This window comes from Brachybacterium sp. 107, from assembly GCF_052379725.1.
Lineage (GTDB): Bacteria > Actinomycetota > Actinomycetes > Actinomycetales > Dermabacteraceae > Brachybacterium.
Genome location: NZ_JBQSYW010000005.1, coordinates 111,515 through 169,185 on the forward strand (window position 1 = coordinate 111,515; position 57,671 = coordinate 169,185).

The window sequence follows — 57,671 nt, forward strand, 5'->3', positions numbered from 1 at the left end:
CGTCCAGACCGACCTCCTCGGCCAGGACCGGGAGCGCCTCGAGGAAAGCCCCGACATTCCCAGCGGGGACGTCGACCTGGACGATGCCGGCGAACTTCCCGGCGAGGAGGGCCAGCTGGCTGTCGACCCAGTTCCCGCCGTTCTCGTCCACGGCGGCGGCAAGGGCGGCGACGAGGCCGGGGCGGTCGTCTCCGATGGCTGTGAGCACGTAGGTCGTCATTGCCTCAGGCTAACCCGTCCCACGGTGGTCGACGAGGTGTATCTGTCGATCAGACGTCCGACTTGTAGAGCCCGTACATGTAGGCGTCGAAGACCGCCTCCCAGGTGGCCTCGATGATGTTCGGGCCGACGCCGACGGTCTGGAACTCCAGGCCTCTGCCCGCCGTTCGCACGAGCACACGGGTGGTCGCATCGGTCCCATGGTGGGAGTCGAGGATCCGGACCTTGAAGTCCTGCAGCTCGAACTCGTCGACCATCGGGAACCGCTCCCGCAGCGCTGCACGCAGCGCGAGGTCGAGCGCATTGACCGGGCCGTTGCCCTCGGCGATGGCGACCTTCCGCTCCCCCTGCCCGTGGAGCGCGTCCACGAGCTTCACGGTCGCCTCGGTCTCGAGGATGCCGTCCCGTCCCTGCTGGGAGGTCGCTCTCCAGGACTCGACCTGCACGTAGGCGGGGGCCTGGCCGAGCTGGTCCAGCAGCAGCAGCTCGAAGGAGGCGTCGGCCGCCTCGTAGGAGTAGCCGACCGCCTCGCGCTGCTTCACGGTCGTGGCCAGCTGCGACAGGAGGTCCGGATCGCCGGCGAGGTCGAAGCCGAGCTCGCGGCCCTTGAGCTCGATCGAGGCCCGGCCCGCCATGTCGGAGATGATCATGCGCATGTCGTTGCCGACCTCGCGCGGATCGATGTGCTGGTAGAGATCGGGATTCACCCGTATCGCGCTCGCGTGCAGGCCGGCCTTGTGGGCGAAGGCGCTCGCGCCGACGTACGGGGCGCGCGGAGCGACCGGCATGTTCACGATCTCTCCGATCGCGTGGGCGATGCGCGTGGTCTCGGTGAACACCCCCTCCGGGATCAGGCTCATCCCCATCTTCAGCTGCAGGTCCGCGACCAGGGTCAGCAGATCGGCGTTGCCGGTGCGCTCGCCGTATCCGTTCACGCAGCCCTGGATGTGGGTGATGCCGGCCCGTACCGAGGTCAGGGCGTTCGCGACCGCGCAGCCGGAGTCGTTGTGGGTGTGCACGCCCAGGCGTCCCTCGGCCTGACCGGCCGCGGACAGGCGGACACGGAGATCCTCGATGATCTCGGTGATCTGGTGCGGGAGCATCCCGCCGTTGGTATCGCACAGCACGACGACCTCGGCACCGGCCTCATAGGCGGCCACGACCACGGAGGTCGTGTACTCCGCGTCGTCGAGGAAGCCGTCGAAGAAGTGCTCGGCGTCGACGAAGACCTCGCGTCCGAGCCCCACCAGGTGGCCGACGGTGTCGCGCACCATGGCGAGGTTCTCCTCGCCCGTGGTCCGCAGGGCGCCGTGGACATGCCGCAGATCGGACTTCGCGACCAGGGTGATCGTGGGTGCCCCGGAGTCGACGAGGGCGGCGACCTGAGCGTCCTCCGCCACTGCGACGCCCGCCTTGCGGGTGGCCCCGAAGGCCGCCAGCCGTGCCGTGCCCAACGTGAGCTCGCCCGCCGCACGGGCGAAGAACTCGGTGTCGCGCGGGACGGCGCCCGGCCAGCCGCCCTCGATATAGGTCACCCCGAGCTCATCGAGCAGTCGGGCGACCGCCAGCTTGTCGGCCACCGAGAGGGTCAGGCCCTCCTGCTGGGAACCGTCGCGCAGAGTGGTGTCGTAGACATGGAACGCCGGGATCGGCAGGACCGTCTGATCCGGCGCGGCGTGCGGGGTGCTGGGGATGCTGGGGGTGCTCATCGTGGCCTCAGACAAGTCGGGTGAGCCAGCCGTGACGGTCCGGGATCCGCCCGTACTGGATGTCGGTCAGTTCCTGACGGAGGGCCAGCGTGGTCTCACCGGATCCGCCGTCGGCAACGGTCCAGGTGCCGCCGTGGGCCCGGAACTCGCCGATCGGGTTGATGACCGCGGCCGTTCCGCAGGCGAACATCTCGGTGATCTCCCCAGAGGCGACCTGGTCGAGCAGCTCGCTCATCACAAGACGCTGCTCGACGGGCTCGAGCCCTCGATCACGCGCCAGCTGCAGGATCGACTCCCTGGTGACGCCCTCGAGGATCGAGCCCGTCAGCGCCGGGGTGAGGATGCGGCCGTCCGCCGTGATCGCGAAGATGTTCATGCCGGAGAGCTCATCGACGCTGGTGTGGGTCTCCGAGTCCAGGAAGAGCACTTCGTCGGCCCCGTGCTGGGCCGCCTCATCCTTGCCGAGCAGAGACGAGGCGTAGTTGCCGCCGCACTTGGCGGCGCCCGTGCCACCGGCACCCGCCCGGGCGTACTCGTCCGTGATCCACACGACCAGCGGCTGCACGCCGCGGGGGAAGTACGGGCCGGCCGGGGAGGAGATCACGTAGTACTCGACCACATGGGAGGCCCGCACGCCGAGGAACTCCTCGCTCGCGAACATGAAGGGGCGCAGGTACAGGGACTCCTCACTGGTCGCCTCGGGCACCCAGTGCTCGTCGGCCGCGACCGCGGCTCGGAGGGAGGCGAGGAAGTCCTCGACCGGCAGCTCGGGAAGCGCGAGGCGGCGTGCGGAGCGCTGCAGGCGCTCGGCGTTGCGTTCAGGCCGGAAGGTCCACACCGAGCCGTCGGCGTGACGGAACGCCTTGAGACCCTCGAAGATCTCCTGCCCATAGTGCAGCACCGCGGAAGCGGGCGACATCGTCAGCGGCCCGAAGGGGATGACCTCGGCCCCGCCCCACCCCTCGTCCAGCCGCCACGTCGCATGCGCCATGAAGTCGGTGTAGTGCTGGCCGAAACCGGGGTCGGCGAGGATCCGGGCGCGCTCCTCGTCGCCGATGCGACGAGTCCGGTCGGTCTGGGTGAAGACGAGCGCGGTCATGAGGTTCTCCTCCGAGCAGATGGGGTCAGGGTCAGTGTGTCAGCGACCGGAGATCGCGGCGACCAGGGCGTCGCCGATCTCCGTGGTGCCCCGGCGGGCGAGCTCCTCGGACTCCGAGCGGGACGCGAGGTCCGTCTCGACGGCGGCGCGCACGGCCGCGGCGGGCTCGACGTGGCCGAGGTGGTCCAGGAGCAGGGCGACCGAGAGCACGGTGGCCGTGGGGTCCGCCAGGTTCTGCCCGGCGATGTCCGGCGCGGAGCCGTGGACGGGCTCGAACATGGAGGGGTAGGCGCCGGTCGGGTTCAGGTTGCCGCTCGCGGCGAGCCCGATGCCGCCGCCCACGGCAGCGGCCAGGTCGGTGACGATGTCCCCGAAGAGGTTGTCGGTGACGATCACGTCGAAGCGGCCCGGATCAGTCGCGAGGTAGATCATCGCGGCATCGACGTGCGCGTAGTCCACGGCGACGTCAGGATGCTCCACCCCGACCTCCTCGACGATGCGGCGCCACAGGTGACCGGCATGGACCAGCACGTTGTGCTTGTGCACGAGGGTGAGCTTCTTCCGGCGTGCCTCGGCCTGCTCGAAGGCATAGCGCACCACGCGCTCGACGCCGACGGCGGTGTTCAGCGAGACCTCCGTCGCGACCTCCAGCGGGGTCCCGGTGCGCATCGAGCCGCCATTGCCCACGTACGGACCCTCGGTGCCCTCACGGACCACGAGGAAGTCCATGTCGCCGGGATCCTTGAGCGGTGAGGCCACCCCGGGCAGCAGCTTGGTGGGGCGCAGGTTGACGTAGTGGTCGAAGCCGAAGCGGAGCTTCAGGAGCAGGCCGCGCTCGAGCACGCCGGAGGGCACGTCGGGGTCGCCCACCGCACCGAGCAGGATGGCGTCGTGCTCGGCGAGAGAGTCCATGTCCTCATCGGTCAGGGTCTCCCCCGTGCGGTGCCAGCGACCCGCCCCGAGGTCGAAGTCCGTGGTCTCGACGGTGACCCCGGCGGGTTCGAGCGCCGCCCGCAGGGCGCGCAGGCCCTGGGGGACGACCTCCTTGCCGATGCCGTCACCTTCGATGACGGCGAGCTTGAGGACGGACGACGAGTCGGGTGCGCTGAGGGTGCTCATGGAGATGCTCCGGTTCTGCAGTCGGTGGCGAGGAGAGATCAGTAGACGAGGTCGACGGCGTGGATCGAGTGCGCGCCGATGCTCGCGCCGAGCTCCTCGGCGAAGTCGCGGTCGACGGACTCGTCGAGGTCCAGGACCACGAGGGCCTCGGCACCGCGCACGTTGCCGGCGCGGGATACCTGCATCCCGGCGATGTTCACGCCGGCCTCGCCGAGGCGGATTCCGTACTGGCCGATCAGGCCCGGGCCGTCCTCGTAGCGGATGATCAGCAGGTGGTCGCTCAGCGGGACCTCCAGGGCGTGGCCGGCGACCTCGGTGAGCTTGTGCTCCTGCTCGACACCGCTCAGGGTGCCGGAGACGGAGACGACCTCGCCGCTGCGCAGCGTGCCGCGCAGGGTGACGACGTTGCGGAAGCGCTCGGCGGATTCATCGGTCACCAGCTGCACGGTGATGCCGCGCTCCTCGGCGAGGACCGGCGCGTTGACGTAGCTGACCTGCTCGGTGACCACGCTGCGGAAGAGCCCGCGCAGCGCGGAGAGCTTGAGGGCGGTGACATCGCGCGATCCGATCTCGCCGTGGACCTCGATGTCGAGCAGCTCGGGCATCTCGCCGGCGAGGGCGGTGAAGAGCTGGCCGAGGCGGTCGGCGAGGGCGACGCCGGGGCGCACCAGATCATCGATCGCTCCGCCGGCGACGTTCACGGCATCCGGGACGAGCTCGCCGGCCAGCGCCAGGCGCACGGAACGGGCGACCGCGATGCCCGCCTTCTCCTGGGCTTCCGCGGTCGAGGCGCCGAGGTGCGGGGTCAGGGTGATGTTGTCGAGCTCGAGCAGACGCTTCGCGGTGTCGGACTTCGCGGGGGGCTCGGAGGTGTAGACGTCCAGGCCGGCGCCGGCGATCCGCCCGCTGCTGAGCGCCTCGTAGAGGGCATCCTCGTCGATCAGCCCGCCGCGGGCGGCGTTGACGATGTGCAGGTTCGGCTTGGCGATCTCGAACTGCTCGGCACCGATCAGGCCCGTGGTCTCCGGGGTCTTGGGCATGTGCACGGTGACGATGTCGGCCTCGCGCATGAGCTCGTCGAGCTCGACCACGCGGGCGCTGAGCTCGGCGGCCCGGGCGTGGTTGACGTAGGGGTCATAGGCCAGGAGGTTGACGCCGAAGGGGCGCAGACGCTCGGCGACCAGCTGGCCGATGCGGCCGAAGCCGACCACGCCGACTGTCTTGCCGAGCAGCTCGACACCGGTGAGCTGCTTGCGCTCCCAGCGACCGTCCTTCACCGAGGCGTCCGCGCGAGCGAGGTTCCGCAGCGAGGCGAGGACCAGCGTCACCGCGAGCTCGGCGGCCGAGGTGATGTTCGAGGTGGGGGCGTTGATGACCATCACGCCGGCGGCGGTGGCAGAGGGCACGTCCACGTTGTCCAGGCCCACGCCGGCACGGGCGACGACCTTGAGTCGCTTCGAGGCCGCGAAGACCTCGGCGTCGACCTGGGTCGCGGAGCGCACCAGGATCGCGTCGGCCTCGCCGACGGCGGAGAGCAGAGCGGCACGATCGGTGCCGTCGACATGGCGGACATCGGCGTCGTTGCCGAAGACCTCGATAGTTGCGGGCGAGAGTTCTTCGGCGAAGAGCACGACGGGACGCGTCACGGGATGTACCTCCGGGTCGGGTGGCGACTCCCCGGAATAGCCGACGAGGGAGCCAAGGAAAGACTACGACGCCGTCCGCCATGCGGTCACATCGGTCACCATGCGAGACCATGCCCGCAGGGCTCGCCGTATCCGTCGTGTCTGTCGTGCCCGGCGCCTCGCCCACCGCTCGGAACGCGCAGGAGCCCTGCACCGCGGCGGTGCAGGGCTCCTGGACGTCAGAGGGTGCGGATCAGCGTGCGGCGCTGCCCTCGACGTAATCCGTGTCGATCGCCTGAGCGCTCCAGGAGAACATCTTGCGCAGGTCGCGGCCGACGGTCTCGATCTGGTGCTTCGCCTCGGTCTCGCGGAGTTCCGTGAACTCGGGCGCGCCCTTGTCCTGGTCGTCGATGAACCGCTGGGCGAAGGTGCCGTCCTGGATGTCGGACAGGATGTCCTTCATGGCCTTCTTGGTCTCGTCGGTGACGACGCGCGGGCCCGAGACGTAGTCGCCGTACTCGGCGGTGTCGGAGATCGACCAGCGCTGCTTGGCGATGCCGCCCTCGTGCATGAGGTCGACGATCAGCTTGAGCTCGTGGAGCACCTCGAAGTAGGCGATCTCGGGCTGGTAGCCGGCCTCGGCGAGGGTCTCGAAGCCCGCCTGGACGAGGTGGCTCATGCCGCCGCAGAGCACGGCCTGCTCGCCGAAGAGATCGGTCTCGGTCTCCTCGGTGAAGGTGGTCTTGATGACGCCGGCGCGGGTGCCACCGATGCCCTTGGCGTAGGACAGGGCGAGATCCCAGGCGCCGCCGGTGGCATCCTGCTCGACGGCGACGATGTCGGGGATGCCGCGGCCGGCGACGTACTCGCGGCGCACGGTGTGGCCCGGGGCCTTCGGGGCGATGAGGAGCACGTCGACGCCCTCGGGGACCTCGATGTAGCCGAAGCGGATGTTGAAGCCGTGCGCGAAGGCGAGCGCCTTGCCCTCGGTGAGGTTCGGCTGGATGGACTCGCTGTAGACCTTCCGCTGATCCTGGTCCGGGGTGAGGATCATGATCAGATCGGCCCACTCGGAGACCTCGGCGACGGTGCCGGTGCCCAGGCCCTGCTCCTCGGCCTTGGCGCGGGAGGTGGAGCCCTCGCGGAGCCCCACGCGGACCTCGACGCCGCTGTCGCGCAGGTTCAGCGCGTGGGCGTGGCCCTGGGAGCCGAAGCCGATGATGGCGACCTTCTTGCCCTGGATGATGGACAGGTCGGCGTTGTCGTCGTAGTAGATCTCAGCCACGATGTGCTCCTTCGTGTAGGTGTGCGGTGTGCCGGTTGCTTGATGACGCACCGGGCGACGGGACGATCCTATCGCCGGTTGTCTTACGTTGTGAGAGGCCGTCTCCGTATTCGGGACGCCGCCGGGCGCTCCGGTCCACCGGAGGCTCCGGGCGCTCAGGATTCGCTCGATCAGCCCAGCAGGCTGCGATCGGTGATCGCACGCCCGCCGCGGCCGATCGCTACGGCCCCGGACTTGACGATCTCGCGCACCCCGAAGGACTCGAGCATGCCCAGCAGCGCGCTGAGCTTGTCCTGGGTGCCGGTGGCCTCGATGGTCACCGAGTCGGCGGCCGCATCGACCACCTTCGCGCGGAACATCTGGACGATCTCCAGCACCGAGGTGCGCGTGGCGTTGTCGGCCGTCACCTTGATGAGGATCAGCTCGCGCTGGACGGTCTGCCGCGCGTCGAGCTGGACGATCTTGAGGACGTTCACCAGCTTGTTGAGCTGCTTGGTGATCTGCTCGAGCCGACGCTGGTCCACGTCGACCACCACGGTGATCCGAGAGATCTCGGGGTGCTCGGTCGGTCCGACCGCGAGCGAGGAGATGTTGTACCCACGGCGCGAGAACAGTGCGGAGACGCGGGTGAGCACGCCGGGCTTGTTCTCGACGAGGACCGAGAGGGTCTGGCTGTCGGGCGTCATGACGTAGCCCGCCGTGCTCGATGCGGGCGCCGCGGGCGACGCCGTGGTCTGGTTCGTGAAGTTCGTGCTCATGATCAGATGTCCCTCTCCCACTCGGGGCTCATGCCCTGCGCGATCTGGATCTCGTCGTTGGAGACGCCCGAGGGCACCATCGGCCACACCATCGCGTCGGCGCTCACGGTGAAGTCGACGATCACGGGGCGGTCGTTGATCTCCATCGCCTGCGCGATGGTGGCGTCGATGTCCTCGTCCCGCTCGCAGCGCAGACCGACCGCACCGTAGGCGTCGGCGAGCTTGACGAAGTCGGGGACGCGCCGGGTGCCGTGCCCCGTGTTGAGGTCGGTGTTGGAGTAGCGCTTGTCGTAGAACAGGTTCTGCCACTGGCGCACCATGCCGAGGCTCGAGTTGTTGATGATCGCGACCTTGATCGGGATGTCGTTGATGACGCAGGTGGCGAGCTCCTGGTTCGTCATCTGGAAGCAGCCGTCGCCGTCGATGGACCACACCACCTTGTCGGGCCGGCCCACCTTGGCGCCCATCGCCGCGGGCACCGAGTAGCCCATGGTCCCCAGGCCGCCGGAGTTGATCCAGCTGCAGGGCTCCTCGTACTGGATGAACTGGCTGGACCACATCTGGTGCTGGCCCACGCCCGCCACGAAGATCGACTCGGGGCCGGAGATGGCACCGATCCGGGAGATGACCTTCTGCGGAGCGGTGAAGCCGTCCTCGGTCTCCGTCCACCCCAGGGGGTAGTTCTCGCGGAGCATCGTCAGCGTGCTCCACCACGCCTCGTAGTCGCGGGCGTCCTCGACGGCGAGCCGCTCGCGCAGCTCGGCGGTCAGCGCACGGGCCACGTCGGCGGCCTGGCCGACGATCGGGACGTCCGCGTCGCGGTTCTTGGAGATCTCCGCGGGATCGATGTCCGCGTGGACCACCTTCGCCCCCGGAGCGAAGGACTCCAGGACACCGGTCACGCGGTCATCGAACCGCGCCCCGATGTTCACGATGAGATCCGAGCGCTGCAGCGCGGAGACCGCCGAGACGGTGCCGTGCATCCCGGGCATGCCGAGGTGGCTGGGGTGCGAGTCGGGCAGGGCGCCCCGCGCCATGAGGGTGGTCACGAAGGGTGCACCGGAGAGATCGATGAGCTCGCCGACCTCCTGGCTCGCGCGGCCGCGCAGCACGCCGCCGCCGAGCAGGAACACAGGGCGCTTGGCCTCGAGGAGGAGGGAGACGGCCTCGCGGATCTGCTTGCTGTGCGGGCGAGGGTCGGGCCGGTATCCGGGGAGGTCCAGGCTCTCCGGCCACTCGAAGGTGGTCTGGGCCTGCTGGGCATCCTTGGTGACGTCCACGAGCACCGCGCCGGGACGGCCGGTGGAGGCGATGTGGAACGCCTGCTTGATGACCTTGGGGATGTCGTCCGCGTCCGAGACCAGGAAGTTGTGCTTGGTGACCGGCATCGTCATCCCGACGATGTCCGCCTCCTGGAAGGCGTCGGTGCCGATGAACATGGAGCCGACCTGACCGGTGATCGCGACCAGCGGGATCGAGTCCATCTGGGCGTCGGCGATCGCCGTGATGAGGTTGGTCGCGCCCGGGCCGGAGGTGGCCAGGCACACGCCGACCTTCCCGGTGGCGTGCGCATAGCCGCTCGCGGCGTGACCGGCACCCTGTTCATGGCGGACCAGCACGTGACGGAGGCCCTCGGCGTCCATCAGCGGATCGTAGGTGGGCAGGATCGCGCCGCCGGGAAGGCCGAAGACGACCTCGGCCCCGGCATGCTTGAGGGACTCGACCAGCGCCTGCGCGCCGGTCATCTGCTGTCCGTTCATCGGAACTCCTTCGTCGTCTCGGACGGTGGTCAGGGCGGTGAACTGCTGCATGCGGGCCACGGTCCCTCCCCGGAGGCATCGCACCCCGGGGACCGGGACACGAAAAAGCCCCTCCGCCTGGGGCTCAGGGAGGGGCGCGGTTGACGTCTCGACGAAACGAACGGGGTCAGCCGCGCTCGGTAACTACGAGAAGAATCGTCTGCATGCCCCACACACTAGGGCTTCCCGGGGGACGCAGGCCACCCGTCCGGATCGCGAGACGATCCGTCCACGCCGACCGGGCGCCGCCCGACGCGGACCCTCGCAGAACGCGCCGGCAGACGCCGCGACACCCGGCCCTCGCCGGGCCGGGCGTCGCATGTCGGCGAATGCCGCGGATCAGTCCAGCGGCCGACGGGTGGCGCCGTAGGTCGCCGAGCGCACCAGGTGCGCGTAGACCTTCAGGGCCTGGGAGACCACGCGCTCACGATTCTCCGGGCGCCACGGCAGCGGGCCCTTCGCGGCGCGGCGGCGATCGATCTCCTCCTGGGGGACGTCGAGCTCCAGCAGTCGCTTGTCGACATCCATGATGATCGTGTCGCCGTCCTCGATCAGGCCGATCAGGCCGCCCTCGGCCGCCTCCGGGGAGATGTGACCGATGGAGACGCCGCTGGTGCCGCCGGAGAAGCGACCATCGGTGATCAGCGCGCAGGTCTTGCCCAGGCCCCGCCCCTTGAGGAACGAGGTGGGGTAGAGCATCTCCTGCATGCCGGGGCCGCCCTGGGGGCCCTCATAACGGATCACCACGACGTCGCCGGCCTTCACCGTCTTGTCGAGGATCTTCTGGACGGCCTCCTCCTGGGAGTCGCAGACCACCGCGGTGCCCTCGAAGTGGAAGAGATCCTCGGTGACGCCGGCGGTCTTGAACACGGCGCCGTCGCGGGCGAGGTTGCCCTTCAGGACCGCGAGGCCGCCGTCCTTGCTGAAGGCGTGCGGGACCGAGTGGACCACGCCGTTCTCGTCATCGGTGTCCAGCTCGTCCCAGGTGTTGGTGGTGGAGAAGGCCTGGGTGGTGCGCACGCCGCCGGGAGCGGCGTGGAACAGCGCCTCCGCCTTCTTCGAGGCGGTGCCGCTGCGGATGTCCCATTCGGCGAGCCAGCTGGAGAGGTCCGGGGAGTGCACGGTGTGGACGGTGTGGTCCAGCAGGCCGGCACGGTCGAGCTCGCCGAGGATCGCGGGGATGCCGCCGGCGCGGTGGACGTCCTCGACGTGGGCGGTGCCGTTGGGGGCGACCTTGGACAGCGTGGGCACCAGGCGCGAGATGCGGTCGATGTCATCGAGGGTGAAGTCGGTCCCTGCCTCGATCGCGACGGCGAGGATGTGCAGGATCGTGTTGGTGGAACCGCCCATCGCGACATCCATCGCCATCGCGTTGGAGAACGCGGCCTTGGTGGCGATCGCCCGCGGGAGCACGGACTCGTCGTCGTCCTCGTAGTAGCGCTTGGAGAGCTCCACGATCTTCCGTCCGGCCTCGAGGAAGAGCTCCTTGCGGAAGGCATGGGTGGCGAGCGTGGTGCCGTTGCCCGGCAGGGACAGGCCCAGCACCTCGGTGAGGCAGTTCATCGAGTTCGCCGTGAACATGCCCGAGCAGGAGCCGCAGGTGGGGCAGGCGTTCTCCTCGACCTCCGCGAGCTGGGCGTCGGTGATCGCGTCGTTCGCGCTGAGCGCCATCGCATCGACCAGGTCGATGCGGTTCTCGGTGACCCCCTCGACGGGCTTCCCGGACTCCGAGGGACCGCCGGAGACGAAGACGACAGGGATGTTCAGCCGCATCGCGGCCATCAGGTGGCCGGGGGTGATCTTGTCGCAGTTGGAGATGCACACCAGGGCGTCCGCCGTGTGGGCGTTGACCATGTATTCGATCGAGTCCGCGATGAGATCGCGGCTGGGCAGCGAGTAGAGCATGCCGCCGTGCCCCATGGCGATGCCGTCGTCCACGGCGATCGTGTTGAACTCCTTGGAGATGCCGCCGGCCTCCTCGATCGCGCTCGCGACGAGGTCACCCATGTTCTTGAGATGGACGTGGCCCGGCACGAACTGGGTGTACGAGTTCGCGATCGCGATGATCGGTTTGCCGAAGTCACCGCTCTTCATGCCGGTGGCGCGCCAGAGGGCGCGGGCGCCGGCCATGTTGCGGCCGTGGGTCGAGGTGCGGGAGCGAAGCTGAGCCATAGGGACATCTGACCACTCCGAGCGCCCCGGGACCAAGACGCCGTCACTACTAGTGGTGGAAGTGATAGTTTTCGCGACGGGGCGACCAGCTGTCGACCAGCTGGGCCGACCACCTGGGACGACCCGCCGACGAGGAGGCTGCATGTCCGAGGGACCACGCGCCGAGCTCGGCACGTTCCTGCGCCGACGCCGCAACGAGGTGGTGCGGGCCGACTACGACCTGCCGCCCGTCGGCCGCGGCCGCACCACGGGCCTGCGCCGGGAGGAGATCGCGTACCTCTCCGGGGTGAGCGTCACCTGGTACACCTGGCTCGAGCAGGGTCGGGACATCAATCCCTCGCGCCAGGTGATCGACGCGGTCGCCGTGAACCTGCGCCTGACCGAGGCGGAGCACGACTATGCGCTGGGCCTGGCCGGGTTCGCCCCTCCCCCGCGCCCCGTGCTCGCCGAGCCCGCCCCGGTGCCCCTGCACGTGCAGCACCTGCTCGATGCCCTGGACCCGGCGCCGGCCTTCGCGCTCACACCGCACTGGGACATCGCCGCCTGGAACCGGGCGTACGAGGGGCTGTTCCCCGCGGTCCGTGAGGCGGAGGCGACCCAGCGGAACCTGCTGCAGTTCATCTTCACCGATCCGTGGGTGCGCTCGATGCTCCCGGACTGGGAGCGCACCAGCCGGCAGTTCCTCGCGGAGTACCGGGCGGAGGCCGGCGGCCGGGCAGGCGGCCCCCAGCACGTGCGGCTGGTGGGTCATCTGCGCGCCGAGAGCGAGGAGTTCTCCCGGGCGTGGGATGCCCACGAGGTGGAGCGCTTCGCCTCACGGCGCCGGGAGTTCCTGCACCCCGTCGTGGGCCGGCTCGTGTTCGAGCAGGTCAACATCGTGCCCCAGGACGCTCCGGACCTCCATGTGGTCTCCTACCTCCCGCTGCCCGAGGGCGACACCCTCACGGCGGCGGCGCGACTCCTGGAGAGCTGAGCACCGCCGCCCCGGACCTCAGGCAGGGACGTGAGCCCGCGCCACGGGGTTGTCCATGCTCCCGGCGAAGAGCAGCGAGGAGGCCTGGTCGCCGAGGTCGACCATCTGCAGGGTGTTGCGCAGCTGCAGACGGTTCAGGCACGAGTGCGCGAAGCTGCCCGCACGCAGATCGACGTCCCCGGCCATCCCCTGCGCGAGGTGCGGATGGTCCGCCTCGTACTCGTCCAGGACGCCCGCCACGACCCGCCAGAAGCGGTCCGCGGGCAGCACCCCGTCGGCGTCGAGGATCCCCGCGAGATGCCGCAGCACGCCGTCGAAGACGTCGGTGAAGATCGACAGGGCCTTGTCCTCGCCGGGGACCACCGCCCGCACCCGCTCCATCGCCGCCGGCAGCGGGCGCTGGCCCAGCACGGCCATCTCCTCACCGATGTCCTTGAGGAAGGCACCGACCACCTGCTGCTCCTGCACCCGCAGGATGAGGTTCTCGCCGTGCGGCATGACCACCACGTCGTGCGCGAGCAGTGCATGGACGAGGGGGCGGAGGTAGGCGCGCAGGTACTGGGCGACCCAGCTCTCGGCCGGCAGTCCCGAGGCACGGATCATCATGCTCGCGAGCGCCGTCCCCTCGTGGTCGCGGTGCAGGAGCGCCGCCATCGTCAAGGCCCGCTCCCCCGGCTCGAGCAGCGGCAGGGGGCTCTCCCGCCACAGCGCCGCGAGCATCTTGCGATGAGGGTTCGAGGCAAGCGTGCGGTGATAGGCGTCCCCGGTGTAGCCCAGTGCCGCCCGTTCGCGCAGCACCCGGAAGCCACCCCGCGCGAACTCGGGGTCGCCGTCCGCGAGGGCGGCGAGCCAGTCGTTGATCGCCGGGGTGTCGCGCATGTACTGCGGGGACAGGCCGCGCAGGAACCCCATGTTCTGGATCGCGAGGGCGACCTTCACGTAGGGCGCCCCGGCTCGGGTGCGGTTGAGGAAGGTGCGCAGGGACTGCTGGGGCTGCATCTCGTCGCCGCCCGGCCCGAGGGGCACGAGGTCGCCGCGGGCGATGTCCGGGGCGAAGGTGATCGGCAGGCGATGCTCCGCCTGCCAGGGGTGCAACGGCAGCAGGTGGTAGTCCGACGGGTCCAGCCCCCGGCCGGCCAGACGGTCCGCGAAGGCGTCGCGCTCCTCGGGCGAGAGGGTCCAGCGGGCGTGTTCGGCCTCGTCCAGGCCCTCGCCGAGGGACAGGGTGCTGCGCGCGGCGTGCACCGCGACCCATTGCAGGCGTGTGCGCCGGCCCTGCTCGGGGGCGTAGGCGCGGTAGTCCGGCAGGGAGAACCCGATGCGACCGTTGTTCGCGAGGAAGCCCGGGTGGCCCTCCGTCATGGCGGCTTCGACGTCCGGGAGGTCCGCGGTGAGCAGGTCCTCGGCCGACGGCCGCTCGCCGCGGCGGGCCGCGTCCAGCGTCGCGCACCGGGCGGCGAAGGTGGAGGCGAGCTCCTCGAGGTAGGTGGAGAGGAGATCGTCGGGGATGCCGAGCGTCTCCTGCAGCTCCAGGATGAGCGTCTGGACGTCCAGCGCCGTCACGGTGGCGTCCTCGAGGCGGCGGATCGAGGCCGGGTCCACCAGCCAGTGCTCGAGCGGGAGCACCCGGGCCCTGAACTCGTAGCGGATCGTGGTGCCGGGGACCGCCAGGGCGAAGCGACCTCCCCCGAGTGCCTCGGGGGCGAGGACCCGCTCGTGTCTGAGCTCGGCGAGCGCCTTGGCGACCAGGTGCCGGTGGGCCTGCTCGGCGACCTCGGCACGCAGATGGGCGGTCGGGGCGGCGGGAGCAGCCGGACGTGCGCGCGCCGGATCCGCGCCGTCGGCTCCGGCACTGTTCCGGCATTCATCGGGCCGCGCACCGTCCCCGAGCGGCGAGGCCGCGAAGTCCGCTCGGGTGCAGACGCTCAGCACGGCCCGCTTCACGCCGGGCCCCTCGGGCAGCTCGACGGTGCGCAGCATGCGGAAGCCCGCAGCGGCGTTCTTGGCGAGCACCGCGCTGTTGCGCTCGTCGGGCTCGACGACGATCCTCGCGGCGCCACGTTCCTCGAAGCACCAGCGCACGACGCCGGCCATCACCGCGGCGGTGAGGCCGTGCTCGGCCGGGCCGCTCGGCGGTGCGATGAGCAGGTGCATGCCGAGATCACCGGGCTCCGGATCGAGCATTCCGGCGGGCAGCAGCGAGGCGGGATCGTAGGTCTCCACGTAGACGATCGGAGCTCCGTTCCGCAGCCCGATCCATCCGTTCTCGTGTGCGGAGGCGTCGAGGGCATCGAGGTAGCTGCGCACCTGCGCGGGCGAGTGGTCGGTCATGCCCCAGAAGCGGGCGCGCGGGGTGGACAGCCAGCTGTGCAGCAGGCCGGCGTGGTCCGCGGGGCGGAGCGGTTCGACGCTCAGGCCCGTCAGATCGGTCGGGTCCATCAGGTTCGTCAGATTCATGGGGAATCTCCTGGTCAGCGGGCGGCGGGGAGGCCGAAGGTCTGGAAGGCGATGCGGCGCTCGATCGGATACGGCTCGCGGCCGGTGAGCGCGGCGAGGATCACGGAGGCGCGCCAGGCGCCGAAGCCGAGGTCCGGGGCGGTGACGCCGTGGGTGTGCTCCTCACCGCCCAGCACATGGATCCGCTCCTCGCGGTCGACGGTGTAGTCGCGGGTGACGTCGAGGCGTCCCGCCTCGTCGCGGCGGATCCGGTCCCCCAGCGGTGCGAGCAGATCCGTGGAGCGGGGCCGGTAGCCGGTCGCAGCGACCACGGCGCCGGTGCGGTGCTCCGCGTTCGATCCGGTGAGCGGGTGCTCGAGGTCCAGGACGATCTGGCTGATCGCGGGGTCCCGGCGGGCGGCGCGGACGGCGGCTCCCGTGAGCAGGGTCGAAGGCACTTCCCTGCCACCTGAGGAGAGGCGGTAGAGGAGTTCGTGGATCTCGTCGATCAGGTCGGCGCTGATGCCCTTGTGCAGGGCGCGCTGCTCCCGCGCCAGGCGGTCGCGCGCCCCCTCGGGCAGGGACCGGTGCAGATCGGTGTACTCCGGCGAGGTCATCTCGAGCGTGAGCTTCGTGTACTCCATGGGGAAGAATCGCGGGGAGCGGGTCACCCAGTCCACGCGCAGCCCGTCGGCCTCGCCCTCCTGGAGCAGATCCCGGTAGATCTCGGCGGCGGACTGCCCGCTGCCCACCACGGTCACGGATCCGGCGGCGAGCAGCTCGTCCTTCCGCCGGAGGTAGTCGGCGCTGTGCAGCGCGGGTGTCGGGGCGGCCCCGGCGGAGGCACCACCAGCCGAGGGAATCAGCTCGGCGAGTGCGGGCGGGAGGTGCGGCGCGGTGCCGACGGCGAGGGCCAGGTGGCGGCCGCGCAGGTGCTCGCAGCCGATCACCTCCCCGGCAGCGTCGAGCACGGCGACCGTGACGAGCAGGTGGTCGCCCTCCTCCTGGACCGCGACCGCGCGGCGCCGCCAGCGCAGGCAGTCCAGCTGTGCGGCGACCCAGCGGCAGTACTCGTCGTACTCGCTGCGCAGCGGATAGAAGGATTCCCGGATGTAGAAGGGGTAGAGCCGGCCGGTCTGCTTGAGGAAGGCGAGGAAGGAGTAGGGCGAGGTGGGGTCGGCCATCGTCACGAGGTCCGCGAGGAAGGGGACCTGCAGGGTGGTGCCCTCGATCATCAGTCCCGGGTGCCAGGAGAACCCGTCGGCCTGGTCGACGAACACCGCGTCGACGTCCGGCAGCGGGTCGGCCAGCGCCGCCAGTCCCAGCCCGAAGGGGCCGATCCCGATGCCGATGAGGTCGTGGATCTCGTCGTCGTGGATCGCGCCTTCGCTGGTCCCCGTCTCCGGAGCGGTCCGGGCGCTCATCGGGCCACCTCCGTCGCGGCGAGCCGGGTGCCGGCGAGAAGCCCGCGACCTGTGGCCCGCACGAGGTCGAGCACGGCGGCGATATCGGTGAGGGTCGCCTCGGGGTTGAGCAGGGTGAGCTTCAGGTAGGAGACGCCGTCGAGCGTCGTGCGCGCCACCATCGCCCGGCCGGACTGGAACAGGATCCGGCGGATGAGCGGCTGCAGCTCGTCGGCCCGCGCATCATCCAGGCCTGCGGGCTGGAAGCGGAAGATGACGGTGCTGAGATCCGTCGTGCCGAGCACGTGCAGGTCCGGATCGTCCTCGAGAAGGCGGCGGACCTCCGTGGCGAGGTCGCAGACCCGGTCCACCATCCGTCCCAGCTCATCGGGTCCCAGCGCGCGCAGAGTGGTCCACAGCTTCAGGGCGTCGAAACGGCGCGTGGTCTGCAGGGATTTGTCGACCTGGTTGGGCTCGGCGTCGGCGGAGGCGGCCTCGGCGGCGGGGTTGAGGTAGTCGGCGTGGTGCGCGGCCGCGGCGAGGTCGGCCGCCTCGCGCACGATCAGAACGCTCGAGGAGACGGGCTGGAAATAGGTCTTGTGGAAGTCGATCGTCACGGAATCGGCGCGCTCGATGCCCGCGAGCAGCTGACGGCGGGTCCCGGAGACGAGCAGTCCCCCGCCGTACGCCGCGTCCACGTGCAGCCAGGAACCGTGCGCGCCGGCGATGTCCGCGATCTCGGCGAGGGGATCGATCAGGCCCCGATCGGTGGTCCCGGCGGTCGCGACGACGGCCATCACCGGTTCTCCGGCTGCCTCGCAGCGGGCGAGGAGATCGTCCAGGGCGGCCGGGTCCATCCGGCCCTCGGCATCGGCGGCGACGATGCGCACCGCGTCCTCGGGGAGGCCGAGCAGCTCCGCGGAGCGGGAGACGGAGAAGTGGGCGGCCGCCGTGGTGAGCACCCGCAATCGGGGCAGGAGGTCCCCGCGACCCACCCCCGCGCCGCGCTCGGCGCGGCGTCGGGCGAGGAAGAGCGCCTGCAGGTTCGACTGGGTGCCTCCCGAGGTGAACACGCCGTCCCCGGCGGTGAAGCCGATCCGCTCGCTCGTCCAGCGCACGAGACGTTGTTCCATGAGGGTGGCGACGAGGGACTGGTCGTAGGTGTCCACGGAGGTGTTGATCGCCGCGAGCATCGCCTCGGCGGCGACCGCCGGCAGCACGACAGGACAGTTGAGATGCGCCAGGTACGACGGGTGGTGGAACCAGACCGCGTGCTGGGCATACAGCGCACCGGCCTCGTCCAGGGCGGCCTCGGCGCCGATCCCTGAGCCGTCCAGCTCCCCCGCCTCGACGAGCTGCTCCAGCATCGTCCGATCCGGCCCGACGGAGGGCGAGCGCACCGAGCGGACATGACCGGCGATGTCGTCGACGACATGGTGCAGGAGGTCCGCGTACGAGTCGGCGGTGCGGGCCGTCAGGAGGGATCCGTTGCCGGGCGGTGCCGGATCGGTCGCCTCGGTGGTGAGCGTCAGCAGCGAGTCCATGGGCAGGTGCCTCCCGGGGTCGAGCGGATCCGACGGATCCGCGTCACTAAGGTTTGGCTACCCTAATAACGCAACGCTCACGGCACGCAATGTCAGAAGCGTCCGCATGAGAAGCGCCACGAGGTTCCGGGACCGGACAAAAGCCGTGGACAGCACGGGCGCCGGCGTGCTGGGCACCCCCGCAGGAGCGGCCGTCCCGTCGGCGACCAGGGCCTCACAGTCTTTCCGCAACGTCATTCCCCGAACAGCCTTTTGGCGCTGATCGTGCCCGGTAACGGGACAGCGCTGCTCCCTGCCCGGACCGCGTCGAACACCCTTCTGGCGTCCTCGTCGGCCCCTGTGATCCTCTCGCGTGATCAGCACGCCGCGGTCACGGGGGATCGTTGCCGACCAGACCGTCGACTGCTTCCCGGATCACCGAGATCTGTCCGGTGTGCTGGAGGTTCTCCTCGAGGATGTCCACCAGCCGACGGCGACGCGTCGCGACGTACCCGGGGTCGCTGTGCAGCACCGTCCCGAGCCCGGAGCCCGCGACCAGGTGGCCCCATTCCTCGCGGTATCTCCCGATCGTCGAGTACCAGAGGTCGTAAAGCTCCGAGGGCGCGTGCTGACGACGAAGCTGCTCGGCGTCGAGCCCTCCGCTCTTCCAGGCGAACTGGCGGTGCACGCGGTCCAGGGCGAACCGGAGCATCTCACCCTCGTCGCCGAGCGTGCAGTCCGCGAACGCGATGTCGGAGTAGTCCATATCAGGACCGTAGACCTGGCTCTGGGCGGAAACCAGGGTGAGGACCGGTGTGAGCTCCGCTGTCGGTGCGCGCACCGGCGACCGGGCCCCGGACGCACGACGGTCGGATCCCGAGCCCGGGGCGATGCCCCGAACCGGAATCCGACCGATGTCGTGCTGTGAGGCGAGGACTGCTCCCCGCGCGGGCTCAGCTGACGCCGAGCTTCTCCATGATGATCTCGCGCACGCGGCCGGCGTCGGCCTGACCGCGGGTGGCCTTCATGATCGGGCCGATGAGCGCGCCGATGGCCTGGACCTTGCCGCCCTGGATCTTGGCGACCACGTCGGGGTTGTCGGCGATGGCCTGATCGACGGCGCCGGTGAGCACCGAGTCGTCGGAGACGACCGCGAGGCCCTCCTTCTCGACGATCGCGGCCGGGTCGCCCTCGCCGGCGAGGACCTTGGTGAGGACCTGCTTGGCGATCTTGTCGTTGATCTTCTTCCCGTCGACCAGACCCTGCAGCTCGGCGATCTGGACCGGGGTGACGGCCAGCTCGCCCAGCTCGGACTCCTGCTCCCGCGCGACACGGGCCAGCTCGCCCATCCACCACTTGCGGGCGCTCTGCGCGCTCGCTCCGGCGGCGACGGTCGACTCGATCAGATCCAGGGCGTCGGCGTTGATGACGTCGCGCATCTCGAGGTCGGTGAAGCCCCAGTCGCCGAGCAGACGGCGCCGACGGGCCGCAGGCAGCTCCGGCAGGCTGGCGCGGATCTCCTCGACCCACTCCCGGCTCGGGGCGACCGGCACCAGATCGGGCTCGGGGAAGTAGCGGTAGTCCTCCGCGTCGGACTTCGGACGACCCGAGGAGGTGCCGCCGGTGTCCTCGTGGAAGTGGCGGGTCTCCTGGATGATCTTCTGACCGGCGTCGAGCACACCCGCCTGGCGGGAGATCTCGTAGCGGACCGTGCGCTCGATCGAGCGGAACGAGTTCACGTTCTTCGTCTCGGTGCGGGTGCCCAGCTCGGCCTCGGGGTTCGCCCGCAGCGACACGTTGATGTCGGCGCGCACGTTGCCGCGCTCCATCTTCGCCTCGGAGATCTCCAGAGCCCGGAAGATGTCGCGCAGGGTGCGCACATACGCGGCGGCGACCTCGGGGGCGCGTCCCTTGGTGTTCGGGATCGGCTTGGTAACGATCTCGACCAGCGGCACGCCGGCGCGGTTGTAGTCGACCTGCGAGTGGGTCGCGCCGTGGATGCGCCCGGTGGAGCCGCCCACGTGGGTGTTCTTGCCGGCGTCCTCCTCCATGTGGGCGCGCTCGATCTCCACGCGGATGATCTCGCCGTCCTCGAGCTCGACGTCGACCCAGCCCTCATAGGCGATCGGCTCGTCGTACTGCGAGGTCTGGAAGTTCTTCGTGAGGTCCGGGTAGAAGTACTGCTTGCGCGAGAACCGGCAAGTCTCGGCGATCGAGCAGTTCAGCGCCAGGCCGATCTTGATCGCGTACTCGACGGCCTTGTGGTTCACGACCGGCAGCGCGCCGGGCAGACCCAGCGAGGTGGGGGTGATCGCCGTGTTCGGCTCGGCCGCGAAGATGTTCGGCGCACCGTCGAACATCTTGGTGGCGGTGCCCAGCTCGACGTGGACCTCGATGCCGAGCACGGGATCGAAGCGCGAGATGGCCTCGTCGTAGTCGACGAGGTCGATGGTGGATGCAGTCATCACTTCGCTCCGTTCATGAGCTCGGGCGCCTTGGCCAGCAGAGGGCCGCCCCAGGAGTCCTCGAGCAGTGCCTCCAGGGCGCCGCCCACGCGGTACAGGCGCTCGTCGGCCCGGGCCGGGGCGAGGAACTGGATGCCGGCGGGCAGGCCGTCCTCGGCGAGGCCGGACGGGATCGAGATCCCGGGGGTGCCGGCGAGGTTGGCGGGGATGGTGGCGATGTCGTTCATGTACATCGCCATCGGATCGTCGACCTTCTCGCCGAGGCGGAAGGCGACCGTCGGCGAGGTCGGCGAGGCGAGCACGTCGACCTGCTCGAAGGCGGCGGCGAAGTCGCGCTGCACGAGCGTGCGCACCTTCTGGGCGCTGCCGTAGTAGGCGTCGAAGTAGCCGGCCGACAGGGCGTAGGTGCCCAGCAGGATGCGGCGCTTGACCTCGTCGCCGAATCCGGCGCCGCGGGTCGCCTTCATGACGTTCTCCGCGGTCGGGTGGTCCTCGGGGACCACGCGCAGACCGAAGCGCATGCCGTCGAACTTCGCGAGGTTCGAGGAGGCTTCCGAGGGCATGATCAGGTAGTAGGCGCCCAGCGCATAGCGGAAGTTCGGGCACTTCACGCGCACGATCTCCGCGCCGGCGCGCTCGAGCTGCTCGAGCGACTCGGTGAAGCGGGCCTGCACCTCGGGAGCGAAGCCCTCGCCCTCGAGCTCCTCGATGACGCCCACGCGCAGACCCTTGACGTCCTTGCTGCGGGCGGCCGCGGCGAAGGCGCCGACGGGGTCCGTGAGGGAGGTCGAGTCATGGGGGTCGTGGCCGGCGATGAGTTCGTGCAGCAGCGCCGAGTCCTCGACGGTGCGGGTCACGGGACCGGCCTGGTCCAGCGAGCTGGCCATGGCGATCAGCCCGTAGCGGGACACCGAGCCGTAGGTGGGCTTCACGCCCACGGTGCCGGTGACGGCGCCGGGCTGACGGATCGAGCCGCCGGTGTCGGTGCCGATCGCGAGCGGTGCCTCGTAGGCGCCCACGGCCGCGGCGGAGCCACCGCCGGAGCCGCCGGGGATCCGGTCGCGGTCCCACGGGTTGCGGGTGGGTCCGTAGGCGCTGGTCTCCGTCGAGGAGCCCATCGCGAACTCGTCCATATTGGTCTTGCCGAGGATCGGCAGGCCTGCCGTGCGCAGCGCGCTGACCAGGGTGGCGTCGTAGGGCGGGATCCAGCCCTCGAGGATCTTGGAGCCCGCGGTGGTGGGCTGCCCCTGCGTGACCACGACGTCCTTGACGGCGATGGGCACACCGGCGAGGCCGTGCAGCTCCTCGCCGGCGGCGCGACGGGTGTCGACCTCGCGGGCGGCGGCGAGCGCCTCCTCGGTGTTGACGTGGAGGAAGGCGTTCAGGTCACCGTCGACAGCGGTGATGCGGTCGAGGTGAGCGCGGGTGAGCTCCTCGGAGGAGATCTCACCGGCGGCCAGCGCGGCGGCCTGAGCGGCGGCGCTGGTCCGGATGATGTCGTGCTGAGTGGCGTCGGTCATCGATTCACTCCTCTCCCAGGATCTGCGGGACGGCGAAACGGCCGTCCTGCGCCTCAGGAGCGCCGGCGAGCGCCTGCTCCTGGGTCAGGGTGGTCTCGACGACGTCCTCGCGGAAGACGTTCGTCATGGCAATGGGGTGGGACGTCGCGGGTACATCCTCGGTGGCGACCTCGGACACGGAGGCGACAGCGTCCATGATGGAGTCGAACTCGCCGGCGAAGCGGTCGATCTCCTCATCGGTGAGCTGGATCCGTGCGAGGTCGGCGAGGCGTGCGACGTCATCTCGTCCGATCGAAGGCATGTGGGTCATTCTAGGCGCGGTCCGCGGGCGGGGCGCCCACCCGGTAGTGATACGCACCGCGGGAGGTGAAACCGAGACCCCGATACAGGGCCGACGCCGCGCCGTTGTCCTTCTCGACCTCGAGCAGTGCGAGGCTCGCACCCTGGACGGCGGCGATCGCCAGCAGGGTCTGGGACACGGCCCGGCCCAGTCCCTCGCGGCGGCGCCGGGGGTGCACCGCGATCATGTTCAGCACCGCAGCGGTCCCCTTCCCCGCCTCCACGAGCGCGGCGCGGCCGACGGCGATCGGCGTCCCGGCAGCGAGCCCGTCGTCGTTGCTGTCGCCGGCGCTGTCGCCGCCGCTGCCGTCGGACCGCAGGACGACCTGCACCGAGGGGGTGCCGGCGAGGATATCGTGCATCGTCGCGCGGGCGTCGTCCCCCTCGCGCGGGGCGAGGGACCAGGCGGCGTCGAACCAGTCCTCGTCCAGCTCCCCGGTACGGATCTCGGCCGAGGAGTGCGGGACGGCGGAGAGCGGACCTGCCAGCGGCAGCTCGAGGAGCTGGCTGTGCCCGGTGCTGTCGTATCCGCGTGCGGCGAGGAGGTCATCGAGCTGGTCGGGGCCGTGGACGTCGAGGATGCGGAAGCTCGCGCTCTCCCCCGTCATCGCGACGAGCCCCTCGATCCGTTCGACCGCCGCGAGAAGGGCGTCGTGCGTCGACGGGGCATCCACCGCGACCGCGCTGTTGGCGCGGCGGGTGACGCCCCGGGAGCGCAGCAGGGCGAAGCCGTCCACATCGAGTCGCTGCACGGGCCTCCAGCCGGCGATCAGCGCCTCGACGAGGCGATAGCCGCTCAGGGGGCGGGAGGCTCCCGCCCCGGAAGATCGCGCTGCGGAACCTGTCGAGGAGCGGGACGGGGAACGGGATGGGGTGCTGCGTCGGGATGGGCTCACCCGGTCGATCGTAGCGACCGTCCCGATAGACTTCCGCCCACCAGACGAGGTCCCTGAGCACGAGTCACCCAGGGATGATCCCCGAAGGAAGGTGCCGCCATGTCGGTCGACCCGAACATCGACTATCACGCCCACGATCCCGAGGACGACGACGCACGCTCTGATGATCCGGTGCTCCGCGAGGCGCAGGAGCTCGAGGAGAAGATGCGGCGCGCCCTGGCCACGAAGGAGGACCCGCTGCATGATGACGAGTCCACCTCGGCGCGGCTGCGGCGCCTGGCGCAGGAGGGCGCGGACGACGGGGACGCCTCCGCCTCCTGACCGAACGCTCCCGGCTCCCGGTCAGGCAGTTGCTGTCAGGCGGCTGCTGTCAGGCGGTTCCGGTCGGTTGCTCCGGTCGCCTGCTCCAGTGCGCAGGTGGTGGCGAAGACCGGTCCTCCCCACTGCCGCCCGTCCACAGCCCGGCGACCGGTCCCCGAAGGTCGGCCGCAGTTGCCACACTGGGGGCATGGACTCCTCCTCCCCGTCGACCTCCCCCGCCCTCGCCACCGACCGTTCCGCTCTGCGCGCCGAGGCCCAGGAAGCGCTGCACGCGCTGACCGGTCGGGCCGACGCCGATTTCCACGACGGCCAGTTCGAGGCGATCGCGGCACTCGTCGAGGAGCGCCGACGGGTCCTGGTGGTCCAGCGCACCGGCTGGGGGAAGTCCGCGGTGTACTTCCTCGCGGCCCTGCTCCAGCGGCGACGGGGCTCCGGCCCCGCACTGATCATCTCCCCGCTCATCGCCCTGATGCGCGACCAGGTGGCGGCCGCCCGCCGTGCCGGCGTGCGGGCCGAGGCCATCAGCTCCGCGAACCCCACCCAGTGGTCCGACATCGAGAGCGCCCTGGATGCCGATGACCTCGACGTGCTCCTCGTCTCCCCCGAGCGGCTGGTCAACCCGCGCTTCCGCGCCGAGCAGATGCCACGGCTGATCGAGCGCTGCGGGCTCCTGGTCATCGACGAGGCGCACTGCATCTCCGACTGGGGTCATGACTTCCGGCCCGACTACCGCCGGCTGCGGGACCTCATCGCCGAGCTCGGGGACGAGGTCCCGGTGCTGGCCACGACCGCGACGGCCAACTCCCGTGTGGTCGACGATGTCGCCGAGCAACTGGGCGTGCAGGCCGAGGGCGCCGCCCCGGTGCTGACCCTGCGCGGCGCACTGACCCGTGACTCGCTGCGACTGGGCTGCCTGGCCCTGCCCGATGACCGGGCCCGCCTGGAATATCTCGCCCGGTATCTCGACGATCTGCCGGGCTCGGGGATCATCTACACCCTCACGGTCTCCGCGGCGGAGGACCTCGCCGATCTCCTGAACCGCCCCGGCCGCAAGGTGGTCGCCTATACCGGTCGCACCGACTCCGAGGAGCGTGCCGAGCTCGAGCAGGCCCTCAAGGACAACGAGGTCAAGGCCCTCGCCGCGACCAGTGCGCTGGGGATGGGCTTCGACAAGCCGGATCTGGGATTCGTCGTGCATCTGGGAGCGCCCAGCTCCCCGGTGGCCTACTACCAGCAGGTGGGCCGTGCGGGGCGCGCCACCGATACCGCCGACGTGCTGCTCCTGCCCGGTCGCGAGGACCGGGCCATCTGGGAGTACTTCGCGACCGCCTCCATGCCGGCCCAGGCTGATGCGGATGCTGTGCTCGCCGAGCTCGGTGCGTCCGACTCTCCCCTGTCCACTGCCGCGCTCGAGGCGCGTGTGGACGTCAAGCGCAGCGCCCTCGAGCTGCTGCTCAAGGTGCTCGCCGTCGAGGGCGCGGTGGACTCCGTGCGCGGCGGCTGGGTCTCCACCGGGGCGTCGTGGGCCTATGACGCCCCGCGCTACGAGAACGTCGCGCGGGCGCGTCGCGAGGAGCAGCAGGCGATGCTCGAGTACGAGCGTCTGCAGCCCGGTGATCCGCAGCAGTGCCGGATGATGTTCCTCGCCCGTCAGCTCGACGATGGGACGGCGACCCCCTGCGGACGCTGCGACGTGTGCACCGACCCCTGGTACCCGGTGCCGGGATCGGCCCCGTCCTCGCGCTCCGGGCCCGGCGAGGACGCCGCGGCGACAGGCGGCTCCGATGCCTCGGGCCGTGCTGCCGCAGACCACGCCCCCACCGGCGACGACACCTCCCGGGAGGCCGTCTCCCGTCTGCTGGACAGGGTCGGAGTCCCGGTCGATCCGCGCAAGCAGTGGCCGCAGGGACTGGACCGCGTGGGCGTCACCTCGGAGTCCGGGGGCCCGGTGCGCGGCAACATCCCGCCCGGGGAACGCCTGGAGGAGGGCCGGGCCCTCGCCCGCATGTCGGACCTGGGCTGGGCGGTACCGCTGCGGAACCTGCTCACCGTCGATGAGCAGGGCCAGCGCGTGGATGCGGCCCTCACCCCGGCGATCGCGAACCGTGTCGTCGAGGTCCTCACCGACTGGGACTGGCAGCAGCGCCCCGCCGCGGTGCTCGCCGTGCCCTCCACGACCCGGCCCGGTCTCGTGCGGGATCTGGGCGCCGGCATCGCCCGGATCGGAAAGATGCAGGACCTCGGTCAGCTCGGTCTCTCCCCCGGCGCGGCCCCGCAGCGCGGTGCCCGGAACAGTGCCTTCCGGGTCGCAGCCCTGTGGGACCGCTTCACCATCCCCCCGGAGCTCGCCGAGCAGATCGCCGCGCTCGACGGCGCCCCGATCCTGCTGGTCGACGATGAGATCGACACCCGATGGACGATGACCATCGCGGGGCGCCTGCTGCGCCGGTCAGGGTCCGGGCCTGTGCTGCCGCTGGCACTCGCCCTGGTCAGCTGAGAAGCCGGCGGGCCTGACGAGGAGGCCCTTCAGCTGTAATCGCCCTGTTTCACCGCGAACACCGGACGGTTGCCCTTCTCCTCCTTGAGGCACCACAGCAGGTCCGGTCCGTCGGCGTCCTCCCAGTAGCTCAGGGACTCGCCCCAGGAGACCCACGGCTTCGAGGTCATCGCCCCTGAACCGGACCAGTGGTGCAGCGTCTTGTTGTGGGAGTCGTTGAACCACCAGCGCCCGTTGTGGGAGGCCACGCCGTTGAGATAGTGCAGCGGGACGTCGAGCGCCTCGGTCGCCGTGGTCGTTGCGGCGAACGTGTGCTTCCCCTCCGCGAAGGGGAAGCGGACCGCTCGTGTGGTCCCTTCGGGGAAGTCCCCGTCGCAGTCCACACAGCGGTACTCGGTCATGACGATCGATCGGCTCACGCGGTCCAGTGAGATCGTGGACCACAGCAGCTTCTCCGTGCCTCCTGCGACCTCCGAGTCGATCCTCCCGACCTGCGGCAGCACGTAGGCATAGTTGTGGGCGTAGAAGGTGTCCCCCTCCCTGCCGATCTGGTCCTTGGTCCCGCCGGTGTCGGTGGTGACGATCCGGCTCATGTCGAACACCCTCATGCCCGAGCCGGTGTCCGCCACGTAGAGCAGATCGCCGTACCAGGCGATCCCGCCGACGTGGATCTCCACGTCCTCGAAGCTCGGCTCCGCCGCGGTGCCGGTGGGTTCGACCAGCAGGATCCGCCGATAGGAGTTCGGGTGGTTCGCATCCCAGTCGATGAGGTTGATGCGGCTGCTCTTGGGCGATTTGTTGTAGAAGCTCACGGCGATGACCTGTCGCCCGTCGTACCGGCCGTTGCCCGCCGTACCGACTGCGTCACGGCTGGTGGTGATCCCCTGCGGGGCGACATCTGGATCGTTCTCGTCGCTCGAGGCGAAGCGGAAACCGTGCACCTGGTCATCCAGGACCCGCGCCTCGGTGCGGTCATGGTTGGCGTGGTCCATAACCTCGCTGACGCTCGCCGACCCGGCCTGCTCCAGCAGCGCCTCGACCCTCGTCGTGTACTCGCTGTAGTCGGCCGTGAGGGTGAAGTCCGTCGGATCGAGCGTGCTCGGGGCTGCGGCCTGGGCAGGTTCGGCCAGGGCTGGAGCGGCCAGTGCTCCGCCGGACGCGGTGAGGGCCCCGAGGAGGCCTGCCCCACGCAGCACAGCACGTCGGTCGACGCCACGGCGGGACACCCCCTCGCCGGACTCCTCGGAGGTCATGGACGGTTCGGGATTCCGGATGCTCATGGTCGAGCAGCCTTCCTGTCGGGTGCGTTGTGGCGCGCACCACGCTCGCACGGCTGCTGAGAGATGTCGAAGGGTCCGACGATCTCTGCCGTCAGGCGTCGCCAGCCTCGCCCGCCGCAGCATCAGCATCAGCATCAGCATCAGCATCAGCATCAGCACCAGCACCAGCACCAGCACCAGCACCAGCACCAGCACCAGCATCAGCATCAGCATCAGCATCAGCATCAGGTTCGGTGACCGCATCGGCTCCGCCCTCGAGCAGCGCGACGAACCCGGCCTCGTCGAGAATCCGCAGCCCGAGGTCGCGGGCCTTGGTCTCCTTGGTGCCGGCGTTCTCCCCGACCACGACGAAGTCCGTCTTCTTCGAGACCGACCCCGAGGCCTTGCCCCCGCGGGAGATGATCGCCTCCTTCGCGCCGTCCCGGCTGAAGCCCTCCAGCCCACCGGTGACCACGATGGTCAGACCCTCGAGGGTCTTCACGAAGCCGTCCTCCACGTCATCGACCATCCGCACCCCGGAGGCAGCCCAGCCGTCGACGAGCTCGCGATGCCAGTCCACCTCGAACCACTCGATCACGGCCTCGGCGATGATCGGACCCAGCCCGTCGGTGTCGGCGAGCTGCTCGATGCTCGCCTCCCGGATCGCGTCCATGGAGCCGTAGGCGGTGGCCAGCGACCGGGCGGCCGTCGGCCCCACGTGCCGGATCGACAGGGCCACGAGCACCCGCCACAGCGGCTGGCCCTTCGCCTTCTCCAGCTCGGAGATGAGCGTCTCGGTGGTCTTCAGCACGGAGGGTGCCTTCTGCTGCTTCCACGCCCCGTCGCGCTTGTAGTGCTTGAACTGCGGACGGGACCAGAACGCGGGCTGGATCCGCCAGTCCCCCGTCGGCTCGCCGTCTCGGCGCTCGGGCTGCCAGACGACCACGTCGCGCAGCGCGTCGGCCGTGAGATCGAACAGGTCGTTCCCCGTGGTGACCACGGGCTCCTGCAAGCCGGGGAGCAGCGGATCATCCGGCGTGGTGATGCGCAGCAGCGGGACCCCGTCGGTGCCCTGGGTGATCTCACCGTTCTTGAGCACCACGAAGTTCTCGAGCTCCGCCTCCGAGGCCTCACGGATCGGCAGGTGGATGCTGTGCCCGGAGCTCAGCGCGGCGAGCGCCTCGCTGCGTCGCTTGTCCGGATCGGTGAGGGCGATCGCGGACTCCTCGCCGAGCGATTCGATGTCGAAGCCGCCGCGGGAGGCCGCATGCTCGACGCGGCCGGTGACCTGCGCGGGGCAGTCCTTCTGGTTCGGGCAGCGCCAGTCCTTGTCCCCCTCCTTCTCGGGGCGGATGGTGGTGCCGCAGGCCGGGCACTGCGTGGGCATCACGAAGGGGCGCTCGCTGCCGTCGCGCAGCGATTCCACCGGGCCGAGGATCTCCGGGATCACGTCACCGGCCTTGCGCAGCACGATGGTGTCGCCGATCAGCACCCCCTTGCGCTCCACGTCGAACTGGTTGTGGAGCGTGGCCTTCTCGACCGTGGAACCGGCGACCTTCACCGGCTCCATCACGCCGAAGGGAGTCACCCGCCCCGTGCGTCCCACCTGCACCTGGATGTCCACGAGCTTCGTGGTGACCTCCTCGGGCGGGAACTTGAAGGCGGTCGCCCAGCGCGGGGCGCGCGAGGTGGCGCCGAGGGCGCGCTGCTGCGCGAAGGAGTCCACCTTGATGACGATGCCGTCGATCTCGTGCTCGAGGTCGTGGCGGCGCTCGCCATAGCGCTCGACGTACGTCACGATGTCGTCGGTCGATCCGAGGACCTCCATATAGCGGCTCGTGGGCAGCCCCCACGACGCCAGCAGTTCATACACCTCGCTCTGGGAGCCGACGGGCGGGTCCGGCCACGCTCCGAGGCCGTGCACGGTCAGGCGAAGGGACGTCAGCCGTGCCTCGCCGGCCTCCCGTTCGAGCCCTGTCTTCTTCTCGAGCTGCTGGCGCAGGCCACCCGCCGCGGTGTTGCGGGGATTCGCGAAGGTCGGGAAGCGGCGGATCGCGGCGAGCTGCTCCTTCTCCTCGTCGAAGGCGCGTCGGCCCGACGCCTGCCGGGACTCCCACCGGGAGAGGTTCTCGGCGACCGCGCGTTCGCGCAGCTCGACCTGGAGCTCGTTGAGGCGCTCGAAGTCCCGGGTCGGCATGAACACTTCGCCGCGCACCTCGACCAGGGCAGGATGGCCGCTCCCCGCCAGGGTCTGCGGGATGCCCTCGATCTGCAGGGCGTTCACGGTGACGTCCTCACCGGTGCGACCGTCGCCGCGCGTCGCGGCGGTGACCAGCTCCCCGTTCTCATAGCGGAGATTGATCGCCAGGCCGTCGATCTTCAGCTCGGTGAGCCAGTGGACCTCCTGGCCGAGCTCGGCCGCGGCGTGCGCGCACCAGTCGCGCAGCTCCTGGGTCGAGAAGACGTTGTCGAGGCTGAGCATGCGTTCGGCATGGACGATCTCCGCCAGTCCGGTGGCGACGGCGCCGTGGACGGTCTGGGTCGGGGAGTCCGGGCTGGCCAGCTGCGGATTCTGCTCCTCGAGCTCCTTCAGCTCCTGCTCGAGCGCGTCGTATTCGGCGTCCGCCAGGGTCGGGGCGTCGTGGACGTAGTAGTCCTCGATGGCCTTCTCGATCTGCGCCGTCAGCTCCGCGATGCGCTGCTGCGGCTGCACGGCATCGCTCTCGGGCCGTTCAGCGGCTGCAGTGCTCGGGGTGTCCTGTGGGTTCTGGGGGTCCTGCTCGTCCTGGCTCACCTGGACATTGTGACGCACCGGCCCGACATCGCCCAGCCGGGCGCCCCACACCTCACCGGGAAGCCCGTGCGGTCACGCCTCTGCGGCTCACGGCGCGCGGCACAGCTCCCGGATCAGCTCGAGACCCTCTCGGCCCAGGTGGGAGCCACCCGCAGGAGACTCTCGATCGCTCCCTCGTCCAGCAGCGTGGAGAGCTCGGGCTGGGTCGACGGATCGATGCGGCCGGTGTGGACCTCATGGGAGACGCCGGTGTTCGCGAGCAGGGTGCAGCCGGCGGCCTCGGCGTCGGCGTAGCCCAGTCGGTTCCAGATCCCCAAGAGCTTCTCGAGCTCGGGGTCGAGCTTCCCGCCCGGCCGCGGATCCACGACGATCTCGAAGCTGCAGCCGGCGTCACGGGCTTCGGCGACGCCCTCCCACAGCGCACGACCGTCCGGGGTCTCCAGGGTCGGCATACGGCGCGGGCCGAGCGTCATCCGGCGCACCCCCGCGTCCTGAGCGGCGCGCAGGAGCTCTCGATTCGCCCCGACCCCGAGAGTGATCATCCCCGGCTCGAGGCCGCCGCTCTCCAGGGCGACGACCAGGCTGCGCCAGAGCATCCCGATCTCGGGTGCCGGAACCGCCGGGTAGTTGCGCCGACCCGACGGCGTGGAGATGCGACCGGCGTGCACGCCGGCGACGGCGTCCTCGCGCAGCAGCAGGTGGGGACGTGCCCCGGGGACACGCTCCCGCAGCTCCGCGAGATGGTCGATGAGACCCTCGGCCAGCAGCAGCGGGAGGTCCCGCACCGCTCCGCGGTCGGAGAGGGTGCGCTCCCCCGAGTTGAGGAATGTCGCACCGGCCAGGGACACCGGGCCCAGCGCGGTCGTCATCAACGGGCCCTCGTAGCCGAGCAGGGCGACGCGGGCCGCGTCGAGCAGCCGGGAGCGCAGCTCACGGGCGTGCTGCCACGCCCGGCCCATGCCCGGGCCCAGCCGCCACCCGTAGCTGACCAGATCGCCGGTGGTCTCGGCGAGCAGGGCGAGCGTGGCCGGCAGCAGGTGATCCGTCTCATCGGTGCCGAGCGCCGCGGGCAGGTAGAGCCGGGTGGCGATCTGCTCCTCGAGGTCGTCCCCGAGCAGCGACCGCAGCCGCATCAGCGCTGCCAGGTGCGGATCGTCGGGAAGCCCCAGTCGGGCAGCCTCCAGGGGGGTGGGAGCACGGAACGTGCCGTCCCCCGTCAGGGTCACCAGAGGTGTCATGCGCGTCGCTCCAGGGTCGCAGCGGCGATCACGCGGTCACCGTCGTACAGGACGAGGGTCTGACCGGGCGCGACGCCGCGGATCGGGGTGTCGAGGCCTACTCGCAGGCTCGCGGTGTGGGTCGGGTCCTCGAGGATCCGAGCAGGGGTGGCCTCGCCGTGCGCACGGATCTGGGCGCGCACCTCGCGGCCCTCGCTCAGCGGCTCGAAGGAGACCACGTCGGTGGCGACCAGCTCGCGGGTGGAGAGCAGCTCTGCCGCGCCGACGACCACCTGGCGGGAGGAGGGGTCGATGTCGACGACGTAGCGCGGTGCCCCGTCGGCCGTCGGCTGCTGGATCCCCAGCCCCTTGCGCTGGCCGATCGTGAAGCCGTGGGTGCCGCGGTGCGTGCCGATCACGGTGCCGCTGTCATCGAGGATCTCGCCGGGGTCCGCCCCGAGGTTGCGCTCGAGGAAGCCCCGAGTGTCCCCGTCGGCGACGAAGCAGATGTCGTAGCTGTCGGGCTTGGTCGAGACGCCGAGGCCCCGCTTCCGGGCCTCCTCACGGACCTCGTCCTTGGTCTCGTAGTCACCGAGCGGGAAGAGGGAACGACCCACGGCCTCCGGCCCCATCACGGCGAGGACGTAGGACTGGTCCTTGGCCATGTTCCGAGAACGATGCAGGGACGGGGTGCCGGCCGGTCCGTCGGTGCGGATCGAGGCGTAGTGCCCGGTGCAGACGGCGTCGAACCCGAGCAGGGTGGCGCGCTCCATGAGCGAGGCGAACTTGATGCGCTCATTGCAGCGCACACAGGGATTGGGGGTGCGGCCTGCGGCGTACTCGCTCAGGAAGTCCTCGACGACCAGATCATGGAAGTCGTCCGAGAGGTCCCAGACGTAGTACGGGATCCCGATGCGGTCCGCCGCTCGACGGGCATCCGAGGCATCCTCGACGGTGCAGCAGCCCCGTGAGCCCGTGCGCCGCTGATCCCGGTTCTTGGACAGCGCCATGTGGACGCCGACGACCTCATGGCCCGCCTCCGCCGCGCGGGCTGCGGCCACCGCCGAGTCGACGCCGCCGCTCATCGCTGCCAGCACCTTCATCACCGCGCCCCTTTCTCACCGTCGTCCACCATCAGGCGGACCATCGTGATCCGGGCGGCTGGAGAGCCGCGAGATGGTCCTGGATCCGACCCATCGAGTCTACGGATGCGGCCAGTTCGCGACACGTGCCTGGAACGTGAGATGCGCCCCGCCGCAGGCGTGGGAAGCCGATCAGCCGAACAGGGCGCCGACCGCCCGTGCGCGGTGCAGCGACTCCGGAAGGGCCTGCAGGAACACCTCGACGTCGTGCTCGGTGCTGGTCCAGCCGAGCGACAGGCGCAGCGCGCCCCGAGCGTCCTCCTCGGAGAACCCCATCGCTGCGAGCACGGGGCTGGCCTGGGTGACCCCCGCAGAGCAGGCCGAGCCCGCCGAGGAATCCACTCCCCGTTCGTCCAGCAGGAACAGCAGCGAGTCCGAGTGCGCGCCCGGGAACACCACGTGCACGATGTGCCCGGACTGGGGCGAGTCCTCGGAGAGGGTCAGCCGTGCGCTCGGGTCGATCTGCCGGATCCCGTCGCGCAGGGATCGGGCGAGCGCACGGACTCGCCGCGACTCCTGCTCGCGGTCGCGCACCGTCTCCTGGAGCGCAGCGGCGAACGACGCCGCCAGGGCCAGGTCGAGCGTTCCGGAGCGCACACCCCGCTGCTGGCCCCCGCCGGTGCTGCTGACGCCGAACGGCACGTCGGGCTTCGCCACCAGCGCCCCGACTCCCACCGGTGCGCCGATCTTGTGCCCGGACAGCGACAGCAGGTCGACGTCGTCCCAGGACGGCTGCGTCACATGCCCCACGCCCTGCACGGCGTCTGTGTGGACGAGCGTGCCGTGGGCCCTGGCGATCGCGCCGAGAGCCGCCAGGTCCTGGAGGGCGCCGGTCTCGTTGTTCACGAGCGCCGTGCTCATCACGCTCACCGCGCCGTCGGCGAGGGCGTCGGCCACCCGGTCCGCCTGCAGGATGCCCTGGCCGTCCACCGGGAGCAGGCGCGCGTCGATCGACGGGGTCAGCGACCGGAGCGAGCGCGCGGTCGCGACCACCGCCGGATGATCGGTCGCCGCGACCGCCACCGCGGTGCGGGCAGGGTTCGTGGCGACCGCACCGGCCGCCACCGCACGGATCGCGAGGTTGTCCGCCTCGGTCCCGCCGGACGTCATGATCAGCCAGCTGCGCGGCACCGTCAGCAGCTCGGCGATGTGCTCCAGGGCATCGTCCAGGACAGCTCGGGCCCGACGCCCCGTGGCGTGCACGGAGGACGGATTGCCCGGCACGAGCGAGGCGTCGGCGAATGCCTGCCGTGCAGCCGGTCGCAGCACGGAGGTCGCGGCATGATCGAGATAGGCGCGCCGACCGCCACCGCTCACCATGGCTTGTTCGGATCCTGCTCGGACCCGCCGGGATCGGTCTCCCCCTCGCCGCCCTGGGACTCCTTGTTGCGCTCCTTCAGCTTGTCCTCCTTGCTCTTCTGCTCGCTGTCGCCCTCGGAGGGTGCCTCCTCGTCGGGACCATCACCCTCGGGGTCCTCCTTGGTCGGCTCGCCCGGGTCGCGAGGCGAGCCGGTACCGGGCTCCCCACGGGCGTCAGGGTCGTTGCCGGCCTCCTCGTCGGCCTCACGACGCTTCTCCTTCACCCGCTCGCCGTTGTCCTTGGTGGTCCCGGATTCCTCGTCGCCGGTGCCTCCGCCCTGGCGGCCCTGGCCGCCCTCGCCGTCCCCTCCGCCGCCGGATGCGCAGGGGGCGAGGATCTCCTCGGCCTCGTACATCCGGTCGGCGCGCTCCTGCGGATCCTTGATCTGGTCAGCCTGGCGCTCGATGGAGAGGGCGAGGTTGTTGGCGATCTTGCACTGCGCATGGGCCGGGGAGTTGAGATCGCTGTGATCGGTCCACTCGGTCATGGCGACGCGCAGCTCCGCCTCGGCCTCCGCGTCCTTGCCCTGCTGGAGGAGATCGGTGCCCTTGGACAGATGCGGCAGGTACGGCTCGAACCAGTTCGTGAACTCGACAGGGGCCAGCCGTTCTATCGCGGTCGGGTAGTCCTGTGCCTCATAGGCGGACTGGTGCGTCGCCTGCGTGATCGGCATCGACAGGAACTTCACGGCCAGCAGGGCGAGCGCCAGGATGGGCAGGGCGAGGATCGCGAACACGATGATCCGGACCCGGCGCAGTCGCCGCACGTTCAGCCCGAAGTCCTTCGGGCTCCCGCTGGTGTCCTGCGTGAGCGCGGGAGACGGGGCCGTCGTCGTGGACGTCCCTGCCGTGGTCTTCTCTGCCGAGGGGGCATTCATCTCTGCGCTCCTGAGATGTCGTAGCGATCGAGCTTGCGCGGGAGCCGGTAGGTCATCTCGCCCAGCTCCCAGATCAGGAGCAGCGCGAGCGGTATCGAGGCGATCCAGTACCAGTCCTCGAAGGATGCCACGTCGCGCCCGGACTCGATCGGGACCGGCTTCAGGGTCACATCGTCCATGGTCCCCTCGATCGGCGCTTCGGGATCCTCACGATGCAGGTAGGGCACGCCCATCTGCCCCGCGATGGTCTGCAGCTGCTCCTCGTCGATCTTCGAGAGCCCCTGCGCCCCGTCGGGCCCGGTGATGTACTCGCCGTCCGTGGCGCCGCCCTCCGCCTTCATGGGGCCGCCCTCGGCGGTGCCGTATCCGAGCACGGCGCCGCCGTCGATGAACCCGGCGGTCTGGCTGAAGGATTCGGATTCCTCCTCATCGGTGTTCTCCCCGTCGGAGAGGAAGTAGACGAGGATCTGTGAGTCCGGGTCGTCCCGCTGCGCATCGGAGAGCGCACTGGTCAGCGACTGCAGCGGGCGGTCCGTGTTCGAGCCCTTCGAGTACGCGGTGGGCTCCGTGGTCACGGTGTCGATCCAGGACCGTGCGGCGCCGGCATCGGTGGTCAGCGGCAGCTGCCGGGTCGCCGTCGAGTCGAAGGCGATGATCGAGTAGCGGGAGCCCTCGGTCATCTCCATGACGCGGGCCATGTCGGCCTTGACGCCGTCCAGCCGGGGCTGGTCACCGGCGTAGTCCTCGGCGTTCATGGATCCCGTGCGGTCCACCACGAAGAACACGTTCGCGTTCATCCGTTCGGTCTGCTGGGCGTCCAGCGGGGTGACCGGACGCAGCGCGACCACCAGCAGGAGCACGATCATCAGCACCCGGCGCAGCCACGCCACGCGCTGGCGGGGCCGACGGATCAGCAGCACGACGGCGACGGTCAGCATCGCCGCGAACAGCGGGATGCTCGCCCACAGGGGCATGAGGGGCTCGAAGCGGATCATCGTGCTCTCCAACCCAGCACCAGGATGCCGATCAGCGAGAGGAACGTCAGGACGAACCCGAAGGTCGGATGGTCGGTGCGCACGACCGTCGGCTCAGCACCCATCGCCTGCGCCTGCGACTTCTGGATCGACTGGATGATCGAGGGGATCGCGTCGGGATCGGAGGATTCGAACAGGGCACCGTCCTGGTCCTCGGTGGCGGTCTTCAGCTCGTCGAAGCACTCCGGGCCGCAGTCGAACGCCCCGGGATAGAACGTGTAGAGGTCGATATCCCGGGCGGCGACGGCCTCGGTGGCCTCCTGCAGGGTGAAGATCGGTTCGCCGTTGACCTCGTTGTCGGTCGCGAAGATGATCGACCGGGACCGGTCCTCCTCGGCCTGGTCGAAGACCTGGCCGCACGAGGCGAGACCGTCGGGGACGACGGAGGCCTGATCGGGGATCCCCCTGGTGCCTTCGACGAAGTCGACGTACTCGCGGACCTTGTCGTCGGAGTAGTCGCGGTTGCCGAGGCGATATCCGAACTCGTCGAAGTCGATCGCCTCGGAGCCCTTCTCGAGCTCGCGCTTGATGAGGTCGTAGTCGTTGGTCAGCGGGAACACCGTGCGGCTGGTCGAGTTGAAGATCGTCAGCGCGACGCGCTCGCCCTCGAAGGTGTCGACCATCTCGGCGAAGGTCGACAGGATCTCGGTGTCGTACTCGTACATCGACCCCGAGACGTCCAGGCAGAGCACGATGTCGCGGGAGGCGAAATCGGGGGTCTCGATGCGCTCCGTCGCGATCCGTCCTGAGAGGACCGAGGCGGCGACGACGCCGACGACGGCGATGCCGACCTGCAGCACTCGCAGCACCTTCGCGGTCCGCTGGGCGCGCACGAAGCTCGGGAGGCGATCGAGGTACTGCGAGTTCGCGACCAGGACCGGAGACTTCCGCATCGCCCGCCGGTTCCAGAACGTGATGCCCCAGACGGCGAGCGCGGCGAGCAGCAGCAGCGCGGTGACCCACCAGAAGGTCATGACCATCGCCGGATCACCTCCCGCGAGCGGCGCACGGAGTCCTGCAGCTCGGCATCGGTGGTCTGCGCGAAGTCCGGCTCGTAGAGCGCGGCGATCAGCTCCCCGACATCGCGGGTCCGCGGGTCCGCACGGAGCGTCGACGTGTCCTGGCTGGTCACATCCTGCCCCGTGGTCCGGCGCACGAAGCGACGCATGACCCCGGTGAGCTCGTGGTGTCCCTCGCGGGCCCCGAGATCGCCGGACTCGTGACGGTCGGCGATGTCGTTCACCGCGCGCAGGAATTCCGCCTTGACGGTGTCCACGTCGGAGGGGCGATCCCGATAGGCGATGTGCTTCTCGATCGCGCGGGTGATCTTCAGGGTGCCCAGGATCAGCACGGTGATGACCAGCAGGCACAGCACGGCGAGGATCACCCACGCCACGGAGTACTGGGGCGGGGCGATGATCTCCGGCGGCGCGGGCTCCGCGAGGAGCGCGGTGCCACCGAGCACCGTCAGCGCCGGGCCGCTCAGCTCAGGAACGGGCATGGCGGTACTCCCTCGAGCGCAGCATCGCGATCATGTCGTCGACCACGGTGGTCTCCCCCTCGGTGACCATATGGGTGACGTGCAGGCGGTCGAGCATCTCGGTGATGCCGTCCCGCCGCGCCCGGCGGTACGCCTCGACGTCCTGCGCGACCCGCTTGGAGGACCGGGCCAGCGAGGCGATCTCCCGCGGACGGTCCACATCGACGACGTCGTGGTCCAGCTCGGTGCGCTGCAGCGGATCCGCGTCGGCGATGCGGATCACCATGACGTCGTGCCGGGTGGTGAGCCGGCGCAGCAGCGTGAAGTCCTCGACGCTGGGGTGCGCCTCGTCGGTGATGATCGTCATCAGCGTGGAGCGGGAGGTGACCCGGAAGGCCCGCTCGAGCAACCAGGAGGTGTCGGTCACCGGCGCCGCGGTGGTGGTGGCCTGCTGCACGCTGCGCAGGAGCAGCTCGAGGTGCCCGTCGCTCGAGCGTGAGGGCAGCTGGATCGGGCGGCCCTCGCCGCCTGCCACCAGGCCCACCATGTCACCGCTCTTCTGGGCGAGGAAGCAGACCATCCCCGCGGCGAGGATCATCGCATCGCGCTTGGAGGTGCCGTCGGCCGCGGTCGCCGCCATCGCCGAGGAGGTGTCGGCGACGATCGACAGGTGCCGCACCCGCTCCTCGTTGAACTGGCGGATCAGCGGCTCGCCGGAGCGCGCCGTCGCCTTCCAGTCGATGTCGGAGATCTTGTCCCCGGGCTGGTAGTACTTCAGGTCGTCGAAGTCCTCGCCGCTGCCCTTGAACATCGAGCGGCCGCGACCCTGGATGAGCCCCCGCGCTCGGTTCGAGGTGTGCAGATCGACCCGTGCCTTGACGCGGGTCAGCAGCGAAGTGGCCATTCAGTGCGCTCCGTACTCCGTGATCGGTGTGATCGGCGCCGTCAGGGCATCGGCACGGCGTGGAACACCGCGTCGATGATCTGCTCCGGCTTGATACCGCTGGCCAGGGCGTCGAAGGTGAGCACCAGACGGTGGCGCAGCACGCCGTAGCGCATGGCCCTCACGTCATCGGGGGTCACGTAGTCGCGTCCGTTGAGCAGCGCATGGGCCTGGCCCACGCGCATCAGGGCCAGGGAACCGCGGGGGCTCGCGCCGACGCGCACCGACTGGGTCAGGTTCGGCACCGGTCGCGGACCGGAGCCGCGTGTGGTGAACACCAGATCGATGATGTACCGCTTCACCGCCGGATCGACGTAGACCGAGTCGACCGTCTGCTGGAGGAAGCGGACGTCCTCGAGGGACACGTTGGCAACGGCCTCGCGGGGGCCCGTGAGACTGCCCGACGTGGAGCGGTCGAGGATCTCGTGCTCCTCGCCGGGACGCGGATAGGTGAGGATCTCCTTCATGAGGAAGCGGTCCATCTGCGCCTCGGGGAGGACGTACGTGCCCTCCTCCTCGATCGGGTTCTGGGTCGCGAGCACCATGAACGGCTCGGGGAGGCTGTACACCTCACCGCCGATCGAGGTCTGCCGCTCCTGCATCGCCTCGAGCATCGCGGACTGGGTCTTCGCGCTGGAGCGGTTGATCTCGTCCAGCAGGACGACGTTGGCGTGCACCGGGCCCAGCTGGGTGGTGAAGGTGCCGGAGCCGTAGTTGAAGATCTGGGTGCCGATGATGTCGTTCGGCATGAGGTCGGGCGTGCACTGGATCCGGGCGAAGGATCCGGTGATCGACGAGGCCAGGGCGCTCGCGGCAGTCGTCTTGGCCAGGCCGGGCACGGATTCCAGCAGCACGTGGCCGCCGGCGGCGAGCGCGGCGACGAGGGTCGTCCGGAGGTTCTCCTGCCCGACCACGCGGGACTGGAACACGGCGGAGATCGCGGTGATGATCGAGCCGGTGCGCTCGAGATCCGCCGGGGAGACCGCCGAAGCGGAGGGGGCGAAGTCGCCGGGCCGTCGCTGCTGGCCGCCCTGTCCCCGCCCCTGCTCCTGCTGCGGGGCCTGGGGCTGCTGGCGTGCCTGTCCCTGCTGCGGGGCCTGGGGCTGCTCCGGAGACTGACCCTGCGGCTGCGGCGGAACCGCAGGCGTACCGGGATGCGCCTGGGGCGCAGGACCACCGGGACGTGCCGGCACCGCGCTCTGCTGGCTGGGTGGAATGCTCATGCGCTGGGGCTCCCCCGTCGTGCGTCGATTCGATCTGCTCGTGCGAGCTGGACGTTCGCCCTGCTCCGGCCCTGCCCCCGCAGGGACCGGGGACCGTGCACGGTCACCTGACCGTGATGGTCCAGCCCCGTCGCGCCCCGGTGTCCGAGCGGTTCCCCGGACGAGGAGTGCGGTGGCATCCCGACGATCCTAACGTCACCGGGCACCCTGAGTGCGATCGTGACCGCGGACGGTGCAAGAATGCGCCGGTGCCAGCTGATCACTCCGACCGCGCCGCCTCTCCGGCCGCCCCCACCTCGCCCGGCCTCTCGGTGGACGCCTCGGGCCGGGGCACCTTCGCCGTGGCCGCCCCGCGCGCCGAGGCCATCGACCTGTGCGTGCGTCATGGCAGCACCGAGCGCCGGCAACGGTTGCGGCACGTCGAGGGCGGGCTCCACTGGGATCACGTCACCGGGATGGTCCCGGGCACGCAGTACGGGGTGCGGGCCCACGGCACGTGGGATCCCGCCGGTGGGCAGTACTTCACATCGACGCGGGTGCTCCAGGATCCGTGGGCACGGGGCGTGTCGCACTCCTCGTCCCTGCTGAGCTCCTTCTTCCCGGTCGAGGTGGACGCGATGCTCGATCGCGTCGACGAGGACCCCCTGCCCAGCCCGACGGACAACAGCCAGGAGGCCGTGTGGTCGGTCGTCGTCGGCGACGCCTTCGACTGGCAGGACGATCTGCGACCGATCGTGGACTGGGACTCGACGGTGCTCTATGAAGCACATGTCAAGGGACTCACCCAGCGCCACCCCGAGGTGCCGCCCGAGCAGCGGGGCACCTACGCGGGCCTAGCGCACCCTGCTGTCACGACCTACCTGCAGCAGCTCGGCGTGACCAGCGTGGAGCTGCTGCCGATCCACGCCGCGATGGACGAGGCCCACCTGACCAGGCTGGGGCTGACGAACTACTGGGGCTACTCGACCATGTCGTTCTTCGCCCCGGAGCCGTCGCTGGCCACGGCCGCGGCCCAGCGGGCCGGGGCCCAGGCGGTGCTCGACGAGGTCAAGACGATGGTCCGGGCGCTGCACGCCGCAGGACTCGAAGTCATCCTCGACGTGGTCTACAACCACACGGCCGAGGGTGGGGCGGGAGGCCCCTCGCTGTCCCTGCGGGGACTGGACAACCTCGAGTACTACTGGATGGACCGCGGCACCTTCCAGGACGTCACGGGAACCGGCGGAACCCTGGATCCCCGGTCGGTGCACGTCATGGATCTTGTGCTCGCCTCCCTGCGTCATTGGGTGCAGGAAGTCCATGTCGACGGCTTCCGCTTCGATCTGGCGGCGACGCTGGGGCGGGACGATCGGGGCTTCCGTGCTGACCATCCTCTCTTGCGGGCGATCACGACCGACCCTGTGCTGCGCGAGGTGAAGCTCATCGCCGAGCCGTGGGACGTCGGCCCCGACGGCTGGCAGACCGGCGGCTTCCCCGCTCCGTTCGCCGAATGGAACGACGCCTTCCGCGATGACGTGCGGGCCTTCTGGCTCTCCGACCGTGCGCACCGGGAGCGGACCGGGGACCGCGCCGTCGGCGGGATCCGGAATCTTGCGACCCGCCTGAGCGGATCCAGCGATCTGCTGACCAGGAACGATCCGCCGGATCTGCCCCACGGGCGCAGCCTGCGCTCGCCCTGGGCGTCGATCAACTACCTCACGGCGCACGACGGCTTCACCCTGAGGGACCTGACCTCCTACGACCACAAGCACAATGAGGCCAACGGCGAGGACAACCGTGACGGCGCCACGGACAACCGCTCCTGGAACCACGGCCACGAGGGGAAGGTCCCCGGTGCGGCAGCGCACGGCGGGATCGAGGAGCTGCGCCGCCGCACCGCGCGGAGCATGCTCGCCACCGTGCTGCTCGCCTCGGGGACACCCATGCTGACCGCCGGGGACGAGATCGGGCGCACCCAACGAGGCAACAACAACGCGTACTGCCAGGACAACGAGATCTCCTGGGTGGACTGGTCGCTCGACGACCAGGCTCTGGAGCTGCGGGAGTCGGTGTCCCGCCTCCTGGACCTGCGCGGGGAGCATCCCCAGCTGCGGGCACCCCATTTCCTCCGCCCTGCGGATCCCGAGCATCTCGATGCCGGCCAGGTCGCCTGGTTCGGCGTCGAGGGCGACCCTCTGGACCACGGGTCATGGATGGACCCGTCCCGGCATCTCCTGGTCATGCTGCGGCCGGCGATCCGGGGACGCCGCGGAGCGGAGCATCTGCTCGTGATCTTCTCGTCCGAGTCGGCTGACCGTCCGGTGCAGCTGCCGCGACACCCCTGGCCACAGGGCACGACGCGGGTCCTCCTGGACACCTCTCTCGAGCGCCAGGACGATCTCCCCACGGGTCCCGTCCTCGAGCGGACCGTCACCGTGCGCAGCGGAAGCGTGATGGTCCTCGGGATCGCGACCGACGGTCCTGAGGAGCCCTCCGAACGGCTATCGTGAGGACCGTCACCACGTCCGTCGCAGACACCGAGGTGTCAGGCAGGAGAGACCATGTCCCAGGCCACCGGTTCCGAGGGCTCCGCGCCCCGGACCACCGCGTCCCGGTCCACTGCGACCCGGACCGTCGAGTCCGCGACCGTCGCCCCCGAGACCGTCGCCCCCGAGACCAGCCCGCTGGAGCACGGCGTGGGCCGGATCCCGATCATGGAGGTGCAGCCCGTGGTCGACGGCGGTCGGTTCCCGGCCTCCTGCGTGGAGGGCGAGACGATCACCCTCACCGCGAACGCCTTCCGCGAGGGGCATGACGAGATGGGCGTGCAGGCCGTCCTCGTGGATCCCGACGGGGGCGAGCAGCGCCTGCGGATGGAGTCCACGAACCCGGGCCTGGACCTCTGGCAGGTGCCCGTGCGGCCTGACCGGACCGGGCACTGGTCCTTCCGGATCGAGGCGTATTCCGCGCCGTACGAGAGCTGGGTCCACAGCGCCGAGGTGAAGATCCCCGCCGGCATCGACGTCGACCTGGTCTGTGCCGAGGGCGTCCTGGTGCTGCGGCGCGTGCTGGCCGAGGTCGACAGCGGCCGGCGGCCCGCGTCGGACGGTCCTGTCGTCCGCGCGGCGCTGGAGAGCCTGCGCTCCCCCGGTCTGCCGGCCTCGTCCCGTGTGGCCCCCGCCCTGGCCGCCGATCTGCGCGGTCTGCTCGCGCTGCGCCCGCTGCGCGAGGGCGTCACGACCTCCGGTCCCTTCCGTCTCGTGGTGCACCGCCGACGCGCTCTGTTCGGCTCCTGGTACGAGTTCTTCCCCCGTTCCGAGGGCGCACGCTTCGATCCCGAGACAGGATGGCGCTCGGGCACCCTCCGCACCGCGGCGAAGTCCCTGGACCGGATCGCGTCGATGGGCTTCGACGTCGCCTACCTGACCCCGATCCACCCGATCGGCTCGACCTTCCGCAAGGGCCGCAACAACACCCTGGATCCGCGCCCCGGTGATCCGGGCTCGCCCTATGCGATCGGTTCCGCCGACGGCGGCCATGACGCGATCCATCCCGAGCTCGGCACCCTCGAGGACTTCGACGCCTTCGTGGCCCGTGCCCGGGAGCTCGACCTCGAGGTGGCCCTGGACATCGCCCTGCAGTGCTCCCCCGACCATCCCTGGGTCACCGAGCACCCCGAATGGTTCACGGTGCGCGCGGACGGCACGATCGCCTACGCCGAGAACCCGCCGAAGAAGTACCAGGACATCTACCCGCTCAGCTTCGACACCGACTACGAGGGCCTCTACGCCGCCGTGCGCGACGTGCTCGAGCACTGGGTCGACCACGGGGTGACCCTCTTCCGCGTGGACAACCCGCACACCAAGCCGGTGCGGTTCTGGGAGGAGCTGCTGGCGGAGTTCGACGAGAAGCATCCCGAGGTGATCTTCCTGGCCGAGGCGTTCACCCGGCCCACGATGATGCACACCCTCGGCAAGGTCGGCTACCACCAGAGCTACACCTACTTCACCTGGCGCGAGAGCGCTGCGGAGCTGCAGGAGTACCTCGAGGAGCTGGTCGAGTCCGCGCCGTACATGCGGCCGAGCTTCTGGCCCACCACCCACGACATCCTCACCCCGTTCATGAGCTCTGGGGGCCGGCGGGCCTTCGTGCTGCGCGCGATCCTCGCCGCCACCCTCGTCCCCACCTGGGGCATCTACACCGGGTACGAGCTGGTCGAGGACGTCCCGCGGCCCGGGGCGCAGGAGCAGATCGACAACGAGAAGTACGAGTTCACGCCGCGCGACTTCGCCGGCGCCCTCACCGCCGGCCGGAGCCTCGAACCGCTGCTGACGGACCTCAACCGGATCCGCCGCGAGCATCCCGCCCTGCAGTCGCTCACCTCGATCCATTTCCACGAGGCCGACGACGACCAGGTGCTGGTCTTCTCCAAGCATCTCGACCCAGCCGCGAGCGGCACGGGCGCCCCGGACACGATCCTCGTGGTCTCGGTGACCGCCCATGACAGGGACGCCGGGACGACGCTCCACCTGGATCTCGACTCGCTCGACGTCCCCGAGCGCTTCGAGGTCGAGGACCTGCTGACCGGCGAGAGGTTCACCTGGGGCAGCGACCCCTACGTCATCCTCAGCGCCGCCGACCGGCCCGCGCACATCCTGCGGATCATCCACCCCGAGGAGAGCTGACATGGCTGACCAGACCGACCCCACCACTTCGACGTCGCCGTCCGCCGCACCGACGGTGATGCCGCTGGGCGAGCACGAGCTGGGCGCCGCCGCCACCGGCAGCTACCACGATCCCCACTCGGTGCTCGGTGCCCATGAGTACGAGGGCGCCGTCACGGTGCGCACCCTCAAGCCCTTCGCGAGAGCGGTCGAGGTCCTCCTGCCCGATGGCGGCGCGGTCGCGATGGAGCACGAGTACGACGGGATCTGGGCGGTCGCGCTCGCGGTCCCCCACCTCCCCTCCTACCGGGTGCGCGTCACCTGGGAGGAGGGTGCCGCGCCGGTTGACCTCGAGGAACCCCACCGGTTCCCGCCCACCGTCGGCGAGCTCGACCTCCATCTGATCCACGAAGGCCGCCACGAGGAGCTGTGGCGGGCGCTCGGTGCCCATGTGCGCACCCTGGACGGCGTCGACGGCACGTCGTTCGCCGTGTGGGCACCGAACGCCCGCGCGGTGCAGGTCGTCGGCACCTTCAACGGGTGGGAGGGCCGCGGTCACGCCCTGCGCACCCTGGGCGCCTCCGGCGTGTGGGAGATCTTCGTGCCCGCCGTCGGGGACGGTGACACCTACAAGTTCCGCATCCTGGGGGCCGACGGCACCTGGGTCGACAAGGCCGATCCGATGGCACGCCTGGCCGAGGTGCCGCCCGCGACCGGCTCCGTCGTCACCACGAGCTCCTTCGAATGGACCGACGAGCACTGGCTCGCCGAGCGCGCCGCCCACGAGGCCGTCGCCTCCCGGATGTCGATCTACGAGCTCCACCTGGCCAGCTGGCGGCCCGGTCTCGGCTACACGGAGCTCGCGACCGAGCTGGTCGACTATGTGACCGAGATGGGCTTCACCCACGTGGAGTTCATGCCGGTCGCCGAGCACCCCTTCGGCGGGTCCTGGGGATACCAGGTCACCGGGTACTACGCCCCGACCTCCCGCCTGGGTTCCCCCGACGAGCTGCGCCACCTGATCGATGCGCTGCACGCAGCGGGCATCGGCGTGATCCTGGACTGGGTCCCCGCCCACTTCCCCAAGGACGAATGGGCGCTGGCCCGCTTCGACGGCACCGCGCTGTACGAGCACGCCGACCCCCGCCGCGGCGAGCATCCGGACTGGGGCACGCTCGTGTTCGACACAGGCCGCCACGAGGTGCGCAACTTCCTCGTCGCCAACGCCTGCTACTGGCTCGAGGAGTTCCACGTCGACGGGCTGCGGGTCGACGCCGTCGCCTCGATGCTCTACCTGGACTACTCCCGCGAGGACGGCCAGTGGATCCCCAACCGCCATGGCGGCCGCGAGGACCTCGAGAACATCGCCTTCCTCCAGGAGACCACGGCGACCGCCTACAAGCGTGCGCCGGGCATCGTGATGATCGCCGAGGAGTCGACCTCGTTCCCGGGCGTCACCCGCAGCACCGACAGCGGCGGGCTCGGCTTCGGCTTCAAATGGAACATGGGCTGGATGCACGACACCCTGGAGTACCTCGGGCAGGACCCCATCAATCGCCAGTACCACCATGGCGAGCTGACCTTCTCGATGGTCTACCAGTACTCCGAGAACTTCGTGCTCCCCATCAGCCATGACGAGGTCGTCCACGGCAAGGGCTCGCTGCTGCGCAAGGCACCGGGCGACGACTGGCAGCAGGCCGCCTCGCTGCGCACCTATCTGGCTCTGCAGTGGACCCACCCCGGCAAGCAGCTCGTCTTCATGGGCAGCGAGTTCGCGCAGGGCACCGAATGGTCCGAGCAGTCGGGCCTGCCGTGGTGGCTGCTCGAGTACCCCCTGCACCGGGGCACCCAGCAGCTGGTCAAGGACCTCAACGCTCTGCAGGCCGACTTCCCCGCGCTCTACCAGCGCGATCAGGATCCGGGCGGCTTCGAATGGCTGATCGGGGACGATGCCGAGCACAACACGCTCGTCTTCCTGCGTCGGGACGATGCCGGAGACCCGGTGGTCGTGGTGCTCAACTTCTCCCCGCAGCCGTGGCACGGATACCGGATCCCGCTGCCCGAGGGCGGGAGCTGGCTCGAGGTGCTCAACAGCGACGCCCCGGTCTACGGGGGCAGCGGCATCGGGAACCTGGGCCGGGTGCATGCGGAGGCTCTGCCCCAGCACGGCCGGGACCACTCGGTGCGGCTCTCGGTGCCCCCGCTGGGCGCCGTCGTCCTCGTCCCGGAGCGCCTCCGCGAGGGCTGAGCCGCCGCGAGAGCCGAGTCCTGCCCCGCGGGCTGAGCCGCACCCGCGGGCTGAGCCGCACCCGCGGGCTGAGCCGCACAGACCTGTCGCCCCTCCGGAGAGATCCGGAGGGGCGACAGGTATCTCGGCCGACGGGTCGGCGGTGTGCTCAGTACAGGAGGTTCGCCAGGCGCTTGCGGGCGGCGGGCACCCGAGGATCGGCGGGCCCAGCCACCTCGAACAGCTGCAGCAGACGGTCGCGCAGCGCCGCCTTCGTCTCCTGGTCGGCCTCCCGCAGGTGGCCCAGCAGGCGGCTGAACGCGTCGTCGACGTGTCCGCCGAGCATGTCGAGGTCGGCGACCAGCAGCTGCGCGGCCAGATCCTTCGGCTTCTGCGCGGCCTCCTCACGGACCGCGTTCGCGTCGATGCCCTGGGTGCGGCGCATGAGGGACACGGTGGCCAGGCCGGCCTTCGCCTCGGCGTCGGCCGGGGTCTCGGCGAGCTGCTTCTCATAGGCGGCCACGGCGGCATCGAGGTCGCCGCTCTCGATCGCCTCGTAGGCCTCGGCGATGAGCGGCGGCATCGGCTCCTCCTCGGGAGCCTCCTGCTCACCCTGTGCACCGCCCGTGGTGTCCAGTCCCTGCTGCTTCGCGAGCTCGAGCACCTGGCTGATGAGGTTGTCGACCTCCTCATCAGGGAGCACGGACTGCACGATCGGCTGCACCTGACCGAGGATCAGCAGGAGCAGGGTGGGCAGCTGCTCGATGCGCAGGGCCCCGGCGACGCGCTGCTGGGTATCGGCGTCGACGACCGCCAGGCGGAGCGCTCCGCCCTGGGCGTCGACAGCGCGACGCAGAGAACCGAGGAACTGTTCACCCTCGGGGACGCGCGAGCTCGTGACGAGCATCAAAGTGGGGATCTGCTGCGAATCGGCGACCAGCTGCTCGAGGCCCTGCTCGGTGACAGCCACCTCGTGCGGGGACGGCGTGCCACCGGCGCCGCCGGCCCCTCCACCGGCAGCGGCAGGCTGCTTCAGCGCGGCGAGATCGATGATGCCGTACGGATCGGTCACGGGAGAACTCCTTCGACGAGGTCGGGACGCGAACAGTCTAGGGAGTGCACCGGGCCGGAGCACTCAGAGACCGGCGCGTGCGCGACGCCCTGAGAGAACATCGCCGGGAGGAGATCTCCCGGGTGCCTCGTCCCCGTGGGGATCACTTCCCCGTGGCGCCCAGCGTGGTCAGGGTGGCACCGATGGGCTGCACCTGGGCGGATGCGCCCTTCTTCGCGCCCTTCGCCCCCTTCGCGGGGATGTACAGGGCGACGTGCGCGCCGTAGGTCCGGACGTACTCCTTGGTGAACTCCTTCGTGCCGATCACCTTGGTGTACGCGTTGTCCTTCGCATACCGCATGGTCGCGCCGTCCTGGATGGTCACCGTCCGGGTCGACGTCAGGGTGCCCATGACGATGGCTCCGCCGTCGTCCGTGCGCAGGCCGACGAACTCCTTGTCGGTGACCTTGTAGATCTCCTTCACGGTCGCGGCCTCGTCCTTCTCGACGCCGGCGTTGAGCTCCGTGCGCTCCGTCTTGATCTGCTCGTGCCGCTCCACCTTGAAGGGGTCGTCGGCGAGCAGGTCGTCGGGGTCGTCGCCGTCCCCGTTGGAGAGCACCTTCGCATACAGCGCCAGAGCCTTCGCGGGAGTCATGAGCAGGTCCTCGGAGTCCACCTCGACCTTCTCGGCACCCACCAGCTCGTTGGGCACCTGGGGCATCTCGATGCCCACCGCCTGCTGCGCCCAGCCCCAGGTGGTGTACGGCGACTGGGCGTCGGCCTGCTGCATCGCCATGAAGTAGGGGACGCCGTCCTTCGCCGAATCCTCGACCAGGGCGATCGCGACACGCGGGAACTCCGCGGTGACGGTGGTCATCGGCACCAGCAGCGACGCGCCGGGGACGCTGAGGAAGGCTGCCCACTCGTCGGCCTTCTTGATCATCGCGTAGGCCGACTTGCGGAACGACACGGCGGATCCGGTGACGCGGGGCGCGAGCTTCTTGACGTCGGCCTTCTTGTCGGCGGCGACCACCGCAGCGTTGATCTCGCTGACATAGGTCTCGAACTGCTCGACCGTGTTCACGGGGGTCGGCTCCGCGGCGGAGGGCCCCTTCGGCGGCGCAGGCGGCACATCGGGCTCCGAGGCGCAGGCGGAGAGCACTCCGGCGGCGAGGAGGGATCCCGCTCCGACCAGGAGTCCACGGCGGGGAACGGGGCGGCTGGTCATCTGCGGGTCCTTCCACACAGGCGTGCTGCGGTTCTGGCGGGTCATCGACGATCCTCGCTGTCCAGGTCATCCGGGGTGTCCAGGTCATCCGGGGTGTCCAGGTCATCCGGGGTGTCCAGGTCATCCGGGGTGTCGGTGTCCTCGCCGAGGTCCCAGACGTCGTGCTCCGGGTCCGTCGGGTCCTGGAGGGCGGCGTCCGGGGCAGCGACGTCGTCGCCGTCCCCCTCGACCGGGGAGAGGATCTCGGTGTCGTCCTGCGAGGACCGGACCGGCCCGTCGGACGCCTCGCTCTCGAGATCGTGCTCGTTCCCCACGGCGTCCCCTTCGACAGGGTCGCTCCCCACAGCATCGTTCCCCTCGGCGTCGGCGTCGGAGCCGGGGTCGACGGCGGCGCGGTCCGTCTCCGCAGCGGCGTCGGAGGCTTCCAGCTCGGCGTCCTCGTCGTCCTCACGGCGTCGGCCGCCGATCGAGACGACGAGCAGGACCAGACCGATCACGGCGATCGCGGCGCCACCGGCGTAGGCGAAGGGAACCCACTCGTTCTCATCCTCGACGGGCCAGGTGATCGAGATCGAGTCCGCACCGGCCTCGGTGCCATCGGTGACGACGAGGATCGCGCGATACGCCTGCTGGTTGTCCCCGTGCTCGCCGGCGGCGAAGTCGGCGATGTCCAGCGTGTACGGCGAGGGCTTCGTCTCGACCGTGCGCCACAGGTCCGATCCGGTGGGATCGGTCAGCTCGGCGGCGCCCTCAGGGTTGACCGCCTCCGTGCTCAACGTGGTCCAGTCGCTGGCCCCGGTGATCCGCGTGTAGGCGGTGTCGGCCAGGTACGCCTCGATGTCGCTGTTGTCCGCCGTGATGAGAGAGACGTCCGACGCGCCCTCGATCGTCACCTCGCCCTTCTGGCCTCCGACGTACAGGACGCCCGGATCGATGACCACGGCGGGGCCGGGATCGCTGAGCTCCACCGTCGCTGTGGTCTTCGTCGGCGGGGCCCAGGTGGTCTCACCGAGGCGTCCCAGCACCAATCCGATCACTCCGATCAGGATCAGGAGGACGGCGAGGAGGCGTTGCACGATAAGTGCTCCTTCAGAACGGCCCCGACGGGCCAAGGTGGCAGATCAGTCCACGATAGGGGGATGCCGTGCGCGGCAACAGTCCCCCGTGACCATGTGCACCCGGGTAAAGGCCCCCTCATGGGCTTCCCATGGGCGCCTCAGCTGGCGTGCGGAACGGCAGGGACGTCCGGCATCCGGGCGCGGTGCCGTACCCTGGCGGGGTGCGTCTCGTCGTTGCCCGTTGCTCCGTCGACTACACCGGTCGACTCACCGCCCACCTCCCGCTGGCCCCACGCCTTCTCATCGTGAAGGCCGACGGCAGCGTGCTGATCCATTCCGATGGAGGCAGCTACAAACCCCTGAACTGGATGAGTCCGCCCTGCACCCTGGCGACGACGCGTCGCGAGGAGGCGGAGGCCGTCGACGACCCCGAGGGCGAGTGGATCGAGCAGTGGGACGTCACCCATGCCAAGACCGGTGACCGGTTGCGGGTGCGTCTGCACGAGGTCTTCGAGGACTCCACCCTTGAGCTCGGAGTCGACCCCGGCCTGCAGAAGGACGGCGTCGAGGCACACCTCCAGGCACTGCTGGCGGAGAACATCGAGACCCTCGGCGACGGCTGGTCGCTCGTGCGCCGGGAGTACGGCACCGCCATCGGCCCGGTCGACATCCTCGCCCGCGACCAGGACGGCGGATCGGTGGCCATCGAGATCAAGCGCCGCGGCGAGATCGACGGCGTCGAACAGCTCACCCGCTATCTCGAGCTGCTCAACCGCGACCCCCTCCTGGCGCCTGTGCGCGGCATCTTCGCCGCCCAGGCCATCAAGCCCCAGGCTCGCGTGCTCGCCGGAGACCGCGGGATCGACTGCGTGACACTGGACTACGACGCTCTGCGCGGGATCGACGACGTCGACTCCCGGCTGTTCTGACCTCCCCCGCTCGCCCCACCGCACCAGGAGCCCCCTTGCGCACCGCTGCCCACCCGGACCACTCCCCTGCGGCGGTCTCCGCCGACCTCGCCCTGCGCGGCACGGCCCTGCTGGAGCGCGGACTGGTGCCCGACGCCCTCGTGCTCGTCTCCGGGCAGGACATCATCTGGTCCGGCCCCTCGGCGCATGCTCCCGAGCACACCGCCGAGGACACCGTCCAGCACGAGGGGCTGATCCTCCCCGGACTGGTCGACCTGCACTGCCATGGCGGCGGCGGCGTCTCCTTCCCCGACTCCACCTCCTCGCAGGAGATGCTCACCGCAGTGCTCGAGCACCGTCGCCATGGGACCACCTCTCTGGTCGCCTCCCTGGTCACGGCGGACGGCGCCACCTTGCGCGACCGGGTCGGAGATCTCGCGCAGCTCGCGGCCGACGGGGAGATCGCGGCGATCCACCTCGAGGGCCCGTTCCTCTCCGTCGCCCGCTGCGGGGCACAGAATCCCGAGCACATCACCGCCGGCGACGCCGATCTGGTGCGGGAGCTCGCCCAGCTCGCCGGCGGAGCACTCGCGACCATGACGGTCGCCCCGGAAGCGGAGGGCGCCGACGCCGTGATCGAAGCTCTCGCCGAGGTCGGAGCGATCCCCTCCCTCGGGCACACGGACGGCTCCAGCGCCCAGATGACTCACGCCGTCGCGCTGGCCGGCGACCAGCTGCGCCGGGAGCACGGGCGTTCGGCCCGCCCCACCGCCACCCATCTGTTCAACGGCATGCGGCCGATCCATCACCGTGATCCCGGTCCCGCGCTCGCGGCCCTGGATGCTGCGGCCCGCGCGGATCTCGTGGTGGAGATCATCGCCGACGGCGTGCACCTCGATGCGCGCACCGTCGCCCATGTCTTCGCGCTCGCCGCCGAGGACTGCGTGGTGCTGGTGACCGACGCGATGGCCGCTGCCGGGATGCCGGATGGCCAGTACAGCCTCGGCTCGCTCGACGTCACGGTCACGGCCGGGGTCGCCACGCTCACCGGCGGCACCTCGATCGCCGGCGGGACAGCGCATCTGCTCGAGGTGGTGCGGTTCGCCGTGCTCGAGGCGGGTGTCGACCTGGTCCGCGCGGTCCGTGCAGCCTCCGTCGTCCCCGCCACGGTGCTGGGTCAGCAGGATCGGCTCGGGTCGCTCGAGCCGGGTCGCCGCGCCGACATCGTGCTCGCCGACACCGATCTGCAGCCCGTCGCCGTGCTGCGGGGCGGCCAGCGGGTCGACGCCTAACAGGCCCGTGCCCAGCAGATCGGGCACAGCAGGTCCACGCCCGGCAGACCGACGGTCAGCGAGTCGTCCGGCACCGTGGCTGCGGTCAGTCCGCGTCTCCCATGACGAGACCGGTCGGTGCGGCCTCGATCCAGGAGTTCAGCGCCGCCCCGGAGGCGAGGTCCATGATCGCGACGATCGTGCGCCCGCCACGCAGCGTGAACTCCACCAGGTAGCTGTCCTCTTCCCCCTCGATACGGGAGGGAAGCCGACGCCGGGTCACGTCGAGCAGCTCGAGACGCCGGATGACCACCTCGGGACGGACCCACAGCGAGAAGGCCCGGTGCCACCGCAGACGATCAGTCCCGAACCGCATCAACCCGTGCTGCCAGGTCGACCTGGTCACCAGGCCGCGCCGCTGCAGGGAGCATTCGAAGGCGCCGCGCTGACGGCTCAGAACGATCTGGCGGCCCACCAGGAACACCGCCAACACGACGAAGAGCATCCCGACCCCCAGGAGGAGGATCGGGATGCTCAGATCGATCATGGACTGCTCAGGCGCCGCTCAGTGATCCGACTCGAGGAGCTCGGCATCGTCGACGCCGATCGTGACCTTGTCGGAGTCCACGGACACGAAGCCACCATGGACGGCCCGCTCGGCGACCGAGCCGTCCTGGTCGATGATGCGCACCTGCCCGTCGCCGAGAACGGCGAGAGTGGGCTGCATCTGCGGCAGGATGCCCATGGAGCCGTCGGCCGCGGGCACGACCACCTGGGCGGCCTGACCGGACCACACGGTGCGACCGCTCGTGACGAAGGTGACCTCGAGTGCACTCACGCCCCGAGCTCCTTCTGGATGCGGTGGTGGTTCTCCATGACCTTGTCGATGCCGCCGACGTTGAAGAACGCCTGCTCGGTGATGTGGTCGAACTCGCCGTCGCAGATGCCCTTGAAGCCCTCGATCGTGTCGCGGAGCGAGACGTCCGAGCCGTCCACACCGGTGAACTGCTTGGCGAGGTGGGTGTTCTGCGAGAGGAACTGCTGGATGCGGCGCGCGCGCGACACCGTCACCTTGTCCTCCTCGGAGAGCTCGTCCACGCCCAGCATCGCGATGATGTCCTGCAGCTCCTTGTTGCGCTGCAGCACCATCTTCACGCGCACCGCGGTGTCGTAGTGGTCCTGGCCCACGTACTGCGGATCGAGGATCCGCGAGGTCGAGGTCAGGGGGTCGATCGCCGGGTACAGACCGCGCGAGGCGATCTCACGGGAGAGCTCCGTGGTGGCGTCGAGGTGGGCGAAGGTGGTCGCCGGTGCCGGGTCGGTGTAGTCATCGGCCGGCACGTAGATCGCCTGCATCGAGGTGATCGAGTGGCCGCGGGTCGAGGTGATGCGCTCCTGGAGCACACCCATCTCGTCCGCGAGGTTGGGCTGGTAGCCCACGGCCGACGGCATACGACCCAGCAGGGTCGAGACCTCGGAGCCCGCCTGGGTGAAGCGGAAGATGTTGTCGATGAACAGCAGCACGTCCTGGGCCTGCACATCGCGGAAGTACTCCGCCATGGTCAGCGCCGAGAGCGCGACGCGCAGACGCGTGCCCGGCGGCTCATCCATCTGGCCGAAGACCAAGGCGGTCTTCTCGATGACGCCCGACTCCGTCATCTCCTCGATGAGGTCCCAGCCCTCACGGGTGCGCTCACCGACGCCGGCGAACACGGAGACGCCGTCGTGGTTGTTCGCCACGCGGTAGATCATCTCCTGGATGAGGACCGTCTTGCCGACGCCCGCGCCGCCGAACAGGCCGATCTTGCCGCCCTGCACGTACGGGGTCAGGAGGTCGATCGACTTGATGCCGGTCTCGAACATCTGGGTCTTGGACTCCAGCTGGTCGAAGCTCGGGGCCGTGCGGTGGATGGGCCAGCGCTCGGACACCTGAAGGGTCTCGCCGTCAGGGAGGTTCAGCGCGTTGCCGACCACGTCGAACACGGTGCCGAGGGTCGCGTCGCCGACGGGCACCGAGATCGGGGCGCCGGTGTCGGTGACGTCCTGGCCGCGGACGAGTCCGTCGGTGGGCTTGAGCGCGATGGCGCGGATCATGCCGTCGCCGAGGTGCTGCGCGGTCTCGAGGGTGAGGACCGTCGAGTCGAGGCCTGCGCCGCTCACCTCGACACGCGCAGTGAGCGCGTTGTACATGGCGGGGATGTTCCCGGGCGGGAACTCGATGTCGACGACGGCGCCGGTGACACGCGCGATACGACCGGTCGCGGTGGCGGGGGCGGGAGCTGTGGTGGTCATGTGGCTTCTCTCCAAGGGGTCGGGCCGGCGCTCAGGAGCGCTGGGCAGAGGTCTCAGCGTTCGGTGCGCCCGGATCCGGAGAGGGCGTCGGCGCCGCCGACGATCTCCGTGATCTCCTGCGTGATCTCCGCCTGGCGAGCGGTGTTCGCCAGTCGGGTGAACTTGTCGATCTGGGTCTGTGCGTTGTCCGTCGCGGTCTGCATCGCTCGCTGCCGGGAGGCGTGCTCCGAGGCGATGGACTGCATCAGGGTGTTCACGATGCGCGACTCGACGTATCGCGGGATGAGCTCGCCCATGACGGATTCGGCGTCGGGGGTGAACTCGTAGAGCGGGAACGTCGGCTTCTCGCCGCCGTCCTCGGCCTCCACGATGCCCATCGGCACCAGCCGGGAGACGCGTGCGAACTGCTGGAACCGGCTCTTGAACCGCGTTCCGACCAGGTACAGCTCATCGACGTGGACCGCGGGGTCCTCGCTCAGCAGCACTTCGGTGAGGGTCTCGGCGATCTCGTGGCCGAGGGACGCGAGCTCCTCCTCCTTGTACGGAGTCCACGTCTTGACCGACGGACGGTTGCGGAACCGGTAGTACGAGTCGCCCTTGCGGCCGACGATGTACATGTCCACGGTCTTGCCCTCGTCGCGCAGCGAGTTGCCGAGCTCCTCCGCCTCACGGATCGCGTTGGGCGAGTACGAACCCGCCATGCCGCGATCGGAGGTGATCAGCAGGATCGCGACGCGGTTGGTCTGCGTGCGGTCCTGCTCCAGGAAGGGATGCGCGAAGTCGGTGGAGTGCGTCGCGACCGCTCCGATGGCCTGCGAGATGGCATCGGCGTACGGCGTCGTGGCGAGCACGCGGGCATGCGCCTTGGCGATGCGCGTGGCGGCGATCATCTCCTGGGCCTTGAAGATCTTCTTCATGCCCTGAGCGGATTTGATCCGCTTCTTGTACTCCCTCTGCTGTGCTCCCATGTCTCTCCTCGTGCGTGGCGTGAAACCGGCGTCCGCCGTGCCCGCCCTCCCGGGCGGGCACGGATGAATCGGATCAGCCGCGGACGATGTTCTCCTGCTCGATGTCCTCGTCGTCGAGGCGCTCGCTGACGTCGTTCACGCCTGCGCTCTTGCCCTTGCCCGCGAGGAAGTCCTTCTTGACCTCGTCGAGGATGCTGGACAGCTCCTCCTCGGTCGCGGACTCGAACTTGCTCGTGCTGCGGATCGCGTCGAGCACGCCTCCGTTGTGACGCAGGTGCTCCAGCAGGTGCGCCTCGAAATCGCGGACGTCCTCGAGATCGATGTCGTCGAACTTGCCCTTGGTGCCGGCCCAGATCGAGACGACCTCCTCCTCCATGGGGAAGGGCGAGCTCTGGTTCTGCTTGAGGAGCTCCATCAGGCGGGCACCACGGTTCAGCTGCTGCTTGGACGCGGCGTCGAGGTCCGAGGCGAACATCGCGAAGGCCTCGAGGTCGCGGTACTGCGCGAGCGAGATCTTCAGCGTGCCCGAGACGGCCTTCATGGCCTTGGTCTGGGCGGAGCCGCCGACGCGGGAGACCGAGATGCCGACGTCGACCGCCGGGCGCTGGTTCGCGTTGAACAGGTCCGACTGAAGGAAGCACTGGCCGTCGGTGATCGAGATGACGTTGGTCGGGATGTAGGCCGACACGTCGTTGGCCTTGGTCTCGATGATCGGCAGGCCGGTCATCGAGCCGCCGCCCAGCTCGTCGGACAGCTTCGCGCAACGCTCGAGCAGACGCGAGTGCAGGTAGAAGACGTCGCCCGGGTAGGCCTCGCGGCCCGGCGGACGCCGCAGCAGCAGGGACACGGCGCGGTACGCCTCAGCCTGCTTGGAGAGATCGTCGAAGACGATGAGGACGTGCTTGCCCTCGTACATCCAGTGCTGACCGATCGCGGAGCCCGCGTAGGGAGCGATGTACTTGAAGCCGGCCGGGTCGGAGGCCGGAGCCGCGACGATGGTCGTGTACTCCAGGGCACCGGCCTGCTCGAGGGTCGAGCGCACCGACGCGATGGTCGAACCCTTCTGGCCGACGGCGACGTAGATGCAGCGAACCTGCTTCTGCGGGTCACCGCTCTCCCAGTTCGCCTTCTGGTTCAGGATCGTGTCCAGCGCGATCGCGGTCTTGCCGGTCTGGCGGTCGCCGATGATCAGCTGACGCTGACCGCGGCCGATCGGGGTCATGGCGTCGATGGCCTTGATCCCGGTCGCCAGGGGCTCCTTGACGCTCTTGCGCTGCATGACGCCGGGAGCCTGGAGCTCGAGGGCGCGGCGGCCGACGGTGTCGATCGTGCCGAGGCCGTCGATCGGGGCTCCGGTGGGGTCGACCACGCGACCGAGGTACCCGTCGCCGACGGGCACGGAGAGGACCTCGCCGGTGCGACGGACCTCCTGGCCCTCCGCGATGCCGGAGAACTCGCCGAGGATGACGACGCCGATCTCGCTGAGCTCGAGGTTCAGCGCGAGGCCGAGCTCCCCGTTCTCGAAGCGGACGAGCTCGTTGGCCATGACGTTGGGCAGGCCCTCGACGCGGGCGATGCCGTCGGCCGACTCGGTGACCCGGCCGATCTCCTCGCGGTCGGTGGAACCTGCCTGGTAGGTGGACACGGCGGTGTCCAGTGCGTGCCGGATGTCCTCCGGGCGGATCGTGAGCTCAGCCATCGCGGTGCTTCGCTTCCTCTCGTGGTCCCGTCGCTGCGGGGGTGATGTGTGGTGCTGGGGCAGGTGCCGCGGCCGGAGCCGTCAGGACACCAGGTGTTCGCGGGCCTGGGCGAGGCGCGCGAGGACGGTTGCGTCGTAGAGGTCGTCTCCGACATGGATCCGCAGACCGCCCACGACGTCCGCTGAGACTTCGAGGTTCATCTGCACCTCACGGCCGTAGATGCCGGCCAGGACCGCAGCGAGACGGGACTGCTGGGCCTCGTCGAGCGGACGAGAGGTCTCGACCACGGCAAGGAGGCAGCGACGACGGTCCGAGGCGAACTCCGCGATCTCGCGCACCCGGCGCGAGGGCTTCTGCTCGGTGCGTCGGGACACGGCGCGGACCGCGAGGGCCCCCGTGAGCCGGTGGGCACGTCCCTCCAGCAGCGTGCGGATGACCCGCCCGCGGGCCGCAGGATCCTTCCGTGCGTCATCGAAGCTCGAGGACAGCTCAGCGCTGTCGTCGATCAGACGCGAGACCTGGAACAGCTCCTCCTCGACCTGACCGAGGACGCCCTCGCGCTCGGACTGCTCCAGCAGGGCGGTCACCCCCAGCCGCTCCAGGGCGTCGAGGATGTCCTCCTGCTCGGACCAGCGCCGACGCACGACCTCGAGGGTGAGGCCGAGGGCGGCATCGCTGACCTTGCCGGTCAGCAGCGCACGGACGGCCGACTCCTTCATCTCGGCGTCGCGACCGGAGTCGCTGAGCAGACGCACGAGCTGATTGCTGGAATCGATCGCATCGGCGATCGCGAACAGTTCGTCCGCGGTGCTGTCCAGGGAGAGGCCGTCCGTCGCGA

44 protein-coding genes (2 of these 44 running past the window's edge) are annotated in these 57,671 nt (G+C 70.0%); 8 read left to right on the forward strand and 36 right to left on the reverse strand.

What is annotated here, in order from left to right; translation table 11 throughout:
• The 9 genes from ACT3UL_RS07995 to ilvD all read right to left on the reverse strand — a co-directional run.
• Positions 1-220: the beginning of a glycine cleavage system protein R gene (locus ACT3UL_RS07995; RefSeq protein ID WP_444577688.1), read on the reverse strand. 305 nt of this gene lie to the left of the window's left edge; 220 of the gene's 525 nt are visible here — the first part of the coding sequence; the start codon lies at positions 218-220; its stop codon lies off the left edge, out of view.
• A 49-nt stretch (positions 221-269) separates the two neighbouring features.
• Positions 270-1,928 (reverse strand): citramalate synthase, encoded by a 1,659-nt coding sequence (gene cimA, locus ACT3UL_RS08000; RefSeq protein ID WP_444577689.1) that lies wholly within the window; start codon positions 1,926-1,928, stop codon positions 270-272.
• 7 nt (positions 1,929-1,935) lie between these two features.
• Entirely contained in the window at positions 1,936-3,027 is a 1,092-nt protein-coding gene (locus ACT3UL_RS08005) for a branched-chain amino acid aminotransferase (RefSeq protein ID WP_444577691.1), read from the reverse strand.
• 39 nt (positions 3,028-3,066) lie between these two features.
• Positions 3,067-4,146, reverse strand: a complete 1,080-nt coding sequence (locus ACT3UL_RS08010; RefSeq protein WP_444577692.1) for a 3-isopropylmalate dehydrogenase — start codon at positions 4,144-4,146, stop codon at positions 3,067-3,069.
• A gap of 38 nt (positions 4,147-4,184) precedes the next feature.
• The gene (serA, locus tag ACT3UL_RS08015; RefSeq protein WP_444577694.1) at positions 4,185-5,792 is read right to left on the reverse strand and encodes a phosphoglycerate dehydrogenase; all 1,608 of its coding nucleotides are present in this window, start codon (positions 5,790-5,792) and stop codon (positions 4,185-4,187) included.
• A 232-nt stretch (positions 5,793-6,024) separates the two neighbouring features.
• Entirely contained in the window at positions 6,025-7,056 is a 1,032-nt protein-coding gene (gene ilvC, locus ACT3UL_RS08020) for a ketol-acid reductoisomerase (protein ID WP_444577695.1), read from the reverse strand.
• Positions 7,057-7,226: 170 nt separating this feature from the next.
• Positions 7,227-7,742: an acetolactate synthase small subunit gene (gene ilvN / locus ACT3UL_RS08025; RefSeq protein ID WP_444577804.1), complete on the reverse strand. Its 516-nt coding sequence runs from the start codon at positions 7,740-7,742 to the stop codon at positions 7,227-7,229.
• A gap of 74 nt (positions 7,743-7,816) precedes the next feature.
• A complete protein-coding gene (locus tag ACT3UL_RS08030) occupies positions 7,817-9,574 on the reverse strand; it encodes an acetolactate synthase large subunit (protein ID WP_444577697.1) in 1,758 nt (585 codons plus the stop codon).
• A 378-nt stretch (positions 9,575-9,952) separates the two neighbouring features.
• The gene (ilvD, locus tag ACT3UL_RS08035; protein ID WP_444577699.1) at positions 9,953-11,785 is read right to left on the reverse strand and encodes a dihydroxy-acid dehydratase; all 1,833 of its coding nucleotides are present in this window, start codon (positions 11,783-11,785) and stop codon (positions 9,953-9,955) included.
• 142 nt (positions 11,786-11,927) lie between these two features.
• Here ilvD and ACT3UL_RS08040 point away from each other — a divergent pair, with 142 nt between their 5' ends.
• Entirely contained in the window at positions 11,928-12,758 is an 831-nt protein-coding gene (locus ACT3UL_RS08040) for a helix-turn-helix transcriptional regulator (protein WP_444577701.1), read from the forward strand.
• Between the two features lie 18 nt (positions 12,759-12,776).
• Here the strand turns inward: ACT3UL_RS08040 and ACT3UL_RS08045 are convergent, their stop codons facing one another.
• From ACT3UL_RS08045 to ACT3UL_RS08080, 8 genes are all read right to left on the reverse strand, one after another.
• A complete protein-coding gene (locus ACT3UL_RS08045) occupies positions 12,777-15,215 on the reverse strand; it encodes a GNAT family N-acetyltransferase (protein ID WP_444577702.1) in 2,439 nt (812 codons plus the stop codon).
• A 14-nt stretch (positions 15,216-15,229) separates the two neighbouring features.
• Positions 15,230-16,618, reverse strand: a complete 1,389-nt coding sequence (locus ACT3UL_RS08050; protein WP_444577704.1) for a lysine N(6)-hydroxylase/L-ornithine N(5)-oxygenase family protein — start codon at positions 16,616-16,618, stop codon at positions 15,230-15,232.
• Entirely contained in the window at positions 16,615-18,141 is a 1,527-nt protein-coding gene (locus ACT3UL_RS08055; protein ID WP_444577705.1) for a pyridoxal phosphate-dependent decarboxylase family protein, read from the reverse strand. Before ACT3UL_RS08055 ends, ACT3UL_RS08050 begins: the two co-directional genes overlap by 4 nt.
• Positions 18,142-18,511: 370 nt before the next feature.
• Positions 18,512-18,886, reverse strand: a complete 375-nt coding sequence (locus tag ACT3UL_RS08060) for a hypothetical protein (protein WP_444577706.1) — start codon at positions 18,884-18,886, stop codon at positions 18,512-18,514.
• 187 nt (positions 18,887-19,073) lie between these two features.
• Positions 19,074-20,585, reverse strand: coding sequence for an Asp-tRNA(Asn)/Glu-tRNA(Gln) amidotransferase subunit GatB (gene gatB / locus ACT3UL_RS08065; RefSeq protein WP_444577708.1), 1,512 nt, complete (start codon positions 20,583-20,585; stop codon positions 19,074-19,076).
• A complete protein-coding gene (gene gatA / locus ACT3UL_RS08070) occupies positions 20,585-22,105 on the reverse strand; it encodes an Asp-tRNA(Asn)/Glu-tRNA(Gln) amidotransferase subunit GatA (protein WP_444577710.1) in 1,521 nt (506 codons plus the stop codon). The genes gatB and gatA overlap by 1 nt, the downstream gene beginning before the upstream one ends.
• A 4-nt stretch (positions 22,106-22,109) precedes the next feature.
• Positions 22,110-22,406, reverse strand: a complete 297-nt coding sequence (gene gatC / locus ACT3UL_RS08075) for an Asp-tRNA(Asn)/Glu-tRNA(Gln) amidotransferase subunit GatC (RefSeq protein WP_193116046.1) — start codon at positions 22,404-22,406, stop codon at positions 22,110-22,112.
• 10 nt (positions 22,407-22,416) lie between these two features.
• Positions 22,417-23,340, reverse strand: a complete 924-nt coding sequence (locus tag ACT3UL_RS08080; RefSeq protein ID WP_444577712.1) for a GNAT family N-acetyltransferase — start codon at positions 23,338-23,340, stop codon at positions 22,417-22,419.
• Positions 23,341-23,439: 99 nt separating this feature from the next.
• Here ACT3UL_RS08080 and ACT3UL_RS08085 point away from each other — a divergent pair, with 99 nt between their 5' ends.
• Together ACT3UL_RS08085 and ACT3UL_RS08090 are read left to right on the forward strand one after the other, a co-directional pair.
• A complete protein-coding gene (locus tag ACT3UL_RS08085) occupies positions 23,440-23,661 on the forward strand; it encodes a hypothetical protein (protein ID WP_444577714.1) in 222 nt (73 codons plus the stop codon).
• Positions 23,662-23,848: 187 nt separating this feature from the next.
• Positions 23,849-26,158, forward strand: coding sequence for a RecQ family ATP-dependent DNA helicase (locus ACT3UL_RS08090; protein WP_444577716.1), 2,310 nt, complete (start codon positions 23,849-23,851; stop codon positions 26,156-26,158).
• Between the two features lie 1,371 nt (positions 26,159-27,529).
• Here the strand turns inward: ACT3UL_RS08090 and ACT3UL_RS08095 are convergent.
• The 10 genes from ACT3UL_RS08095 to ACT3UL_RS08140 form a co-directional block, all read right to left on the reverse strand.
• Positions 27,530-30,211: an NAD-dependent DNA ligase LigA gene (locus ACT3UL_RS08095; RefSeq protein WP_444577717.1), complete on the reverse strand. Its 2,682-nt coding sequence runs from the start codon at positions 30,209-30,211 to the stop codon at positions 27,530-27,532.
• Positions 30,212-30,324: 113 nt separating this feature from the next.
• On the reverse strand, positions 30,325-31,449 hold the full coding sequence (locus ACT3UL_RS08100; RefSeq protein ID WP_444577718.1) for a hypothetical protein: 1,125 nt from the start codon (positions 31,447-31,449) through the stop codon (positions 30,325-30,327).
• A complete protein-coding gene (mnmA, locus tag ACT3UL_RS08105; RefSeq protein WP_444577719.1) occupies positions 31,446-32,531 on the reverse strand; it encodes a tRNA 2-thiouridine(34) synthase MnmA in 1,086 nt (361 codons plus the stop codon). The genes ACT3UL_RS08100 and mnmA overlap by 4 nt, the downstream gene beginning before the upstream one ends.
• Before the next feature lie 171 nt (positions 32,532-32,702).
• Positions 32,703-33,890: a cysteine desulfurase family protein gene (locus tag ACT3UL_RS08110; protein ID WP_444577721.1), complete on the reverse strand. Its 1,188-nt coding sequence runs from the start codon at positions 33,888-33,890 to the stop codon at positions 32,703-32,705.
• Positions 33,884-34,807 (reverse strand): hypothetical protein, encoded by a 924-nt coding sequence (locus ACT3UL_RS08115; protein ID WP_444577723.1) that lies wholly within the window; start codon positions 34,805-34,807, stop codon positions 33,884-33,886. The genes ACT3UL_RS08110 and ACT3UL_RS08115 overlap by 7 nt, the downstream gene beginning before the upstream one ends.
• The gene (locus ACT3UL_RS08120; protein WP_444577724.1) at positions 34,804-35,802 is read right to left on the reverse strand and encodes a vWA domain-containing protein; all 999 of its coding nucleotides are present in this window, start codon (positions 35,800-35,802) and stop codon (positions 34,804-34,806) included. The genes ACT3UL_RS08115 and ACT3UL_RS08120 overlap by 4 nt, the downstream gene beginning before the upstream one ends.
• Positions 35,799-36,821 (reverse strand): vWA domain-containing protein, encoded by a 1,023-nt coding sequence (locus ACT3UL_RS08125; RefSeq protein ID WP_444577725.1) that lies wholly within the window; start codon positions 36,819-36,821, stop codon positions 35,799-35,801. Before ACT3UL_RS08125 ends, ACT3UL_RS08120 begins: the two co-directional genes overlap by 4 nt.
• Positions 36,812-37,342, reverse strand: coding sequence for a hypothetical protein (locus ACT3UL_RS08130; RefSeq protein WP_444577727.1), 531 nt, complete (start codon positions 37,340-37,342; stop codon positions 36,812-36,814). Before ACT3UL_RS08130 ends, ACT3UL_RS08125 begins: the two co-directional genes overlap by 10 nt.
• Complete coding sequence (locus tag ACT3UL_RS08135) at positions 37,329-38,225, reverse strand: DUF58 domain-containing protein (RefSeq protein ID WP_444577729.1); 897 nt, start codon at positions 38,223-38,225, stop codon at positions 37,329-37,331. Before ACT3UL_RS08135 ends, ACT3UL_RS08130 begins: the two co-directional genes overlap by 14 nt.
• A 41-nt stretch (positions 38,226-38,266) precedes the next feature.
• A complete protein-coding gene (locus ACT3UL_RS08140) occupies positions 38,267-39,487 on the reverse strand; it encodes an AAA family ATPase (RefSeq protein ID WP_444577730.1) in 1,221 nt (406 codons plus the stop codon).
• Positions 39,488-39,735: 248 nt separating this feature from the next.
• Between ACT3UL_RS08140 and glgX the strand changes: the two genes are divergently transcribed.
• The 3 genes from glgX (at position 39,736) to glgB (ending at position 46,378) form a co-directional block, all read left to right on the forward strand.
• Positions 39,736-41,976, forward strand: coding sequence for a glycogen debranching protein GlgX (glgX, locus tag ACT3UL_RS08145; protein WP_444577732.1), 2,241 nt, complete (start codon positions 39,736-39,738; stop codon positions 41,974-41,976).
• Between the two features lie 204 nt (positions 41,977-42,180).
• Positions 42,181-44,151 (forward strand): alpha-1,4-glucan--maltose-1-phosphate maltosyltransferase, encoded by a 1,971-nt coding sequence (locus ACT3UL_RS08150; RefSeq protein WP_444577805.1) that lies wholly within the window; start codon positions 42,181-42,183, stop codon positions 44,149-44,151.
• A 58-nt stretch (positions 44,152-44,209) separates the two neighbouring features.
• Complete coding sequence (gene glgB, locus ACT3UL_RS08155; protein WP_444577806.1) at positions 44,210-46,378, forward strand: 1,4-alpha-glucan branching protein GlgB; 2,169 nt, start codon at positions 44,210-44,212, stop codon at positions 46,376-46,378.
• 148 nt (positions 46,379-46,526) lie between these two features.
• Here glgB and ACT3UL_RS08160 read toward each other — a convergent pair whose 3' ends face one another.
• The 3 genes from ACT3UL_RS08160 to ACT3UL_RS08170 all read right to left on the reverse strand — a co-directional run bounded on the left by ACT3UL_RS08160 (position 46,527) and on the right by ACT3UL_RS08170 (position 49,712).
• The gene (locus tag ACT3UL_RS08160) at positions 46,527-47,429 is read right to left on the reverse strand and encodes a co-chaperone YbbN (protein ID WP_444577733.1); all 903 of its coding nucleotides are present in this window, start codon (positions 47,427-47,429) and stop codon (positions 46,527-46,529) included.
• A 142-nt stretch (positions 47,430-47,571) separates the two neighbouring features.
• The gene (locus ACT3UL_RS08165) at positions 47,572-48,681 is read right to left on the reverse strand and encodes a hypothetical protein (protein WP_444577734.1); all 1,110 of its coding nucleotides are present in this window, start codon (positions 48,679-48,681) and stop codon (positions 47,572-47,574) included.
• Entirely contained in the window at positions 48,678-49,712 is a 1,035-nt protein-coding gene (locus tag ACT3UL_RS08170) for a hypothetical protein (protein WP_444577735.1), read from the reverse strand. The genes ACT3UL_RS08165 and ACT3UL_RS08170 overlap by 4 nt, the downstream gene beginning before the upstream one ends.
• A gap of 203 nt (positions 49,713-49,915) precedes the next feature.
• Between ACT3UL_RS08170 and nucS the strand changes: the two genes are divergently transcribed.
• On the forward strand, positions 49,916-50,623 hold the full coding sequence (gene nucS, locus ACT3UL_RS08175; RefSeq protein ID WP_444577737.1) for an endonuclease NucS: 708 nt from the start codon (positions 49,916-49,918) through the stop codon (positions 50,621-50,623).
• 35 nt (positions 50,624-50,658) lie between these two features.
• On the forward strand, positions 50,659-51,894 hold the full coding sequence (locus tag ACT3UL_RS08180; protein ID WP_444577739.1) for an N-acetylglucosamine-6-phosphate deacetylase: 1,236 nt from the start codon (positions 50,659-50,661) through the stop codon (positions 51,892-51,894).
• Between the two features lie 85 nt (positions 51,895-51,979).
• On the opposite strand, the gene ACT3UL_RS08185 is transcribed toward ACT3UL_RS08180, so the two are convergent.
• The 6 genes from ACT3UL_RS08185 to ACT3UL_RS08210 form a co-directional block, all read right to left on the reverse strand.
• Positions 51,980-52,420: a DUF2550 domain-containing protein gene (locus ACT3UL_RS08185; RefSeq protein ID WP_444577741.1), complete on the reverse strand. Its 441-nt coding sequence runs from the start codon at positions 52,418-52,420 to the stop codon at positions 51,980-51,982.
• Between the two features lie 18 nt (positions 52,421-52,438).
• A complete protein-coding gene (locus tag ACT3UL_RS08190) occupies positions 52,439-52,711 on the reverse strand; it encodes a F0F1 ATP synthase subunit epsilon (RefSeq protein WP_444577742.1) in 273 nt (90 codons plus the stop codon).
• Positions 52,708-54,165 (reverse strand): F0F1 ATP synthase subunit beta, encoded by a 1,458-nt coding sequence (gene atpD / locus ACT3UL_RS08195; protein ID WP_444577743.1) that lies wholly within the window; start codon positions 54,163-54,165, stop codon positions 52,708-52,710. Before atpD ends, ACT3UL_RS08190 begins: the two co-directional genes overlap by 4 nt.
• Positions 54,166-54,218: 53 nt before the next feature.
• Positions 54,219-55,133, reverse strand: a complete 915-nt coding sequence (locus tag ACT3UL_RS08200) for a F0F1 ATP synthase subunit gamma (protein WP_444577745.1) — start codon at positions 55,131-55,133, stop codon at positions 54,219-54,221.
• Between the two features lie 73 nt (positions 55,134-55,206).
• Positions 55,207-56,832 (reverse strand): F0F1 ATP synthase subunit alpha, encoded by a 1,626-nt coding sequence (gene atpA, locus ACT3UL_RS08205; protein WP_444577747.1) that lies wholly within the window; start codon positions 56,830-56,832, stop codon positions 55,207-55,209.
• Between the two features lie 81 nt (positions 56,833-56,913).
• A protein-coding gene (locus tag ACT3UL_RS08210; RefSeq protein WP_444577748.1) for a F0F1 ATP synthase subunit delta crosses the window boundary here: on the reverse strand, positions 56,914-57,671 show its 3' portion. The gene runs 58 nt beyond the window's last position; only the last 758 of its 816 coding nucleotides appear in the window; its start codon lies beyond the right edge, outside the window; it ends in the stop codon at positions 56,914-56,916.

Excerpts from the sequence above, each read along its gene's own strand:
- glgB (WP_444577806.1), top strand. The coding sequence starts at position 44,210 with ATGCCGCTGGGCGAGCACGAGCTGGGCGCCGCCGCCACCGGCAGCTAC.
- cimA (WP_444577689.1), bottom strand. The coding sequence starts at position 1,928 with ATGAGCACCCCCAGCATCCCCAGCACCCCGCACGCCGCGCCGGATCAG.
- ACT3UL_RS08130 (WP_444577727.1), bottom strand. The coding sequence starts at position 37,342 with ATGCCCGTTCCTGAGCTGAGCGGCCCGGCGCTGACGGTGCTCGGTGGC.
- ACT3UL_RS08055 (WP_444577705.1), bottom strand. The coding sequence starts at position 18,141 with ATGGACTCGCTGCTGACGCTCACCACCGAGGCGACCGATCCGGCACCG.
- ACT3UL_RS08045 (WP_444577702.1), bottom strand. The coding sequence starts at position 15,215 with ATGAATCTGACGAACCTGATGGACCCGACCGATCTGACGGGCCTGAGC.
- atpD (WP_444577743.1), bottom strand. The coding sequence starts at position 54,165 with ATGACCACCACAGCTCCCGCCCCCGCCACCGCGACCGGTCGTATCGCG.
- ACT3UL_RS08040 (WP_444577701.1), top strand. The coding sequence starts at position 11,928 with ATGTCCGAGGGACCACGCGCCGAGCTCGGCACGTTCCTGCGCCGACGC.
- ACT3UL_RS08090 (WP_444577716.1), top strand. The coding sequence starts at position 23,849 with ATGGACTCCTCCTCCCCGTCGACCTCCCCCGCCCTCGCCACCGACCGT.
- ACT3UL_RS08140 (WP_444577730.1), bottom strand. The coding sequence starts at position 39,487 with ATGAGCATTCCACCCAGCCAGCAGAGCGCGGTGCCGGCACGTCCCGGT.
- ACT3UL_RS08100 (WP_444577718.1), bottom strand. The coding sequence starts at position 31,449 with ATGACACCTCTGGTGACCCTGACGGGGGACGGCACGTTCCGTGCTCCC.
- ACT3UL_RS08110 (WP_444577721.1), bottom strand. The coding sequence starts at position 33,890 with ATGGTGAGCGGTGGCGGTCGGCGCGCCTATCTCGATCATGCCGCGACC.
- ACT3UL_RS08030 (WP_444577697.1), bottom strand. The coding sequence starts at position 9,574 with ATGAACGGACAGCAGATGACCGGCGCGCAGGCGCTGGTCGAGTCCCTC.
- ilvN (WP_444577804.1), bottom strand. The coding sequence starts at position 7,742 with ATGACGCCCGACAGCCAGACCCTCTCGGTCCTCGTCGAGAACAAGCCC.
- ACT3UL_RS08050 (WP_444577704.1), bottom strand. The coding sequence starts at position 16,618 with ATGAGCGCCCGGACCGCTCCGGAGACGGGGACCAGCGAAGGCGCGATC.
- ACT3UL_RS08120 (WP_444577724.1), bottom strand. The coding sequence starts at position 35,802 with ATGATCCGCTTCGAGCCCCTCATGCCCCTGTGGGCGAGCATCCCGCTG.
- ACT3UL_RS08085 (WP_444577714.1), top strand. The coding sequence starts at position 23,440 with ATGTCGGTCGACCCGAACATCGACTATCACGCCCACGATCCCGAGGAC.
- ACT3UL_RS08010 (WP_444577692.1), bottom strand. The coding sequence starts at position 4,146 with ATGAGCACCCTCAGCGCACCCGACTCGTCGTCCGTCCTCAAGCTCGCC.
- ACT3UL_RS08005 (WP_444577691.1), bottom strand. The coding sequence starts at position 3,027 with ATGACCGCGCTCGTCTTCACCCAGACCGACCGGACTCGTCGCATCGGC.
- ACT3UL_RS08060 (WP_444577706.1), bottom strand. The coding sequence starts at position 18,886 with ATGGACTACTCCGACATCGCGTTCGCGGACTGCACGCTCGGCGACGAG.
- ACT3UL_RS08200 (WP_444577745.1), bottom strand. The coding sequence starts at position 55,133 with ATGGGAGCACAGCAGAGGGAGTACAAGAAGCGGATCAAATCCGCTCAG.
- gatA (WP_444577710.1), bottom strand. The coding sequence starts at position 22,105 with ATGACCGACGCCACTCAGCACGACATCATCCGGACCAGCGCCGCCGCT.
- ACT3UL_RS08125 (WP_444577725.1), bottom strand. The coding sequence starts at position 36,821 with ATGGTCATGACCTTCTGGTGGGTCACCGCGCTGCTGCTGCTCGCCGCG.
- ACT3UL_RS08115 (WP_444577723.1), bottom strand. The coding sequence starts at position 34,807 with ATGAATGCCCCCTCGGCAGAGAAGACCACGGCAGGGACGTCCACGACG.
- mnmA (WP_444577719.1), bottom strand. The coding sequence starts at position 32,531 with ATGAAGGTGCTGGCAGCGATGAGCGGCGGCGTCGACTCGGCGGTGGCC.
- ACT3UL_RS08135 (WP_444577729.1), bottom strand. The coding sequence starts at position 38,225 with ATGGCCACTTCGCTGCTGACCCGCGTCAAGGCACGGGTCGATCTGCAC.
- gatB (WP_444577708.1), bottom strand. The coding sequence starts at position 20,585 with ATGACTGCATCCACCATCGACCTCGTCGACTACGACGAGGCCATCTCG.
- gatC (WP_193116046.1), bottom strand. The coding sequence starts at position 22,406 with ATGCCTTCGATCGGACGAGATGACGTCGCACGCCTCGCCGACCTCGCA.
- ACT3UL_RS08165 (WP_444577734.1), bottom strand. The coding sequence starts at position 48,681 with ATGACCCGCCAGAACCGCAGCACGCCTGTGTGGAAGGACCCGCAGATG.
- atpA (WP_444577747.1), bottom strand. The coding sequence starts at position 56,832 with ATGGCTGAGCTCACGATCCGCCCGGAGGACATCCGGCACGCACTGGAC.
- ilvD (WP_444577699.1), bottom strand. The coding sequence starts at position 11,785 with ATGGCTCAGCTTCGCTCCCGCACCTCGACCCACGGCCGCAACATGGCC.
- ACT3UL_RS08185 (WP_444577741.1), bottom strand. The coding sequence starts at position 52,420 with ATGATCGATCTGAGCATCCCGATCCTCCTCCTGGGGGTCGGGATGCTC.
- ACT3UL_RS08150 (WP_444577805.1), top strand. The coding sequence starts at position 42,181 with ATGGAGGTGCAGCCCGTGGTCGACGGCGGTCGGTTCCCGGCCTCCTGC.